General features: G+C 53.7%; 55 protein-coding genes and 1 tRNA gene. 23 read left to right on the forward strand and 33 right to left on the reverse strand.

The genetic code is table 11. The features are described from left to right. From TRICHSKD4_RS07255 to TRICHSKD4_RS07265, 3 genes are all read right to left on the reverse strand, one after another. Nucleotides 1-796, reverse strand: a 796-nt coding sequence (locus TRICHSKD4_RS07255) for a sirohydrochlorin chelatase (RefSeq protein ID WP_040616484.1), incomplete at its 3' end; no start/stop codon positions are given. Continuing rightward, on the reverse strand, nucleotides 789-1,034 hold the full coding sequence (locus tag TRICHSKD4_RS07260; protein ID WP_009466842.1) for a DUF6732 family protein: 246 nt from the start codon (nucleotides 1,032-1,034) through the stop codon (nucleotides 789-791). The genes TRICHSKD4_RS07260 and TRICHSKD4_RS07255, both read right to left, overlap by 8 nt. A gap of 293 nt (nucleotides 1,035-1,327) precedes the next feature. After that, on the reverse strand, nucleotides 1,328-2,617 hold the full coding sequence (locus TRICHSKD4_RS07265; protein ID WP_009466844.1) for an Hsp70 family protein: 1,290 nt from the start codon (nucleotides 2,615-2,617) through the stop codon (nucleotides 1,328-1,330). A 234-nt stretch (nucleotides 2,618-2,851) separates the two neighbouring features. Here TRICHSKD4_RS07265 and TRICHSKD4_RS07270 point away from each other — a divergent pair, with 234 nt between their 5' ends. The 3 genes from TRICHSKD4_RS07270 to TRICHSKD4_RS07280 all read left to right on the forward strand — a co-directional run bounded on the left by TRICHSKD4_RS07270 (nucleotide 2,852) and on the right by TRICHSKD4_RS07280 (nucleotide 5,432). Further along, nucleotides 2,852-3,256 carry a DUF2946 family protein gene (locus tag TRICHSKD4_RS07270; RefSeq protein ID WP_009466845.1) on the forward strand — a complete coding sequence of 135 codons (405 nt, stop codon included), beginning with the start codon at nucleotides 2,852-2,854 and terminating at the stop codon, nucleotides 3,254-3,256. A gap of 191 nt (nucleotides 3,257-3,447) precedes the next feature. After that, a complete protein-coding gene (locus TRICHSKD4_RS07275; RefSeq protein ID WP_009466847.1) occupies nucleotides 3,448-4,746 on the forward strand; it encodes a PepSY domain-containing protein in 1,299 nt (432 codons plus the stop codon). Nucleotides 4,747-4,913: 167 nt separating this feature from the next. Further along, complete coding sequence (locus TRICHSKD4_RS07280) at nucleotides 4,914-5,432, forward strand: glycine cleavage system protein R (RefSeq protein WP_009466848.1); 519 nt, start codon at nucleotides 4,914-4,916, stop codon at nucleotides 5,430-5,432. Between the two features lie 20 nt (nucleotides 5,433-5,452). Here the strand turns inward: TRICHSKD4_RS07280 and TRICHSKD4_RS07285 are convergent, their stop codons facing one another. Together TRICHSKD4_RS07285 and TRICHSKD4_RS07290 are read right to left on the reverse strand one after the other, a co-directional pair. Then, the gene (locus tag TRICHSKD4_RS07285) at nucleotides 5,453-6,244 is read right to left on the reverse strand and encodes an SDR family NAD(P)-dependent oxidoreductase (RefSeq protein WP_009466849.1); all 792 of its coding nucleotides are present in this window, start codon (nucleotides 6,242-6,244) and stop codon (nucleotides 5,453-5,455) included. Nucleotides 6,245-6,256: 12 nt separating this feature from the next. Next, nucleotides 6,257-7,225, reverse strand: a complete 969-nt coding sequence (locus TRICHSKD4_RS07290) for an LLM class oxidoreductase (RefSeq protein WP_009466850.1) — start codon at nucleotides 7,223-7,225, stop codon at nucleotides 6,257-6,259. Nucleotides 7,226-7,352: 127 nt separating this feature from the next. Here TRICHSKD4_RS07290 and TRICHSKD4_RS07295 point away from each other — a divergent pair, with 127 nt between their 5' ends. Then, nucleotides 7,353-8,261, forward strand: coding sequence for a LysR family transcriptional regulator (locus TRICHSKD4_RS07295; protein ID WP_009466851.1), 909 nt, complete (start codon nucleotides 7,353-7,355; stop codon nucleotides 8,259-8,261). A 50-nt stretch (nucleotides 8,262-8,311) separates the two neighbouring features. On the opposite strand, the gene adhP is transcribed toward TRICHSKD4_RS07295, so the two are convergent. The 3 genes from adhP to TRICHSKD4_RS07315 all read right to left on the reverse strand — a co-directional run bounded on the left by adhP (nucleotide 8,312) and on the right by TRICHSKD4_RS07315 (nucleotide 13,392). Beyond that, nucleotides 8,312-9,331 (reverse strand): alcohol dehydrogenase AdhP, encoded by a 1,020-nt coding sequence (gene adhP, locus TRICHSKD4_RS07300; RefSeq protein WP_009466852.1) that lies wholly within the window; start codon nucleotides 9,329-9,331, stop codon nucleotides 8,312-8,314. A 138-nt stretch (nucleotides 9,332-9,469) separates the two neighbouring features. Continuing rightward, nucleotides 9,470-11,560, reverse strand: coding sequence for a PAS domain-containing protein (locus TRICHSKD4_RS07305; protein WP_139052002.1), 2,091 nt, complete (start codon nucleotides 11,558-11,560; stop codon nucleotides 9,470-9,472). 548 nt (nucleotides 11,561-12,108) lie between these two features. Next, complete coding sequence (locus tag TRICHSKD4_RS07315; RefSeq protein ID WP_040616486.1) at nucleotides 12,109-13,392, reverse strand: hypothetical protein; 1,284 nt, start codon at nucleotides 13,390-13,392, stop codon at nucleotides 12,109-12,111. 353 nt (nucleotides 13,393-13,745) lie between these two features. Here TRICHSKD4_RS07315 and TRICHSKD4_RS07320 point away from each other — a divergent pair, with 353 nt between their 5' ends. Both TRICHSKD4_RS07320 and TRICHSKD4_RS07325 read left to right on the forward strand, forming a co-directional pair. Further along, nucleotides 13,746-14,195, forward strand: coding sequence for a MarR family winged helix-turn-helix transcriptional regulator (locus TRICHSKD4_RS07320; protein WP_040616488.1), 450 nt, complete (start codon nucleotides 13,746-13,748; stop codon nucleotides 14,193-14,195). Next, nucleotides 14,170-14,547, forward strand: coding sequence for a response regulator (locus TRICHSKD4_RS07325; protein ID WP_040616490.1), 378 nt, complete (start codon nucleotides 14,170-14,172; stop codon nucleotides 14,545-14,547). Before TRICHSKD4_RS07320 ends, TRICHSKD4_RS07325 begins: the two co-directional genes overlap by 26 nt. 336 nt (nucleotides 14,548-14,883) lie before the next feature. Here TRICHSKD4_RS07325 and phnF read toward each other — a convergent pair whose 3' ends face one another. Continuing rightward, nucleotides 14,884-15,597, reverse strand: coding sequence for a phosphonate metabolism transcriptional regulator PhnF (phnF, locus tag TRICHSKD4_RS07330; RefSeq protein WP_009466860.1), 714 nt, complete (start codon nucleotides 15,595-15,597; stop codon nucleotides 14,884-14,886). Nucleotides 15,598-15,757: 160 nt separating this feature from the next. Between phnF and phnG the strand changes: the two genes are divergently transcribed. Genes phnG through phnL form a run of 6 tightly spaced genes read left to right on the forward strand, consistent with a single transcriptional unit; the run spans nucleotide 15,758 to nucleotide 20,202 of the window. After that, nucleotides 15,758-16,165, forward strand: a complete 408-nt coding sequence (phnG, locus tag TRICHSKD4_RS07335; protein WP_050763373.1) for a phosphonate C-P lyase system protein PhnG — start codon at nucleotides 15,758-15,760, stop codon at nucleotides 16,163-16,165. Beyond that, nucleotides 16,162-16,773: a phosphonate C-P lyase system protein PhnH gene (gene phnH / locus TRICHSKD4_RS07340; RefSeq protein WP_009466862.1), complete on the forward strand. Its 612-nt coding sequence runs from the start codon at nucleotides 16,162-16,164 to the stop codon at nucleotides 16,771-16,773. The genes phnG and phnH overlap by 4 nt, the downstream gene beginning before the upstream one ends. Further along, a complete protein-coding gene (locus tag TRICHSKD4_RS07345) occupies nucleotides 16,774-17,856 on the forward strand; it encodes a carbon-phosphorus lyase complex subunit PhnI (protein WP_009466863.1) in 1,083 nt (360 codons plus the stop codon). Further along, complete coding sequence (locus tag TRICHSKD4_RS07350; protein ID WP_009466864.1) at nucleotides 17,853-18,731, forward strand: alpha-D-ribose 1-methylphosphonate 5-phosphate C-P-lyase PhnJ; 879 nt, start codon at nucleotides 17,853-17,855, stop codon at nucleotides 18,729-18,731. The genes TRICHSKD4_RS07345 and TRICHSKD4_RS07350 overlap by 4 nt, the downstream gene beginning before the upstream one ends. A gap of 35 nt (nucleotides 18,732-18,766) precedes the next feature. After that, nucleotides 18,767-19,528 carry a phosphonate C-P lyase system protein PhnK gene (phnK, locus tag TRICHSKD4_RS07355; RefSeq protein ID WP_040616551.1) on the forward strand — a complete coding sequence of 254 codons (762 nt, stop codon included), beginning with the start codon at nucleotides 18,767-18,769 and terminating at the stop codon, nucleotides 19,526-19,528. A 2-nt stretch (nucleotides 19,529-19,530) separates the two neighbouring features. Further along, nucleotides 19,531-20,202, forward strand: coding sequence for a phosphonate C-P lyase system protein PhnL (gene phnL / locus TRICHSKD4_RS07360; protein WP_009466866.1), 672 nt, complete (start codon nucleotides 19,531-19,533; stop codon nucleotides 20,200-20,202). 48 nt (nucleotides 20,203-20,250) lie between these two features. On the opposite strand, the gene TRICHSKD4_RS07365 is transcribed toward phnL, so the two are convergent. Next, nucleotides 20,251-20,340: transfer RNA gene (locus TRICHSKD4_RS07365), tRNA-Ser, on the reverse strand. A gap of 344 nt (nucleotides 20,341-20,684) precedes the next feature. Between TRICHSKD4_RS07365 and TRICHSKD4_RS07370 the strand changes: the two genes are divergently transcribed. The 5 genes from TRICHSKD4_RS07370 to pabB all read left to right on the forward strand — a co-directional run bounded on the left by TRICHSKD4_RS07370 (nucleotide 20,685) and on the right by pabB (nucleotide 25,719). Beyond that, entirely contained in the window at nucleotides 20,685-21,008 is a 324-nt protein-coding gene (locus TRICHSKD4_RS07370) for a hypothetical protein (RefSeq protein ID WP_009466869.1), read from the forward strand. An 89-nt stretch (nucleotides 21,009-21,097) separates the two neighbouring features. Continuing rightward, nucleotides 21,098-21,742 (forward strand): peptide-methionine (S)-S-oxide reductase MsrA, encoded by a 645-nt coding sequence (gene msrA / locus TRICHSKD4_RS07375; RefSeq protein WP_040616492.1) that lies wholly within the window; start codon nucleotides 21,098-21,100, stop codon nucleotides 21,740-21,742. Nucleotides 21,743-21,879: 137 nt separating this feature from the next. Further along, on the forward strand, nucleotides 21,880-22,215 hold the full coding sequence (locus tag TRICHSKD4_RS07380; RefSeq protein ID WP_009466871.1) for a hypothetical protein: 336 nt from the start codon (nucleotides 21,880-21,882) through the stop codon (nucleotides 22,213-22,215). Further along, nucleotides 22,208-23,701: a methyl-accepting chemotaxis protein gene (locus TRICHSKD4_RS07385; protein ID WP_009466872.1), complete on the forward strand. Its 1,494-nt coding sequence runs from the start codon at nucleotides 22,208-22,210 to the stop codon at nucleotides 23,699-23,701. The genes TRICHSKD4_RS07380 and TRICHSKD4_RS07385 overlap by 8 nt, the downstream gene beginning before the upstream one ends. Before the next feature lie 188 nt (nucleotides 23,702-23,889). After that, entirely contained in the window at nucleotides 23,890-25,719 is a 1,830-nt protein-coding gene (pabB, locus tag TRICHSKD4_RS07390) for an aminodeoxychorismate synthase component I (RefSeq protein ID WP_208993024.1), read from the forward strand. Between the two features lie 21 nt (nucleotides 25,720-25,740). Here the strand turns inward: pabB and TRICHSKD4_RS07395 are convergent, their stop codons facing one another. Further along, on the reverse strand, nucleotides 25,741-26,391 hold the full coding sequence (locus TRICHSKD4_RS07395; RefSeq protein WP_009466874.1) for a nucleotidyltransferase family protein: 651 nt from the start codon (nucleotides 26,389-26,391) through the stop codon (nucleotides 25,741-25,743). 179 nt (nucleotides 26,392-26,570) lie between these two features. Here TRICHSKD4_RS07395 and TRICHSKD4_RS07400 point away from each other — a divergent pair, with 179 nt between their 5' ends. Further along, nucleotides 26,571-26,891, forward strand: coding sequence for a hypothetical protein (locus TRICHSKD4_RS07400; RefSeq protein ID WP_009466875.1), 321 nt, complete (start codon nucleotides 26,571-26,573; stop codon nucleotides 26,889-26,891). A 62-nt stretch (nucleotides 26,892-26,953) separates the two neighbouring features. On the opposite strand, the gene pheT is transcribed toward TRICHSKD4_RS07400, so the two are convergent. The 4 genes from pheT to TRICHSKD4_RS07420 form a co-directional block, all read right to left on the reverse strand. Continuing rightward, the gene (gene pheT, locus TRICHSKD4_RS07405; protein WP_009466876.1) at nucleotides 26,954-29,371 is read right to left on the reverse strand and encodes a phenylalanine--tRNA ligase subunit beta; all 2,418 of its coding nucleotides are present in this window, start codon (nucleotides 29,369-29,371) and stop codon (nucleotides 26,954-26,956) included. An 82-nt stretch (nucleotides 29,372-29,453) separates the two neighbouring features. Beyond that, on the reverse strand, nucleotides 29,454-30,110 hold the full coding sequence (locus TRICHSKD4_RS07410; RefSeq protein ID WP_009466877.1) for a hypothetical protein: 657 nt from the start codon (nucleotides 30,108-30,110) through the stop codon (nucleotides 29,454-29,456). A 37-nt stretch (nucleotides 30,111-30,147) separates the two neighbouring features. Continuing rightward, nucleotides 30,148-31,230, reverse strand: coding sequence for a phenylalanine--tRNA ligase subunit alpha (gene pheS / locus TRICHSKD4_RS07415; protein WP_009466878.1), 1,083 nt, complete (start codon nucleotides 31,228-31,230; stop codon nucleotides 30,148-30,150). Between the two features lie 299 nt (nucleotides 31,231-31,529). Next, on the reverse strand, nucleotides 31,530-32,477 hold the full coding sequence (locus tag TRICHSKD4_RS07420; RefSeq protein ID WP_009466880.1) for a LysR substrate-binding domain-containing protein: 948 nt from the start codon (nucleotides 32,475-32,477) through the stop codon (nucleotides 31,530-31,532). 126 nt (nucleotides 32,478-32,603) lie between these two features. Between TRICHSKD4_RS07420 and TRICHSKD4_RS30665 the strand changes: the two genes are divergently transcribed. Further along, complete coding sequence (locus TRICHSKD4_RS30665; RefSeq protein WP_009466881.1) at nucleotides 32,604-32,741, forward strand: hypothetical protein; 138 nt, start codon at nucleotides 32,604-32,606, stop codon at nucleotides 32,739-32,741. Nucleotides 32,742-32,845: 104 nt separating this feature from the next. Here the strand turns inward: TRICHSKD4_RS30665 and lepA are convergent, their stop codons facing one another. The 4 genes from lepA to TRICHSKD4_RS07440 form a co-directional block, all read right to left on the reverse strand. Then, entirely contained in the window at nucleotides 32,846-34,651 is a 1,806-nt protein-coding gene (gene lepA / locus TRICHSKD4_RS07425) for a translation elongation factor 4 (protein ID WP_009466882.1), read from the reverse strand. An 80-nt stretch (nucleotides 34,652-34,731) separates the two neighbouring features. After that, nucleotides 34,732-35,865, reverse strand: a complete 1,134-nt coding sequence (gene mepA / locus TRICHSKD4_RS07430; protein ID WP_009466883.1) for a penicillin-insensitive murein endopeptidase — start codon at nucleotides 35,863-35,865, stop codon at nucleotides 34,732-34,734. Nucleotides 35,866-35,882: 17 nt separating this feature from the next. Then, a complete protein-coding gene (locus TRICHSKD4_RS07435) occupies nucleotides 35,883-36,968 on the reverse strand; it encodes a patatin-like phospholipase family protein (RefSeq protein WP_009466884.1) in 1,086 nt (361 codons plus the stop codon). A 64-nt stretch (nucleotides 36,969-37,032) separates the two neighbouring features. After that, on the reverse strand, nucleotides 37,033-37,239 hold the full coding sequence (locus TRICHSKD4_RS07440; protein ID WP_009466885.1) for a hypothetical protein: 207 nt from the start codon (nucleotides 37,237-37,239) through the stop codon (nucleotides 37,033-37,035). Here TRICHSKD4_RS07440 and TRICHSKD4_RS07445 point away from each other — a divergent pair. Continuing rightward, the gene (locus tag TRICHSKD4_RS07445) at nucleotides 37,238-38,284 is read left to right on the forward strand and encodes a M42 family metallopeptidase (RefSeq protein WP_009466886.1); all 1,047 of its coding nucleotides are present in this window, start codon (nucleotides 37,238-37,240) and stop codon (nucleotides 38,282-38,284) included. The genes TRICHSKD4_RS07440 and TRICHSKD4_RS07445 overlap by 2 nt on opposite strands. A 52-nt stretch (nucleotides 38,285-38,336) precedes the next feature. On the opposite strand, the gene prfH is transcribed toward TRICHSKD4_RS07445, so the two are convergent. From prfH to TRICHSKD4_RS07460, 3 genes are all read right to left on the reverse strand, one after another. After that, complete coding sequence (prfH, locus tag TRICHSKD4_RS07450; RefSeq protein ID WP_009466887.1) at nucleotides 38,337-38,990, reverse strand: peptide chain release factor H; 654 nt, start codon at nucleotides 38,988-38,990, stop codon at nucleotides 38,337-38,339. Beyond that, a complete protein-coding gene (locus tag TRICHSKD4_RS07455; protein ID WP_009466888.1) occupies nucleotides 38,984-40,171 on the reverse strand; it encodes an RNA ligase RtcB family protein in 1,188 nt (395 codons plus the stop codon). Before TRICHSKD4_RS07455 ends, prfH begins: the two co-directional genes overlap by 7 nt. A 255-nt stretch (nucleotides 40,172-40,426) precedes the next feature. After that, nucleotides 40,427-40,792 carry a helix-turn-helix domain-containing protein gene (locus TRICHSKD4_RS07460; RefSeq protein WP_009466890.1) on the reverse strand — a complete coding sequence of 122 codons (366 nt, stop codon included), beginning with the start codon at nucleotides 40,790-40,792 and terminating at the stop codon, nucleotides 40,427-40,429. A gap of 59 nt (nucleotides 40,793-40,851) precedes the next feature. On the opposite strand from TRICHSKD4_RS07460, the gene TRICHSKD4_RS07465 reads away from it, so the two are divergent. After that, on the forward strand, nucleotides 40,852-41,751 hold the full coding sequence (locus TRICHSKD4_RS07465; RefSeq protein WP_371256687.1) for a DMT family transporter: 900 nt from the start codon (nucleotides 40,852-40,854) through the stop codon (nucleotides 41,749-41,751). Nucleotides 41,752-41,820: 69 nt separating this feature from the next. On the opposite strand, the gene TRICHSKD4_RS07470 is transcribed toward TRICHSKD4_RS07465, so the two are convergent. The 10 genes from TRICHSKD4_RS07470 to TRICHSKD4_RS07515 form a co-directional block, all read right to left on the reverse strand. Next, entirely contained in the window at nucleotides 41,821-42,030 is a 210-nt protein-coding gene (locus tag TRICHSKD4_RS07470; RefSeq protein WP_009466892.1) for a cold-shock protein, read from the reverse strand. A gap of 279 nt (nucleotides 42,031-42,309) precedes the next feature. Further along, entirely contained in the window at nucleotides 42,310-43,368 is a 1,059-nt protein-coding gene (locus TRICHSKD4_RS07475; protein WP_009466893.1) for an aromatic ring-hydroxylating dioxygenase subunit alpha, read from the reverse strand. 108 nt (nucleotides 43,369-43,476) lie between these two features. Next, complete coding sequence (locus TRICHSKD4_RS07480; protein WP_009466894.1) at nucleotides 43,477-44,049, reverse strand: hypothetical protein; 573 nt, start codon at nucleotides 44,047-44,049, stop codon at nucleotides 43,477-43,479. 83 nt (nucleotides 44,050-44,132) lie between these two features. Next, nucleotides 44,133-44,798: an alpha/beta hydrolase gene (locus tag TRICHSKD4_RS07485; protein ID WP_009466895.1), complete on the reverse strand. Its 666-nt coding sequence runs from the start codon at nucleotides 44,796-44,798 to the stop codon at nucleotides 44,133-44,135. Nucleotides 44,799-44,880: 82 nt separating this feature from the next. Continuing rightward, nucleotides 44,881-45,081 carry a cold-shock protein gene (locus tag TRICHSKD4_RS07490; RefSeq protein ID WP_040616494.1) on the reverse strand — a complete coding sequence of 67 codons (201 nt, stop codon included), beginning with the start codon at nucleotides 45,079-45,081 and terminating at the stop codon, nucleotides 44,881-44,883. A gap of 321 nt (nucleotides 45,082-45,402) precedes the next feature. Continuing rightward, on the reverse strand, nucleotides 45,403-45,861 hold the full coding sequence (locus TRICHSKD4_RS07495) for a YtoQ family protein (protein WP_009466897.1): 459 nt from the start codon (nucleotides 45,859-45,861) through the stop codon (nucleotides 45,403-45,405). Between the two features lie 44 nt (nucleotides 45,862-45,905). Then, complete coding sequence (locus TRICHSKD4_RS07500) at nucleotides 45,906-46,781, reverse strand: SDR family oxidoreductase (RefSeq protein WP_009466898.1); 876 nt, start codon at nucleotides 46,779-46,781, stop codon at nucleotides 45,906-45,908. A gap of 4 nt (nucleotides 46,782-46,785) precedes the next feature. Beyond that, on the reverse strand, nucleotides 46,786-47,625 hold the full coding sequence (locus TRICHSKD4_RS07505) for an RNA methyltransferase (RefSeq protein WP_009466899.1): 840 nt from the start codon (nucleotides 47,623-47,625) through the stop codon (nucleotides 46,786-46,788). Continuing rightward, nucleotides 47,622-48,575, reverse strand: a complete 954-nt coding sequence (locus tag TRICHSKD4_RS07510; protein ID WP_040616495.1) for a class I SAM-dependent methyltransferase — start codon at nucleotides 48,573-48,575, stop codon at nucleotides 47,622-47,624. The genes TRICHSKD4_RS07505 and TRICHSKD4_RS07510 overlap by 4 nt, the downstream gene beginning before the upstream one ends. A gap of 124 nt (nucleotides 48,576-48,699) precedes the next feature. Continuing rightward, nucleotides 48,700-49,458 carry an SDR family oxidoreductase gene (locus tag TRICHSKD4_RS07515; protein ID WP_009466901.1) on the reverse strand — a complete coding sequence of 253 codons (759 nt, stop codon included), beginning with the start codon at nucleotides 49,456-49,458 and terminating at the stop codon, nucleotides 48,700-48,702. Nucleotides 49,459-49,646: 188 nt separating this feature from the next. On the opposite strand from TRICHSKD4_RS07515, the gene TRICHSKD4_RS07520 reads away from it, so the two are divergent. Further along, nucleotides 49,647-49,871: a bacterioferritin-associated ferredoxin gene (locus TRICHSKD4_RS07520; RefSeq protein WP_247642796.1), complete on the forward strand. Its 225-nt coding sequence runs from the start codon at nucleotides 49,647-49,649 to the stop codon at nucleotides 49,869-49,871. Beyond that, entirely contained in the window at nucleotides 49,861-50,346 is a 486-nt protein-coding gene (gene bfr / locus TRICHSKD4_RS07525) for a bacterioferritin (protein ID WP_009466903.1), read from the forward strand. The genes TRICHSKD4_RS07520 and bfr overlap by 11 nt, the downstream gene beginning before the upstream one ends. Before the next feature lie 15 nt (nucleotides 50,347-50,361). Here the strand turns inward: bfr and TRICHSKD4_RS07530 are convergent, their stop codons facing one another. Continuing rightward, nucleotides 50,362-51,006, reverse strand: a complete 645-nt coding sequence (locus TRICHSKD4_RS07530) for an ATP-binding cassette domain-containing protein (RefSeq protein WP_009466904.1) — start codon at nucleotides 51,004-51,006, stop codon at nucleotides 50,362-50,364. Nucleotides 51,007-51,026: the final 20 nt, after the last annotated feature.

Raw genomic sequence — 51,026 nt, forward strand, 5'->3', positions numbered from 1 at the left:
GATATTTGCACATCTGGCAGTTCATCAGGTTCTGGCCTTCCAGGATCTCGTTGACCCGGTCCGCCATGGTGTCGATCACCTGCGGGTGGTCATTGAGATAACCGGCCTTCAGGAATTCAATATCCGGATAGGCCGCAGCCACTTCGTCTGTCGCGTTGTAAATCCGCTGAACCAGAACACCGGTAAAGAGGAAATACGGGAAAACGATAACGCGCTTGTAGCCAAGCTTGGTCGCGTGTTCCAGACCGGGTGTCACAAGCGGAAAGGTGACGCCGGAATAGCAGGTTTCGGCCCAGCCGAACCCAAAGCCTTCCCAAAGCAGGCGCATGATCTTGGTGACGTTGGAGTTGGCATCTGGATCCGATGCTCCGCGTCCGACCACCATCAGCAGTGTTTCATGAAGCGGAACGTCGGTTTCAGCGGCGTCGATGGCATCCTGAATACGGGCTGCAGCGGCGCGGACCATGCGAGTGTCTACAGCAAGTTCCCGGCCATAAGTGATCTTCATGCCGGGGTTCTGCGCCTGATAGGTGTTCAGAACAGAAGGGATGTCGTTTTTGGCGTGCCCTGCTGCGAACAGCATACCCGGAACAGCCAGTACATGTGTGCATCCCTGATCCCGCAGCTTGTCGAGACCATCCTTGATCACCGGGTTGGCAAATTCCAGATAGCCGTATTCCACTGGCCAGTCGGGAAAGCGGGATTTCAAACCTTCTGCCAACTGCGCGAACTGCTTGACGGCACCCTTATTGCGGCTGCCATGGCCACAGATCATCAGGCCAAGTTTTTCACTCATTGGGTGGCCTCTGTTTCTGTGTCGTGGGCTTCAGCGTCCCCTTCTTTGTCAGACTTGGCGTTTTTTTGTAGCCACGTGCAGCCACGACGGCGGCAATGGCAGCTGCGCCAGCCAAAGCTCCCATGGCGATCCAGTGTGAGTGTCCTGCCAGTTCGCCAATATGTCCGGCATGGGCAAAAGCTGGGCTGGATGCCAGCAATGCAGCAGCAGATACGGCAAGGCCGATTGAAGGTCTCAAAGGTACTCTCCCTGCAAGGTCCAAAACCAGTTGGTTTCGGTCGCGTCAGTTGGTTCAAGAGGCTACCCGTCAGGAGAGAAAGCGGGTGCAGCTCATCGCCCGAGTTTGGGGCGAGTGCAGAACCTGTGACAGCTCCAGAGTTGGTTCCCGATTTGGGTCAACCGCAGCCAGAATCGCTTTCAGTCCGTCTAGGGACGCCGTCGAATTGCGGCCAACGTAGAGAACGGACCAAGACGGATCAAGCAGGAAAACGACATCAAACGAAATGGGTGCGGTATTAATGGGTCCTGACCCTAGGCAACTGCCCAGTCAGCGGCATCGTCTCGCGCACCGATCATCGCCAAACCCTTGGCCACAGAGGTTAGTTCTTCGCCGCCTGACAGGCGGTCTGTGCCAAAGCGCGTTTCAAATTGCCGGCGCAGGGCTGGGACAAACGAGGTGCCGCCAGTCATGAATACATGGTCAATGTCTGCGTCCTTTAGCCCAGCATCCATAAGGGTCTTGTCCAAAGCCTGATCCATCCGCTTCAGGTCCGGTGCAATCCAGCTTTCAAAGTCATCCCGTTTGATAGTGACGCAAAAATCCTTGCCCAAAGGCGCGAACTTAAGCTCCGCACTGTCATTGGAGGAGAGGGCCGCCTTGGTTGTCGAAACGGATTTGAACAGCGGATAACCCTGATCTTCCTCCACTAGTTCGATGAAGAGTTCGATCTTGTCGTCTTCATCGCAATAGCGCAGAAGCTTCTTCAGCTCCTTGTAGTCGTGCGAGGTCTTGAAGATCGACAGGAGGTGCCAGCGGGCAAAATTGGTGAAAAGGTTCGGCGGAACCTCCAGTGTCTTGCCCATGCTGGAATAGGTGGTGCCTTTGCCAATTTCCGGCAGTATGATCTTGTCGAGAATGCGATAATCGAATGTATCACCGGCAATTCCGACGCCGCCGCGGCCCGGCGGCGTTGCGGTGAGCACGTCGCCTTTGCGCTCAAATCGCATCAGGGAGTAGTCCGTCGTGCCACCGCCAAAGTCGGCGACGAGAACCGTCGCTGCCTTGTCCAGCCGGTTGGCAAAGGAAAAGGCCGCCCCCACTGGCTCATAAACAAACAAGACTTCTTCTACGCCAAGACGGGAAAGCGTCCCCCGATACCGCTTCATGGCGAGATCCTCGTCCGGAACATTGCCGGCAAAAACAACCGGCCGTCCAACAACAACCCGCGACCCTTCTGGAAAAAGTGTGCCGCCCCGGTGCTCACCTGCCTTTTGAAGGAACGTCTGCATCAGGTCTTCAAATTCAAACCGTGTTCCAAACACGCCTGTGCCATTGAAGAGACTGCTGGCAACAAAGGTCTTTAGGGACTGAATAAAGCGGACATCGTCCAGACTTTCCAAAAACGCCCGAATGGCCCATGGCCCGATGGCCGCTTCGGGTCGACGCTGAGGGCCACGATCAATAAAGCTGAGAACCGTCGGCAGGCTTGCAAAGGCTTCATTGCCCTCGCCGAATTGAACAGGCGTGATGGCACCAGCATCATCTGCAGACACCATCACTGTGTTGGAGGTGCCAAAATCCAGTCCGAGCGCCAGCGCCATTTTGATTTTTCCAAATAAAGCATGTCGACCGCCGCCCAAAGGGACAGGTCACAAGAAATTCAGGGTGTGTGGTAAAACGGGACGACGTACCTAGACCGAAATCCACCAGAGGGCAATTGTCTTTTCCTGAAAACTCCGTTGGTGGAGTTCATCCACCTATCAAACTCTGTGTTGCAGCTCCTGATGGTTTAAGCTAGTCAGCATCTTCAATGAGAAGATGAGGGGCGCTTCTTGGTGATACAGGCAGGCACAAACTGGCGATCGTTTGCAGGAGCATTGCTTCTGTTGCCGATGCTGTTGTCTGCGCTCATCCCTCAAGGGTTTATGCCCACCACAACCGATGACGGTTATATTTCGGTTTCTCTGTGTACGACGGAAGGTCTGCGCACGGTTCTCTTGAACGCGCAAGGGGTCGAGGTTGACCCTGCTGATCAGCCGAATGTTCCGCGGGATCAGAGGCAAACAACTAACCACTGCTTATTCGCCTCATTTGTAGCCCTCGGACTTCCAGAACACGGCGAGCTGGCCAAACCGATTGCCAAATCTTCGGTTGAAGTTTCCAAACTGACCGACTTCCTTCTGGCTCTTCGTGGGAGCCATCGTCCTGTCGGCGCGCGCGCGCCACCTGTCTCTGCCTGACGTCAAACAAACTCAAATTCATTACAGGTTTTCGGAGCCGGAACCGCAATGAGCGCACCGGCTGCCGTGAAGGAGACGTATTTATGGCACCTCAAGAGTTGCCCGAGCAGTCTGCTGCGCCCGCCAAGGACACATTCTATCTCGCCGCATGACGTTGGCATTTTTATGCCGGAATATTTGCAGCACCCTTTATGATCATGCTCGCCGTCACCGGTTTGGTGATGATGTATATCGCGGTGTTCGACGGGAGAGATGGAGAAAAAATCACCGTCCCAATCGGCTTGGAAAAGGCGGCAATTGCCGAGCAGGCGAACTCCGCAGCAAAGGCGTTTTCACCTGATTCAAAACTCGTAGAATGGATTGGTGCCAAGGAGGCGGACCGCGCATCGGTGTTTCGGATCAATGATGGTGGTACCAACCATATGGTGGCCGTTGATCCTTATACCGGCGAGGTGGTCGAAACGTGGGTGCGCAGAAATGGATGGTATGACTTTATGTCGGACATTCACGGTGAGCTTCTGATCGGCACGGCGGGGGATCGAATGATCGAAATTGCCGCTGGTTTCGGCATCGTCTTGATCATTACCGGGCTTTATCTCTGGTGGCCCAAAGCAAAGGGCGCTGGATCGGCTTTCGTTCCTGACCTTTGGGCGAAAGGCAGAGAGTTTTGGGTGAGCTTGCACAAGGTGGTCGGTACCTATTCAGCCCTCATCCTGTTCGTCTTCCTGTTGTCCGGGCTCGCATGGGCCGGTGTTTGGGGAGGGAAGTTTGTGCAGCCCTGGAGCACATTCCCGGCGGAAAAGTGGAACAACGTTCCCTTGTCCGATGAAACCCATGCCTCTATGAACCATGGCGCAATGAAGGACGTGCCGTGGGGGCTGGAGCTGACAAAGATGCCCCTGTCAGGTTCTGATGCAGGTATTGAAGGGTTGCCGGAAGGTGTTCCTGCCAATGTCGACACCATTGCGCTGCTGGGCCATGCGCTTGGGTATGAAGGCCGCTTTCGTGTACACTACCCGAAAAACGCGACTGGTGTTTGGACATTGAGCCAGGACTCAATGTCTAATGACAGTGAAGATCCAACAGCTGACAGAACCGTTCATATCGACCAATATACTGGAAAGGTCCTCGCGGATGTTGGCTTCGCTGACTATTCATTGCCTGCTAAGGGAATGGCCGTGGGTGTTGCGTTTCATGAAGGAGATATGGGCCTCTGGAACCTTGTTCTGAACACGGTGTTCTGTCTCGGTGTGATCTTTTTGTCGGTAAGCGGCATCGTGATGTGGTGGATCCGTCGCCCGAAAGGAAGCGCGCTTCGCGTGTTTGCGCCAAAAACGCCGGAAAACCTGCCGCACTGGCGTGGTGCAATGATTTTGATGCTTCTGGTGTCTCTTGCGTTTCCGCTGGTCGGTATCACTCTGATTGTCGTGCTCTCGCTCGACTATCTGATAGTGAAAAGGGTGCCTCTCTTGCGGAAGGCCTTTGCGTAACCGGAGTTCGTTGGCGAAAGGGAGATGCGGATGCTCATTCGCATCCCCCCAGTCATCGGAAGCCGTCGAACACCGCGTGTCGGATGCTGATGGTCAACTCGTCGCATCCGGCTTGTCAGAGTTAAGCTTTGATGTCTCTAATGGTCCCATTGGATTTGGAGGGCCTCGTGACACAACAACTCGTCTTCACCGTATTGGCATCAGACCGCCCCGGTCTTGTTGAAACTCTGGCCGATGTGATTGCCGAAGCCGGTGGCAATTGGGTGGAAAGCTCGATGGCGCGCCTTGGAGGCGAGTTCGCTGGTATTGTCAGCGCGGAGATCCCGAACTCTTCGGTCGATAGTTTGAAAACCCGCCTAGCCGCTTTGAAAGAAGACGGAATAAACGTCACAGTCCGTGCGCATGAAGTCGCTGCCGATGCGCAGGTGGGGACGAGCGCGCATCTTGAGATCACGTCCCAAGACCATCCCGGCATCCTGCGCGATGTCACTCAGGTTCTCGCCCAGCACAAGGTGAGCATCGAGCAGTTGGAAACTTCGGTGGAACAAGGCTCCATGCAGGGAGGAGCCATGTTCCGGGCTTTTGCGGAACTTCGCCTTCCAGATGGTCTGACCCCAGATAAGCTCAGCGAGGCTCTTCATGAGACCGCCGGAGACTTGATGGCGGAAATTACTCCGGCGGATTAGAGATTTCTAATTGCTGTGACTTAGGCAACCAGATCTCGGATTGTATCGACAACGACCGCGACTTTTGCAGCATTCAATGCATCTGGGTGCGGTTGGGCGAACGCACCGGAATCGTTGTCAAAATACTTGCCGGAGGCATTCGAAAACTCGTCCGAAAGCGAGGCGCGGATAAGGATGTCTGCGCCAATGCCGATATCGCTGCCGGCAACCCCAAACCCTTCCTTGACCATTTTGCTGGCAAGGAGGGAGCCGGGATTAACCGCAATCACAAGCGGGCCGTTTTCTCCCAAGGTGGTCGCAAGCGACTGGGACCACATGGTGATCGCCAACTTGCTTTGAGCATAGGCATCCATATCAGCCAGCTGTGCTTTACCTGTGAGAGCCGCCAGATTGACCGGGGCTTGAGCGGCGGAGGATAGGTTTACAACCCGCCCACTGGCAGTCATCAAAGGCAGAAGCATTTGGGTCAGGAGATAAGGTGCCAGGGTGTTGACCACAAAGCGGACATCCTGGCCGTTCGGCAACAACGGCGATGGTGATTTTAATATGCCTGCATTGTTGAGGATGACATCAAGGTGTTGGTGTTTGGACGCTATCTCGGTTGCCATGGCCCGGACTGCAGACAGATCTGACATATCGGCAACATAAGTTTCGATACGTGCATTACTGTCAGCCAAATCAGCTGCGACACCAGACAACTTGGCCGCATTTCGACCGTGGATGAGAAGCGTGTGCCCAGCGCTTGCAAGCCGTTTCACGGTTTCAAGTCCGATACCGTCAGTTGCACCTGTCAGGAGAATTGTTTTTTCCATGGTGTTTTGTCCTCAGCCTGAAAAATGGGGAAGGAGACCGGCTGCCAACCGGTTCAAAGTTGTTTCCATAGGCTCCTGATTGAACCTGAGGTTCAAAGCGACGTGGTTCATGCCGATGGCTTCGAGGCTTTGAAGGTATCGGCGTAAGGGGTTGATCCCAGATCGAAACCCAAGATGAAGCGGTTGTGGGCTTTCGTCCTCATTTTCGGAAAGATCGATATACAGAGGTTGCATAACTGGCTTGTTGTTGCCGCCGACGGCGCGAATACGGTGCCGCCATTGACTGATAATTGCCTCTTGGCTTTCGATGTTTCTCGTGTAGGTCATCCAGCCATCGCCATTTTCAGCAAGCCAGTCAGGATGTTGCTGGCTACCACCTGTCACGAGCAGGGGCACCCGTCCCGAATGTGGCTTTGGCAACATGTCCATGGAACCGTTGAGAGTGCCAAAACTGTTTTCAAACGAGGGATAAGTCTCTTCCATGCTGCGAATATAGTCATAGCTTTCGCGAAAACGCTGCCCACGCGTATCAAAGTCCTGGTTTGTAGCAGGGTATTCTTCGGGCCGGTCGCCCGACGCAATGCCAAGGAGCAAGCGACCTCCTGAGAGGACATCAGAACTGTTGGCTGCTTTGGCGACATGCGCAGGATGTCTGAGTGGAAGAATAATGCTGGAAACCCCGAGTGCGATCCTTTTCGTTGAACCAGCCAATAGACCCAGATAAACGAAGGGGTCAAACGTCTGTCTCGCATCGCCAAAGGCCGGCACATTGAAAGGGACATCACGCAGCCAAACAGCTGAAAAACCGAGATCTTCAGCCAACTGTACGCGGTATACGTGATCCTGCATGCTCGGAACCGGTTGTTGACCATAGCTCTCGATTGGAACCACAAGACCCAAGGTTAGCTTGTTGCGCTTGAAGACCGCGTTGTATCCATTATTGATCTGAGGAAAATCCAGATGTTCTGCCTTGGTCAACATGGCAATGTCCTTGGGTGTGCTTGCTAATCGATCAGCAGCATTGAGTATGCCTGAACAGTAGATATTGGTTTTTATTTCAGAATAAACTCACCATTGATAAATTCAGAATATCGGAAATGAATATAATATGCAGACCGAAGCCATTCGCCTCTTTGTCCTGGCTGCAGAAAAACTAAACATCAGTGCAGCGGGCAAAAAGCTGGACATGGCACCGGCTGTTGCAAGCTCGAAGCTCGCAAAGTTGGAAAAACAGCTAGGTGTGGAACTGCTGCATCGATCTACTCGCAAGGTATCGCTTTCACTCGAAGGCGCAGAGTTTCTGTTCTATGCAAAAGAGATGCTGGCACAGGAAGCGGAAGCATTGGCGGCCTTAGGCAAGGGCAAGTCAGAGGTCTCCGGAACACTCAGGTTCACAGCGCCGAGCACCTTTGCGCAACTCTATATCGCTCCGATCCTTCCGGATTTTTTGGACCAGAACCCCAATATTGACCTCGATCTCCGGTTATCCGACGCGCGGTTTGATTTAATTGAAGGCAGTTTTGATCTTGCGCTTCGAAATGCGCGTTTGGAAGATACCAGTTTGAAGGGCCGAAAGCTGGCTGATGATGTTCGCTTACTATGCGCTTCACCCAACTATCTTGAAACCCATGGAGTTCCGAGAACGCCAGATGATTTATCAGAGCATCAACTGATGTTGTTCCAAGGGCAACCTTCCTTGAAGTTGATTACCAAGGAAGGCGAGGGCTGTGATGTTGCTCCGATTTTGTCGAAATACAGAGTGTCGGTCGATGATGGCTTGAGTCAGAAACTGTTGACCATGTCGGGAGCAGGAATATCCATCAATTCCCTTTGGAGTGTTCATAAGGAGCTCAAAGAAGGCACACTGGTTCGTGTGCTGCCGGACTATGTGGCGAACCACAACAGCGTTCTTTGGCTCGTGTACCCCAAGTCAAATGTTCTGACACCGAAGGTCCGGGTGTTCATGGATTTTATTTTGGAGCGCCTTGGCCGAAACCCACCTTGGTTAGGTCTTTAAATCAAAATCGACGGCAACTGGCGTGCCACCGATCATTAACTCGTAGCCTCTCACATCGTCATCACGATGCGACCGTCGATATCTCCGGCGCGCATCTTGTCGAAGATGGCGTTGATATTGTCGAGCTTGTCTTCCGAGTAGTGCGAGGCAACTTTACCTTCAGCTGCAAACTGAAGGGATTCCATCAGGTCATTGCGTGTTCCCACGATCGAGCCGCGAATGGTCTTGCGCGTGAGCACCGTGTCGAAGATTGGCAGCGGGAAGTCTCCGGGCGGCAGGCCGACCAGAGACATCGTGCCTCGGCGTCCCAACATTCCGAACGCTTGGCTGAATGACTTGGGTGAGACCGCTGTGACCAGCGCACCTTCCGCTCCGCCACCCTTTTGAACTTCTGCGACTGGATCGACTTCTGCCGCATTGATGGTCATGTCAGCGCCGAGGTCACGTGCCAGTTTCAGCTTGCTGTCTGCAATATCTACGGCAATCACGTGAAGTCCCATGGCCTTGGCATATTGGACAGCAAGATGGCCGAGACCGCCAATCCCCGAAATGACAACGGTGTCCCCGGGACGAGTATCGGTTTCCTTCAGACCCTTGTAGACGGTCACGCCCGCGCACAGGATCGGTGCGGCTGGGGCAAAGCCAAGGTTATTCGGCAGGTGTCCGACGTAGTTGGGATCGGCCAGAACATATTCGGCAAAGCCACCATTCACGCTGTAACCGGTGTTCTGTTGATCGCCGCACAAGCTTTCCCATCCACCAACGCAGTGGCGGCAATGGCCGCACGCTGTGTGAAGCCACGGTACGCCGACACGATCACCTTCCTTCACAGACGTGACCCCTTCGCCGACTTCGCACACGAAGCCAACGCCCTCATGGCCGGGAATGAAGGGTGGATTGGGTTTAACCGGCCAGTCCCCTTCGGCTGAGTGAAGGTCGGTGTGGCATACACCGCAGGCTTCGATTTTGACGATGACTTTTCCCGGCGTTGCTGTTGGTCGGACAACTGCAGATACATCAAGTGGAGCACCAAAGGCGCGAACAACCGCCGCCTTCATTTCGTTGGGCATGGAAAACTCCCAAATACCTAGAATGACGAGCGAAGGAATACGCAACCATTGCGGGAGTGACAATACGCGTCAAACCCTATGAAGAAACACGAAGTAATGGTGTTACACCAATGAGTTACGTTGGGTGGAGTGGAGAGTTCAGGGGCGCTGGGCTTTCGAAGTTAAGGCTGCAACCAATGTTTCGCGGAGGCGGTTCAAAGTGTAGGGTTTTCTCAAGGTGGTGAAGACGTTGGGGTCTTTCAAAATGTCTGACTGAGCTTCTTCGGCAAAACCTGAAACGATGATGGCACAAACATTCGGATCAATTGCCTTCATTTCTGCAAGCGCCTGTCCACCATCCATCCGCGGCATATTGATATCAAGAAGAACTGCGCTGATAAGATCCTTGTTGGCTGCATATATTTCGACGCCTTCTTTTCCGTCTTGGGCGAACAAGACCCTGTAGCCAAGGACGTCGAGAAGCGAGTTGGCGATATCCCTCAGATCATCTTCATCTTCCACCAATAGGATCGTTGAGTTTTCGGTTACACTCGCCTGTCCTGAAGGTGGGGTTGAATTGTGTTGCGTCTTCTCAAGCGGCCCGTTTGCGGTAGGAAGCAGAATTGTAAATGTAGTGCCAAGCTGAACACGGGTTCGAACAGTGATCGCTCCCTTGTGATCCTGCACAGTACCCAAAGCGGCAGCCAGCCCCAGACCAGTTCCTTCCGAACTGCTTTTGGTGGTGAAAAATGGATCGAAGATACGGGGCAACAAGTCATCCGGTATGCCAGTGCCGGAGTCTGAGATCGAAATTCTTACATATGCACCAGGTTCAATTTCAAAGGCTGTAAGCAGTTGAGTTTCCCTTTCTGTAAGCGTGCAGTTCTCAAGCTTGATCCGCAATTCTCCGCCATCTGGCATTGCTTGAATGGCGTTGATGCCAATGTTCATGAAAACGGCTTGAAGACTGCTTGTGTTGCCCAGAGTAAGCGTATTTTTTGCGTCATTAGTACAATTGATGGAAATCCGGCGATCAATCGTGTTTTTGAGCAGTTCAAGTGTGTCTTCGATAATTGTATGCAGATCGACCGTGCTGAAGGAGTACTCCGTAACACGGGCAAAAGCCGTCAGTTTGTCTACGAGTTCTGAGGACTGTTCGGCTGCGCCAATGATTTGGCGGATCAGTTTTTTGCTTTTTTCAGAGACGTTTTTGCCATCGTGGAGCTCGATCAGCTCCACAGCGCCCAAAATGGCCGCCAGACTGTTGTTGAAGTCATGTGCAATACCGCCGGCGAGCTGACCAATTGCCTGCATTTTTTCACTGGAACTGATCCGCTGTTCCATCAAGTACTCATCCGTAACATCGCGAAACACGAGCACGACGCCAACAATTTTCCCACTTGTGTCCCGAATAGGAGCTCCAGAATCTGCTATCTGAAATTCTGGTCCTTCGCGGGAGATGAGAGCCGTATGGTTTGCAAGTCCAATAATGTGGCCCGTTTCCAGAACCCGTTCGACCGGACTGGGCACCGGCGCACCCGTTTGGCTGTTTTTGATAACAAACACCTCTGACAGAGGGCGACCTGTAGCTTCTTCCGCACTCCAGCCTGTTAGCTGTTCGGCAATTGGGTTCATACGCGTTACGCGCCCATCAGTATTAGTCGCGATGACAGCGTCACCAATTGAGTTTAGTGTAATACGCAGGTTTTCTTCACTGATGCGGAGTTGTCGTTCAGACTGATATCGCGCATGAATATCGAGAATGAATGCAATCACTAATGTGACAGTGCCCTTGCTCTCTATGAGAGGCGCGTAGGTGATCGACGTCATTCGATTTTCTGAGGCCGCAAACAGAATATCGAATGAGGAAGCCTGTCCGGCAAAGGCATCTTCAAGATGGGGTCGTAGAATTGGCCAATTCTTGTCGCCCACAGCAGCTTTGACGGTTAAGCCATTTGCTATATCGGTATCCGAGATGCTCCTCGTTCTCCGGTAGGTGTTGTTAGCTGACACGATTTTGTAGTCTGGAGATATCCCGCAGACCGCCGCAGGAATGTTGTCGAGGAGAACCTGTATTTGAGCCTGGGTGTTTGCGAGGTTTCGAATGTTTGGACGCAGAATGCGCCACCAAACAAAGACGATAATGCTCAAAAGCCCCAAAAGACTGAAGAGAAAGATCTGCCAAATTCGCCTGATGGTTTTGTCGCGAACCTCTTCCAGTAAGTTGGATCGGGCAAAAATCGGGTCCATGACTTGTCCGCTCTGAAGAGCAAAAACAAACTGCACGCTCCAATGCGAAAAGTTGTTGCGGACAAGGGCTGTGGGAGCGGTAGCCGCTTCAAACAGCCTTGCGCGAGTTTTATCTGAAGTGAACAAGGTTGCCAGTTGAAGTTCAGTTTCTTCATCAGTGACCACAAATTGGCGATGTAAACGGCTATGTGCGAGACGCTCTTTGATATCATCATGCAAGGAAAATTGCGCATCGAGATGATCCTACAGCCGCTTCTGAATAGCAGATAAAACTTGGTTTGGAGTTTTCTCCGTCGAGTCAGGTTCCAGCAAATAACCGACAATGGTAAGCGTCTTGCGCCATTGATTGGCCTCCTGGAATGTTAGGATCGATATGGTGTTGGCCGCTTGGTAAATACTGAAAAGCCAGACAGCCAAGCCAGCGCACAAAACCGCAAAAACCGCAATTGAAATGATCGAAATGTCGGCAGCGCTTCGTCCCGCCAAAAGCCTCGGTAAAACCTTTGGTGTTCCCGGTGGACTGGTTGAAGGGGGGGCTGTTCCTCTCGTCATTCGGCCCCAAGCTTTTCTCTAGCAAGACTTAGAGCTTTCAAAGAGTGTAAGGCTTCCTCAACAGCGTCGTTGATCGAATGGGATGGGTCGCGCCAGATGATTTGGCCAACTGCTGCGATCGCATCCATAGTTTGTGTCCATTCCCGTGAACTCAGTAGGAATTTATCACTGGCTTTGTCCCAGTGTTCGGTTGACTGTTTGGAGCAGGGGTGCAGCAAGCTGCTGTCGACATTCTTGTAGGCTGGAACCCCACCTTTTCGTATGATGTAGGTTTGAATGTGTTCGGGAATAGCAACGGTTTCGATAAATATATTTTGCCCGGCTGTGTGCCTAACACCCACAGCGTTCGTGAGAGCGATTGTATCCAGCGACCAGAGTACATAGGTGTTTCCCGGTGGCATCTCGCACGTTACTCCCCCCGAGGGGGGGAGAAGTGGAGACGAAAAGTCGCCGAGCACATTCGCAAGTGCGCGTCCCTGGACGACATGGTCGACGGCTGTGTCCCAGTATAAGTCCTTGAAGTCCGGATTAGCGACGTAACGGAGCCTTTTTAAAACTTTGAATGAAAGCCCAAGGTTTTCTTTGATCTGGGGAGACTGACTGTCACCGGAGATAAGCGTTTGAAATTGATCAGCGGAAAAAAATTCCGCCATTATGGATCCGATCAGAAAGCGAATTTGCCACCGTTGGTCTGAAACGCTGATGCCATAATACCCTTTGGCATGAACCATTTCGGCTAGGCTGAGAAACTGTTCCCATGTCTTTGGTGGCTCTTGAGCGAACAATTCAAGTAAACCATCATTGTAGAGGATATGGTTTTGAAGATGGATGCCGACAGGCAGAAGTGCAAAATGACTTTCGTCATAGCGAACAACGTCCAAAATTTCAGTTCTAAGTATTTCCGAAAAGTCGTGTCCTCCGACTTCGAGCGGGATCTTTCGGAATGTCCCTTGGTCAACGAGGGCTGAAACGGCCTCGTTTCCACCTATCCAGAAAACTGCGCTGGGTGGGGCAAAAAGAGCAAGGCGCTCTGCATACGCGCGACGCACGCCCAAAAAGTTGGTTTCCACGGCATGTTCTGACCAATCTACACCTTTTTCTTTCGTCGGATTGCTGAAGGCTCTCAGTGCGTGGCCTTCCTCTGGAGTTGCCCAAAGGTGCAGAAGTTCAAATTTCGGTGGTGCCTCGTCGGATTTTGCAAGGACTTTGTCAGTCACCGTTCCGACAACTAGAAGCAAGCTACAGAATATCAGAGTGTGAAATCGAAACGTTTTGAACATGACACAGCCACACAAATGAAAAGTATAGCTCGAAGGCTATAGTCACTGTGTTCTCGCAGCAACATGAGAATTTTACTTAGATTCTATTGGTAATGTTAAATAAACCAAAGATAGAATATTTCTCCTTTAAGTTGATTCATTTTGTGATCAGGTCTGACAGCACACGGGGTGATAAATTGATGTATTGCCCTTTCGAGGTGTTGGTGCGAATGTACAATGTAAGTGCTGTGCCGAGTAAAAAAGTGAAAGGCTCAAGTCAAAATTGCCTCTACTCAAAGTCTATTTTTTTCGATAGTTCTGTCTTGCGTAAAAACAACATATTGCTGTTACCTATATGAGGTCCGGTCCTGGCAATGATAAAAAAAGATGTCGCTGCGGCAATTTTGATGGAAAAAATCGTCCGGGATGTTTATTCCAATAAGGGGTCTCGGGAAGTTCAGCCGTTGCAATGGTCGATTTTGCGGTATTTGGATCGTGCATCAGCAAAGAGTAGCGACTTGACATCCATAGCCAGATTTTTGGGTTTGACTCTGTCGCCGATTAGTAGAGCGGTGCAGACGTTGGAAAAACGTGGGTTTGTTACAAAGCGACCTGATCCGCAGTCGGGTCGCGCGGTTGTCATTTCATTGTCGGACGAGGGTCAGGCAATTCTTGAGGCGGATCCTATCCTGAAAATTGCAGGCAAGATCAACGCCCTTCCGGAGGCTGAGCGCGAACAGTTTAGAACCGCACTCAGATCGTTATGGCTGCTGGAACAAATAGAAGATGGGGATGCGGATGGCGCAGATCTTGCTCATCGATGACGACGCCGATCTAGTAGAGCTATTTGCGGATATGCTCAGCCATGACGGGTTTAAAGTCAGTACAGCCGAAACGTTTCAGGCGGGGATAGATTTGATCCGCAATGGCTTTGTGCCGGATGCCATGATTGTCGATTTCTGGATTGGAAACGAAGATCCGGTTGGCTTTTTGGATGCTGTTAAGGCAGAGCACCCGGATATTCCATTTTTGATTATTTCCGGGGGGCGGGATGCCCTCTCACTTGAGATGACACAGGCTGTCGCTGAAATCAGTGGTGCAGTTGTATTTTTGCAAAAACCATTTCGCCGTGCCGATCTTACCAGCGCACTTAACGGAATTTTAGCAACAAATTGAGGCGTCTAACCGCCGTAAATCGACTCATGCGATAAATAACTATGTCGAGTTCAATTTCCTGCTTGACATTAGTTGCCACTAGCAATAGAAAGTTATTGTCGGAGAAACAAAGAGACTACGGCTCAGTATGGGTGTCAAAAAATACTGAAGCAAAAGCTTCGCCTAGGCTGTGTTTGAGTTAACAATCCCAATTCCGGCTAGTGCATCTAATGCGCGAAAAGCTGATTGCCTGTGGCCCCATCGCATAACAGTCAGCCGATAAACTAACATCTGACAGGCCGCCTTGGCGGCCTTTATATTTTTCAAATATAAATGTTTGGAACAGGCTTTGTTCGATCAGGTTTCCGCGTCAACCGAAAGGGTGACGCGATCACCCGCAAACCATGTTGCGCCATATTCAACAGGTTGCCCATCGCTCGTTATGTTGATCGATATTGACTTTAGGACAGGCGCGTTTTCTGGAATTTTCAGTTTCAGGGCGACAAGGTTGGTCGCGCGCTTCGATGTCAGGCGTGTGCTGGCGCGTGTGTAGTCGTTTACGCCGCAAGAATTGAGGGCATGTGTGGTAGATCCAGTTGCTTGAATGTGTCTAAGCAAATCGGGGTACGGCCCGGCTGGAAAAGCCGAGCGAAACACAGCGAGCGGAACATCATCTGCATATGAAATGCCCTCGATGACATGTACTTTTTCCCCCTCAACCAGCTTGAGCGCATTTCTTTCTTTTTCGTTTGCACTGCGGGTCTCTGAGGCGGTTATTTCCCGTGACCCAGCTTTGCCAATTGCGGAGAGGTTTTGGTGAAATCGGACGCGTTTTCCAATTGGGTAGTCAATTGGCGTGGTTGCGACAAAGGCCCCAGCGCCCCGCCGTGTAAAAATCACACCATCGTCAACAAGTGCGGCGAGGGACTGACGAACAGTGTGACGGTTGACTCCAAAGCGAGCGGCGAGTTGGGCCTCTGTCGGCAATTTATCGCCCGACTTGTAGTGAGCATTTGAGATATCCGAAAACACCGTATCTCGGATGGTCTTCCAAAGTGGTTCGCGGGCCATGTGGGTCCTGTCATCAAAACTTCACCAAAAGATCATTGCCAGTGAAAGGGCAACTCGATAATATTTGTCTAGTTGTATAGTAATCTAGACAAATTTACAAGATGTCGAGGATCTCGTGCCTGATCAAACGGAAGAAAGCATCGCTAAACGGAAGTCCTGGATGTCAACGTTGGCGAAGGGGAAATCAGCGTCGATTGGCAAATTGTTTCCCGATCTTCCAGTGTATGAAGTCATTCGTGCGCCGGAAACAGGAACCGTGATGGTCCGCGGCCGGACCGGTGGAACCGGCGCGTCGTTCAATCTAGGGGAAATGACTGTGACCCGATGTGCCGTACGACTGCCAGATGGAACCACTGGGCATGGGTATGTTCAGGGGCGAGACGGAGAGCATGCAACCCGGGCGGCTATCATTGACGCCCTCATGCAAGGTGTCGATGCCGAGAGAGTGGCGGCGGAGGTGATCGCCCCGCTTGAAGCAGAGTTCGAGGCATCTCGCCAAAGCCGCGCGGAAAAAGCGGCTGCGACGAAGGTGGACTTCTTCACGATGGTTCGAGGAGAAGATCAATGAACATGCATAAGACGGCTGGCGGAGGGTTCAAAGACGCGCCTGTTGAGGCTGCGCGAAGTTTTCGGATTCTGATGAACGCCATGGCCCGTCCCGGCAGCATCTCGCAACTGGATGCGATAGAGCCACCAGATCCACTTTCCCCTGCAGCTGGCACTGCTCTTTTGACGCTCGCTGATCCCACAACACCTGTTTTTCTAGCCGGAGCGGCAGATACGGAAACGGCGAGGAATTGGGTCGCATTTCATATTGGTGCGCCAATCATAGAGCCATCGGATCTTCGCTCCTTTGCTGGGCGTGGCAGACCACCGGGGGAGGTGTTCGCTGTAGGGGCGTGGGCAGACTTACGGGGGCATCTCGAGGCCCTTCCGATAGGACGGCCCGATTATCCGGATCGCTCGGCAACTTTGATTGCAGATTTACCGACAATCGCTAACTCCGGAGCAAAATTATCTGGTCCTGGGATCCGGGCCATTGAAGCTCTGTCCCTGCCTGAAACGGAGGTGTTTCAGGAGAATAACGCACGCTTCCCACTTGGTTTTGATGTGTTTTTCACCTCCGGCTCCTTGGTGGCTGCACTGCCAAGGTCAACGCGAGTGGAGGCTGCTTGAATGTATGTAGCAGTAAAAGGCGGCGAACGGGCGATCGACAATGCGCATGCCTGGCGGGATGAAGAGCGACGGGGTGACACCTCAATCCCAGAGGTGTCATTGGCTCAAATTCGAGAACAGTTGGCTCTTGCGGTTAATCGTGTGATGGCCGAGGGCTCTCTGTTTGATGCAGACTTGGCGGCTTTGGCCATTAAGCAGTCTCGGGGAGATTTGATTGAGGCCATATTTCTGATCCGTGCTTATCGCACGACGTTACCGCGTTTCGGGGCAAGCCGTCCTGTAGCGACATCAAAGATGGCCGTCGATCGCCGTGTGTCGGCAACATTTAAGGATCTGCCGGGTGGGCAAATCCTTGGGCCAACTTTTGACTACACCCATCGGCTTTTGGACTTCAAACTGGCTGCGGAAGGTAAAGCCCCGGAAGTTAAAATCGCGCCGGCCACCAAGGAAGATGTGCCGCATGTCACAAGCTTTCTCAACAAGGATGGCTTGATTGAAACCGAACTGCCGTCAAACGAAGAGCCACGTGACCTGACGCGGGAACCCTTGGAGTTTCCGGCAGGACGCGATTTGCGCCTCCAGTCAATGGCGCGGGGAGATGAGGGGTTCATCCTGTCACTCGCTTACTCCACCCAGCGCGGGTACGGGCGCACTCATGCCTTTGTCGGTGAATTGAGGATCGGACGGGTCGCGGTCGAAATGGACATCCCTGAACTGGGGTTTGCCATTGAGATCGGAGAGGTTGAACTTACTGAATGCGAAACCGTCAATCAGTTCAAGGGCTCTAAAACTGAGCCACCGCAGTTCACGCGTGGCTATGGATTGGTGTTTGGTCAATCTGAGCGCAAGGCCATCGCCATGTCACTGCTTGATCGAAGCCTGCGTTGGCAGGAACTGGGTGAGGACTTTGTCGGCGCACCTGCGCAAGACGAAGAGTTTGTTCTGGCCCATTGCGACAACATTCAGGCCACCGGTTTTCTGGAGCATATCAAACTGCCGCATTACGTCGATTTTCAAAGTGAATTGGAACTTGTCCGTCGTCTGCGTACCGAGGCAGAAGCGGCACAGGAGGCAGCCGAATGAACGCGCAAGCTTACAATTTTGCCTATTTGGATGAGCAAACGAAGCGAATGATCCGGCGCGCCATCTTAAAAGGCCTCGCGATCCCGGGATATCAGGTGCCGTTTGCAAGTCGGGAAATGCCAATGCCCTATGGTTGGGGCACCGGCGGCGTGCAGGTGACGGCAGCCTGCCTTGTGCCCGAAGACAAACTGAAGGTGATTGATCAGGGGGCGGACGATACGACCAACGCTGTCAGTATTCGCAAGTTTTTTGAAAAGACGGCGGGTGTTGAAGTAACGGAGGCAACCGGTGAGGCAAGTCTCATTCAAACGCGCCATCGCATCCCGGAACAAGACCTGAGCAAGGATCAGATCCTCGTCTATCAGGTGCCAATCCCCGAGCCGTTACGCTTTCTTGAGCCACGCGAAACAGAGACGCGGAAAATGCACGAACTGGAAGAATACGGTCTCATGCATGTGAAACTTTACGAGGACATTTCCCGGCACGGTGAGATTTCCACTTCCTATGCCTATCCGGTGAAAGTCGAAGGGCGCTATATCATGGACCCGTCTCCAATCCCGAAATTCGATAATCCCAAACTGTCAGACAGTTCTGCAATTCAGCTGTTTGGTGCGGGGCGGGAGCAGCGCATCTACGCTTTGCCTCCTTACACAGATGTCCAAAGTCTCGATTTTGAAGATTATCCCTTTGAGGTGTCAAAGGCCCCGCATGACTGTGATCTTTGCGGTGCAAAGGACACCTATCTGGATGAAGTGATCACCGATGATGCGGGAAGCCGCATGTATGTGTGCTCTGATACCGATTTCTGCTCCACCAGGCGCCAGAACGGTCATGTTGGCCGCTTGGGTACACCCGTTTCAAGCGAGGTCGCGTGATGACCGCGGCGGTTGCTCAGATACAGACCAATTCCATTGAAGATGCGCCTCTGCTCAAGGTGCAAAATCTCGCCAAGTTTTATGGCAGCCGGGTTGGATGCCAAAATGTGTCCTTTGATCTTTTCCCCGGTGAGGTGTTGGGCATTGTCGGGGAAAGTGGGTCAGGAAAATCCACCCTGTTGGCAGCGCTGGCTGGGCACCACCAACCGGACCGTGGAACCATTCACTATCGTGATCAGGATATTCTGGCGCTTCAGGAAAGTGAGCGTCGGCGATTGAGCCGAACTGAGTGGGCGTTTGTCCACCAGAACCCGCGCGATGGACTTCGTTTGGGTGTTAGCGCTGGTGGCAATGTTGGCGAACGCTTGATGTCTGTTGGCAGTCGGCACTACGGCAATATCCGCACGCAAGCACTGGATTGGCTGGAACGGGTCGAGATTTCACCAGACCGGATCGATGACCGCCCGTCCTCCTTTTCCGGAGGAATGCAGCAACGTCTTCAAATCGCCCGCAACTTGGTGACCAGTCCAAAGTTGGTTTTCATGGACGAACCGACAGGGGGGCTGGATGTCAGTGTTCAGGCACGTCTTTTGGACTTGCTTCGCGGTCTTGTGCGAACTCTCGGACTGTCCGTGATCATCGTCACCCACGATTTGGCTGTTGTCCGCCTTTTGGCAGATCGCTTGATGGTCATGAAATCTGGTGAAGTGGTGGAGCAGGGGCTAACAGATCAAGTGTTGGACGACCCACAACACGGGTATACCCAGCTTCTTGTATCCTCGGTTTTGCAGGTGTGAAAATGATCCAGATTGAAAACCTGTCAAAAAGCTTCACGCTCCACAATCAGGGTGGTGCCGTCATACCGGTCATGTGCGGAGCGACATTAACCGTAGAGCCGGGCGAATGTGTCGGCCTGATCGGGCAGTCGGGCGCGGGCAAGTCCACCTTGATGCGGATGATCTACGGCAACTATCTGGCAGCTGGCGGGCAAATCCGGATTGGCAACGTAGGTGTTGTCGGCGCAACGCCTCGCGAGCTGATCCGTTTGCGCCGGGAAACGCTTGGCTATGTCAGTCAGTTCCTGCGTGTGGTTCCACGCGTGCCAACGGTCGATGTTGTTGCAGACCCTTTGCTTCAATTGGGTGTATCAGAACGTCAGGCACGTTGTCGGGCAGAAGAACTGCTCAAGCGATTGAATATACCAGAGCGGCTCTGGAGCTTGTCACCGACCACCTTTTCCGGTGGAGAGCAGCAGCGGGTGAATATCGCGCGAGGTTTCGCGCATCCGTATCCAGCCCTGTTGCTGGATGAGCCAACTGCAAGTCTTGATGCGGCCAATCGCAAGGTGGTTCTGACGCTGATCGAAGAAGCCAAATCCCGCGGAGCTGCGGTTCTCGGCATATTCCACGACCAATCAGCCCGCGATCAGGTCTGCGACCGTCTCGTAGACGTTACAGCCTTCGCCCCCTGACAAGGTAAGCACCGAGCAGAGGCCATATAGGCAGGCATATAAGGAAAATGGCGGACAGAGAGGGATTCGAACCCTCGATACGGTTGCCCGTATACACGCGTTCCAGGCGTGCGCCTTCAGCCACTCGGCCACCTGTCCGTTTCGTCAAGCATTGCTGCCGGCGAGGCCCGCAATATACTCATGAAGGGTGGGAGCGCAAGTGGGGTGGCAGGTTTTTTCCCGCAGGTGGATAAGTTTTGTTCTCAAACGGATTTTTGCCCGTTTGAGAACAATGCGAACTGATGCGCTCCATCATTTCTTTCTGACGGAGTTTTGATCAGGTGTCACTGGGAATTCCGCTGTATTTAGCCCATTTGTAGCAGCGTTGCGGTATTGTCATTGAACAATCCGACAAGGGCAATTAAAGGTAAAGCCTGATTGCAGTCCCCCTGACAAATGGGGGTGGCGTCAAGCCGCATGAGTTTACCGCGGAGATTGTGAATATGACCGTTGTTCGATTTGTTGTGAGACTGTTTGGTTATGCTCTGTTGGCATCTGCGGTGATTGCGCTTATCGCCGACGGAAGCTACTCCATCGCGCAGTCGGAGCTGGCTACACGCTCATTCGGTCAGGTTTGGTTCACATATTCTGCTGAGAGCCTCAATCTCGCGCAGGCTGTGATCCAGCGCCATGTCAGCCCGGTGATCTGGGACCCGATCATTCAAACCTTGCTGACTTGGCCTGTTTGGGCGGTGACCGGTCCTTTGGCGATCCTTTTCCTTTGGCTGACCACCCCCGGTGAGCAACTGAAGCGGGCTTACGCCTGACTATTTGCCTCTCGTTCTGAAGTCGCGCTTGTGGTCATCCTGTCTGCCTTTCATAAAGAGGCAGGTGAATAGTTTGCGCGAGGCCGTTGATGTCTTTCATGACCATGCTCAGCCGAAAATTTGAGCTTCCCAAGCCGAATGAGGCACTACCCGGGCGCAGCGAACGCGTTTGCCCATATGACAAACACGCCAAACTTGGCAGGCCACTTCTTCCGCCCTACCCGGATAGCTATCGGTCTGTCATTCTCGGGATGGGCAGTTTCTGGGCGGCTGAGGCACTGTTCTGGTCTCTTCAGGGCATCTACGTCACAGCTGTCGGGTTTTCTGGCGGGCATACGCCAAACCCGACCTACAACGAAGTCGGAACGGGGCGAACTGGACATGCTGAAGTTGTTCAAGTGGTCTACGATCCGGACCTTATAGCCCTTGAAGACATTTTGAAGATATTTTGGGAAGGCCATAACCCCACACAAGGCATGCGGCAGGGCAATGATGTGGGCACGCAATATCGGTCATTGGTTTTGGTTGACCGGCAGGACGACCTTGAAGCAGCAGCGGCCGCAAAAGAGCGATATCAGCGAACATTGAATGAAGCAGGCGTCAAGTCGACGATCACCACTGTGATCGATGTTCAATCCGAATTCTATTTCGCCGAGGACTATCACCAACAATATTTGATAAAAAATCAGGGTGCAGATAAAGCCGTTAGAGGCTTGCAAGTGCCATTCGAATAGGTGGCTTAAAGTAATAAATATAGAAATAAGTACTGTAAAATATATCAATATGAAGTATTTTAAAGAATAAATCGATAGTTTTAAGGTCTGTTAATCATAATATCGGACGCTCTACTCAGGATTGGGTGGAGGGTCTTGTGAAAATTAAACTCTCCGGACTTTTGATCGCAGGTTATTTCGGCCTTGCGTTGATCTTGGTTCTGCTCGCTGGCCTGATGCCTTCGGAGCATGGGCGCGTCGCGGTCTTGCAATTTCCCTGGAGTGACCAGTCGGCAGTCGAGACTGTCGCACGGGCAGGGGGGCAGATTAATTCCGCGAGCGCACATGAATACGTTGCGATCACCCAATCAGAGAACAAGGGGTTTGTCTGGCACCTTTATCAGGAAGGGGCCGGAGTCGTGATTTCCGCATCTGCGGCGGCTGCGTGTGTGCGCCTGATTAAGACCGTCAAAAGGACTGACACTAATGGATGACCAAGAAGCAACTGAGATGTCCAGTGTTGATCAGCTGAGACACGCCTATTCTCTCAGACTGATCTACTTTTTGTGGCTGAATGTTCCGATAGTTGTGGGAACCGGATGGCTCGTGGGCCATGCTCCCATCACGTTTTTAGCCGGGATCGCGCTGTTGTTGGCTGTGGTTTCCACGGCTGTTTGGTTCAAGCGCGGCATCGCCAGTGAAACACGATATGTAACTTCCATCTCCATGGCGGCAATGGCTGGTCTGTTTGTGGCAGCGTTAGCGACACCGGATCAGGCTAATTCGCTCCAACTTGATGGGCATATGTATTTCTTTGTGGTGTTCGCTATCCTTGCCGGTTGGGTGGATTGGCGTCCGCTTGCGGCATATGCGGGTTTTGTTGCGCTCCATCACCTGTCATTGAATTTTGTCTACCCCACACTGGTGTTTCCCTATGGATCGGACCTGACACGGGTCGTTTTTCACGCCGTGATGGTTGTTGCTCAGTTTGCCTTCTTGTTCGCAGCGGTCAGTAAGCTGGCGAGCCTGCTTGCCCATAATGATGAGGCTAAGCAGAGCATCGAGAAAGTGCACCGGGAAACGATTGCGGCTTCTGCCTCTGAGGAAGAGCGCCGCGAGCAGGAGCACGCGGAGCAGACGCGCATCAATGAAATGATCGAAATGTTCCGTTCTGATATCGAAGCCAAACTGACTGCAGTGATTGCCAAAGTCAGTGATATGAGAAGCGCATCTCAAGAACTGAGTGGGGTCGCAGACGTCACGTCTCAGCGGGTCGCGTCCGCAACTGATGCCTCAGATCGTGCGTCGTCTAGTTCGGGAGCAGTTGCATCGGCGGCACATGAACTGTCTCAGTCGATTAGCGACATCTCCCAGCAGGTAGCTCAGGCCAAGCATATTGTGGTTTCGGCTTCAAAAAGCGCTGAATCCAGCAACGAGAAAGTGGCTGGTCTGGCTGAAGCAGCAAATCGCATTGGCGAAGTTGTGACCCTCATTCAAGCGATCGCAGAACAGACCAATCTTCTGGCGCTGAATGCAACAATCGAGGCTGCGCGGGCGGGAGAAGCTGGAAAGGGGTTTGCGGTCGTGGCTACCGAGGTCAAGGAACTGGCTATGCAGACCTCCAAGGCGACTGAAGAAATAGGCTCCCAGATATCAGCCATTCAGGCCGAGACGGAGGAAGTGGTGGATGCCATTGGAGAGATTTCGTCCACAATGGGCGAAGTGAGCAATTGCACGACTTCAATTGCAGATGCAGTAGAGCAGCAAAACGAACTAAACACCCGAATCTCTCATAATCTCGATGACGCTGTCAGCGGGGCCACTCGTGTTTCTGAAAACGTTTCGACGGTGTCAGATTCTGTCCAAGGCACCATGGGAGCTGCACAAACCGTTGCGGAATCGGCTGAGTTCCTTGAGCGGGAAGCCAATGAAATGCGCGGTTCTATCGAAGCATTCCTGCAGGATGTACGCGCTGCATAACGCCCTTATGAAACCGGTCGGTCAATTAGATCGCGACCGGTTTTCTCTTTCCCATCCATTTGATCAGAGATTTATCTCAGCTTGCTCTTGACCCTTGGTCGCTTGAGTGCCATTTGCCGACCTTCCTGTGACACCGAAACGGTGAGATTTTCGACCTTCTAGGCAATGCAAGAAGGCGGCGGTGAAGGATGAACGCGAAATCCATGCCTGCAAATCAATTGGCTCCTGGAACGGTGCTGCTGGTCGATGCCCTGAAGGACCGAGCTGCACGGCTGTTTCAGTCACCGCTGGACGTCATCACATGCAATGATCTGACACGTGTTTCTGAGGCCCTTCAAGCTGTCGAAAGGGCTCGAAAAAGCGGCAAGCATGTCGCTGGTTATCTGACATACGAACTGGGTTATGCGTTTGAAGAAAAACTGGCTGGGCGTTGGAAAAACACCGGTGAGCCTTTGCTGTGGTTTGGTGTTTACGAGGGTCCTGTATCCCTGTCTCTCAAAGAAACGCGGGAGCTGTTGAGCGGGACAGAGCCAAGGGAAAGTGGCAAGGTGTCCGTCTCCGGTTTCGATATGGATAAGCGGGAGTATGAAGATTCTTTTCGCGAGGTTCAAAACAACTTGGCGAAAGGCGACATCTATCAGGTCAACCTCACGATGCGGGCCGGTCTGCAACATGAAGGCGCGCCGGAGCATCTGTTTTCTGACCTTTTGAGTCGGCAGCCGGTGGCACATGCCGCTTTGGTGAAAACAGTCGACCGATCCATCCTGTCAGTATCTCCAGAACTGTTTTTGGAAAGACGCGCGAACACACTGCGAACGCGCCCCATGAAAGGAACCGCTGGCCGAGGTCGCACTATTGCGGAAGATCGTTCAATTACAGCGAATTTGGCGAGAGACCCAAAACAGCGTGCAGAAAACACCATGATTGTGGACTTGATGCGCAATGACCTCTCGCGCATTTGCAGGGCCGGGTCGGTGAAGGTGACGTCGCTTTGTGATGTTGAGCGTTATCGCACGGTCCACCAAATGACATCCACCATCGAAGGCGAGCTGGAAGCTGATGTTCAGTTTCCGAAAATCATAGAGCATCTTTTTCCTTGTGGGTCGATCACAGGTGCGCCGAAGCTGAGCGCCATGATGATAGCCGACCGGCTGGAAACATCGCCGCGCGGGGTCTACACCGGCTCAATTGGCGCAATGGAACCAAACGGAGACTTTGCGTTCAATGTGGCAATCCGCACGCTGGACCTGAAATCAAATGGGACAGGCGTTGCCGGAACCGGATCTGGTGTCGTCTTCGATTCAGGGGCCGGGCCTGAATATGACGAATGTGCGCTCAAGCTGAAGTTTTTGTCGTCAGACTTACCGGGTGTTGGTCTCATAGAAACTTTTGCTTATCTGCCCGAAGAAGGCTTTCTCTTGCTGGAACGTCATTTAAACCGGCTTGCGCGCTCCGCCAAGTATTTGGGATTTGTGTTTGAGGAAGAGCGCCTGCGGGGAGAGCTTTTCAAGGAGGTTAAAAGCTCAAGCGGTGCATTGCGCGTGCGTCTTGAAATGGCCGAAGACGGAACGGCTAGTATTCAGGCTATGCCGCTGGTGACTGCGAGCGATGACACGGTCTGGAAACTCTGTCTGGCGGATGAGCCCGTCGATTCTGGAAATGCGTACCTGTTTCATAAGACAACACATCGGGCCTTTTACGATGAGACACGAACCAGAATGGCCGCGGAACTCAGCGCTCAAGAAGTCTTGTTCGTCAATGAAAACGGCTTTTTGACGGAAGGGAGTTTCACAACCTTGTTCGTCAAGAAGAACGGCAAGCTTCTCACACCTGCCTTGGAGCATGGGCTGTTGCCGGGCATCTTGCGGGAAGCGCTTCTGGACAAGCGCTTAGCCTATGAGGCGGACCTGAGGCCGGAAGACTTGATAACCGCTGAAGCGCTTTTTGTCGGAAATTCAGTTCGCGGGCTGATCCGCTCTGAGTTGATGGCAGTGTCAGCTCTAAAGCAAGCTTCCTGATCGGTTTCCAGCCCCGACACCTCAGGCTTCTGGCCAAGGTTCAACCGTCAGCTCCGGCCAAAGCACCTTCATGCGGGCACCTTTTTCTATATGCGTCTTGCGATTGTCGAGCGCCGTATTTGGAACCAGCCGCATTGCAAAAATGTTGGACAGTCCAAAAGGAGCGTGCACGTGCATACGCTCATCCGCATCAAGACGAACGGCAACGGCATGGGTTTTCGCGGCATAGTTCACCAGGCTTTCCATGGAGCAGCCAAGAGGCGGATAGCAGCATCCAAATCGCTTTTCATACCAAAGATGAACTCTGGCTTGATTGCGGGTTTCGATCCGGTCTGCAAGGTCGGGCAGGGCGGCTTCAACCTTCTTAATGACCCGGTCTTCCGCCTCATAGCTGAGATCTGAGCCATCGAAATAAACGATGTCATAGTCCTTCAACCCGTGCTCATGGGGGCGATCCGTCATGATGTTCCACATGGTCTGATAGATGGCGCCTGAAACCAGCCAGCAGTCCGGAAGATCAAGCGATCGCATGGTTTCCAACAGCCGCATTAACGTTGGAACAGAGCGTACCACGGCGCTAATGCTTTGCTTACGTTCATCTTCACTCGAACGGTAAGGGTCAGCCAGCCTTTCCCAGTCCTTCAGTGCCGGTGCCATCTCTGTTGCTTGCATGATTTACCCCTGCTTTGTTCTCGATTTGTGTATCTGATTCACCATAGCGGGGGTAGGGTGATTGGGATGCTCGCAGGGCTCTTTGCTTATTCACGAAAATGCGATGTCTCGAAGCACTTGACGTTTGAGGTAGAAGGCCAATTTTGGGTTTACACTTGGTACGTTTCTGGAGACCGCCCATGACAGCTGTTTTTGCTAAAAGACTGGTGATGGCCAGTTTCGGTTTATTTCTGATCTTGGGATTGGGAACTCAGGCCGCCCATGCGCGCCCAGATAGTCGGTCTATGACGTGTGATCAGGCGCGGGAGCTGGTGAAAAAGAAGGGAGCAGTTGTCATGAACACCGGTCCCAAAACATATGACAGCTATGTTTACAGTCGACAATACTGTGTTTCGATCCAGCAGTTCCTGATCCGCGCAACGGTGCCGACCCGAGACAACAAGCAATGCCGCATAGGATATCTTTGCCAGCAAGAAAGCCCGCTGTACCGAGGGTACTGAAAATGAAAAAGCCCCGAACCAGTTGGTCGGGGCTTTTTGAAAACTTTCGGACCTGAACCTGCTTATCCGCGTAGCGTTCCGCCAGTTGCTTTTTCTACCGATGCAACGATTTTCTTCGACACGGCTTCAATGTCTTCATCGGTCAAGGTCTTTTTGACCGGTTGCAGAAGAACATCAATCGCCAGCGATTTTTGGTTCTCGTCAACACCCTTGCCCTTGTAGATGTCAAACAGTGTCACATCGCTGATAAGGGTCTTGTCGGCCCCACGTGCCGCTTTGAGCAGCTTTTCAGCTTCCACGCCGTCATCCACGACAAAGGCAAAGTCACGGCGGACCGGCATCAAGTCGGAGGCCTGCAATTTGCCCTTGGAGCGTGTGGCCTTGTTCTTTGGCTGCGGAAGTGCGTCGAGATAAACCTCAAACGCGACAACCGGTCCATCCAGATCAAGGTCTTTCAGGATGCGCGGATGGATTTCGCCAAAGACCGCAAGAGTGTTTTTCGGGCCTAGCTTCAAAGTGCCAGAACGACCGGGGTGGAAGTAATCTGGTGCATCGCGATAGACCTGCAATTTTTCAACCGGCGCACCGATTGCAGAAAGGGCTGCTTCTGCATCAGCCTTTGCATCAAACACGTCCACCGCATCCGAAGTACCGCTCCAATGGCGACCTGACCCTGCATGGCTTGCGGTGCCACGACGAATGCCAGCAGCGACCATTTTTTGATCATCCGGTTGGTCACCCGTGAAAATCTGTCCCACCTCAAAAAGGGCAGCATCCGGGAAGCCACGGTCCGCATTGCGCTGACCTGCTGTCAGAAGGCCGGGCAGTAGGCTCGGACGCATGTCCGACATGTCGGAGGAGATCGGATTGGCAAGCACGAGCGCATCGGCCCCACCGTCAAACGTGACGGCCTGATCGTGCGAAATGAAGGACCAGGTTACAGCCTCGTTCATGCCACGGGAGGCAAGAGACCGGCGGGCTTTTGAGCGTCTGATTTGGCCAGTTGTGAGAACGCGCGTTGTTACCGTGTCTGAGCGTGGCAACGGCGTGGAGGGCACGCGGTCAAGGCCGAGAATGCGCACAATCTCTTCCACAAGATCAGCCTTGCCTTCAATGTCTGGACGCCAGCTCGGCGGCGCCACTTTCACGACATCTCCGGTGCCGGAAATCCAGAAGCCGAGGGACTTCAAAGTAAGGTTCATTTCCGGAACAACGGTGTCGATGCCCGACAGACGTTTGACCTCCGCATAAGGGAAATCGATAATCCGGTTGGTTTCGGGAACCTCACCCGCTTGCACCACGTCCGACGGTTCGCCGCCACATAGGTCCAGAACCATCTGAGTGGCGGCCTCAAGGCCCGGCAGCATGTAGTCAGGGTCAACGCCGCGCTCAAACCGATACCGAGCATCGGTATTGACGCCAAGTTTGCGGCCAGTTGCAGCAATGCCGTTTTCGTCCCAAAGCGCAGATTCAATCAGCACATTGGTGGTTTCTTCCGTGCAGCCAGAAATTTCACCACCGAGAATACCGCCCAGGCTTTCAACGGCGTTATCGTCAGCAATCACACAGACGCTGTCATCAACCGTGTAGCTCTTGCCGTTCAAGCCATCGATGGTTTCGCCGTCCTTGCCACGGCGAACAACCAGATCGCCATGCACCTTGTCAGCGTCGAAAACGTGCAGCGGACGACCCTGATCGAAGGTCATGTAGTTGGTGATGTCCACCAGCGTGTTGATTGGGCGCAGGCCAATGGCCACCAGACGATCTTGCATCCATTTAGGCGAAGGGCCGTTCTTCACACCCTTGACCAAGCGAAGGCCAAACGCCTTGCAAAGAGCAGGAGTGTCACCGAACTCCAGATTCACATTGGTCGGGCACGGGAAGGTGCCTCGAACCTGCTTAAGTGGCCGCTCTTTCAACTTGCCGATCCCGGCTGCAGCCAGATCGCGTGCAATACCGTAAACCCCGGTACAATCCGGACGGTTCGGTGTCAGGCCAATCTCGATAATCGGATCATCAAGGCCTGCCCACTGTGCATAAGAAACGCCCACAGGCGCATCTTCCGGAAGGTCGATGATGCCATCATGCTCTTCAGACAATTCCAGCTCGCGCTCAGAGCACATCATGCCGAAACTTTCCACGTCACGGATTTTGCCGACTGCGAGCGTGAAGTCGAGACCAGGAACATAGTCACCCGGCCGTCCCAGTACGCCGACCAGCCCTTTGCGGGCATTCGGAGCACCGCATACGATCTGCAGCAGCTCACCGCTGCCATTGTCGACCTTGAGAACCTTCAAGCGGTCGGCATTCGGATGTTGTTCCGCATCCACTACCTTCGCGATTGTAAAAGGCTTCAAGCGTCCGGCACGGTTGGTTACTTCCTCGACCTCAAGGCCGATCATGGTCAGCTTTTCAACGATCTCGTCGAGGCTGGCTTCGGTCTCAAGATGATCCTTGAGCCATGACAAAGTGAATTTCATGCGTTCAACTCTTTTCGTGTCCGGCGCTGCGGCGTCTACAAGATCATGCCGGCAGCGGGAAAATCAGGGATTGGCTGTCAGATCAGTTACCGCCAAAGCGTTCAATATCCGGCAGCACGGAGCCTTCGGCATAGTTCTCGGCAAAGCGGCGTCCAATTTGCGACAGCTCAATGGTCCAACCCTGAACCAGTTCCGGTGTGATTTCACGGCCCGTGGAGATCGCTTGCGCAGCTTCCGTTTCAATCCTGTCCCGAAGCATGCCAAGCTCGATCTGAGCGGCATATTCAGCCCGGTATTTTCCAAGCCATCCAATGGCGACGACGACAATCATGACGAACAGCGCGGCAGAGCTGGCAAGGCTGGCCCATTTGGCTGTGCCACCAATGCGGCGGTCACTGGCAACAAGCACCATCGAGCAGATTGTCAGAAATCCGACGATGTAGATGGCGGACAGGAAGCTCTGATACTTTTCGGCAGCAGATGCTTCGTGAGACGCTCTCAGGCCGGTGATACGGTCTCGCAGATACAAAAGCGCGTCGGCCTGCGTGCCCAGCTTTTCGCGGAAGTACTCTCCGCAAAACCGCAGGCGCCCACGAGATTCGATTTTGTCAGCACATGATTCCAGAAATGATGTCGGTGTGGCCACACGAGCATCTTGGTCCGTGGTCTGGGCTACTGCGCCTGTTACAGCCATAAGGCTCAGAAGAACAGCGGCGATCAGTCTTGAAAGAAGCGGCATGGAAGGAAGCCTTCTTCGGAAATTGAGAGGGTGGCGATCAGTTCGACAACCCGCCAAACAGGGTCGGAAGGTCCAGCGGCCGGAAGCCGTAGTGCTGGACCCAGCGGATATCAGCGTCAAAGAAATCACGCAGATCAGGCATGCCGTATTTCAGCATGGCGATCCGGTCGATGCCCATGCCCCAGGCAAAGCCCTGATATTCATCTGGATCGAGGCCGCAATTGCGGATGACGTTCGGGTGGACCATGCCGCAGCCAAGGATCTCAAGCCAATCGGAGCCTTCGCCGATTTTCACTTCGTCACCAGAGCGGTCACACTGGATATCAACTTCCATGGACGGTTCTGTGAACGGAAAGAAGGATGGGCGGAAGCGCATCTTGATGTCGTCAACTTCAAAAAAGGACTTGCAGAACTCTTCCAAAACCCACTTGAGATGACCGAAATGCGATCCCTTGTCGATTACCAGACCTTCGACCTGGTGGAACACCGGCGTGTGGGTCTGGTCGCTGTCACACCGATAGGTTCGACCGGGAATGATCACACGGATTGGCGGTTCCTGGGTCCGCATGGTTCGAATTTGCACCGGCGACGTGTGTGTGCGGAGCAAAAGCCGCTCACCGTCTTCCTTTTCATTGAAGAAGAACGTGTCGTGCATTTCGCGGGCCGGATGGCCTTCGGGGAAATTCAGCGCCGTAAAGTTCAGCTCGTCGGTTTCAATGTCCGGGCCTTCGGCAACTGCAAAACCCATGTCGGCAAAGATCGCGGTTAGCTCATCAACAACCTGGCTGACAGGGTGAATGCGGCCGGTATCTGCCGGGCTTGCGCGCAACGGCAAAGTCACGTCAACAGTTTCGCTCTGAAGGCGTGCTTCCAGAGCAGCCTCTTCCAGAACGGTTTTGCGCGCGGCGATCGCGTCGGCAATGTCGGTTTTCAGCGCATTGAGGGCAGGGCCCATCGTCTTGCGCTCCTCCGGGCTCATCTTCCCGAGGGTTTTCATTTGCTCGGAGATGCAGCCCTTTTTGCCAAGAGCGGAAACGCGAATGTCTTCCAGGGCTGCTTCTGTTTCTGCTGAAGAAATTGCAGCCAGAAGCTCGGATTTAAGTGTGTCTAGTTGGGACATGCGGTCTTGTTGCGTCCTGTCGCGATAGATCGCGTTTGGTGTCAAACGTAGATGGTTCGGTGTTTTAGCAGAAATTGGGACATCCGCTACCTGTCAGGCGCATTTCATCGCGAACATGTGGCTGGATGTGAAGAGGGTTAGCCCATAAATCGCCCGCAGGCGGGCCCCTGCAACTTGGCAAGCCGGACCTGTCGCGCAGAAAGAGCGCGGTTCAGGGACTTTTGATCATGGTGTGCCAAGGTCATCATGGAGCGCACTCTACAAAGGCGTGCGCGAAAGGCAAGCCTCAATTCCGTTATTCAGGGTTGGCCGAAATTTGGAATTTGCTCGGGGTCTTCAACCACATCCTGCCCTTTTTGGCGCCCAATGGAGATTTGTAGTTCTTGCCTGAGCCATGAGGCAAACGCCTGCTTGGCCTTCGTCTGCGGAGCCGATGCGCTTGTAATCAGCCAATAGAACAAGCCTGTTGCCGGTCGGTCCGGAAAAGGCGAAATCAGCTGGCCGGTTTTCACGGCATAAACGGCAAGGGTCTCCCACGCCAAAAACACGCCTTGCCCCGCAATGGCAGCATCCAGACAAAGGGCCCCATCGGAATAGGAGGGCCCGTCTTCTGAGAGTTTTGGTTCAAGCCCGAAATGTCTAAACCATGTCGACCAGTCGTCAGTTTGGTCCTGATCTCGTATGATCGGCAGTTTGAAGATATCTTCAGGTGTCTGAATGTGCCTCGCCAATGCAGGGCTGCAGACAGGAAAAACACGCTGGCTGAGCAGTTTGTCTGCCCTGACACCAGAATAAGGACCGCGCCCGACCCGTATGCAGATGTCAACGTCGCTGGTGTTTGGATCTGCAAGATCAATAGAGGCTTCCACCCGCACCCGAATGCCGGGATGGGCTTTGTTGAATTTCTTCAAGTGCCAGACGAGCCATTTGCTTGCAAACACCGGAGCAACTGAAATGGTCAAGGCGTCTTCTCGCGCGCGCCGCGTCACTGCGATGGCGGTTGAAAGCGATGACATGGCCGATGTGAGGTGAGGCTGCATCGCGTTCAAGTGCGGTGTTGGCATAAGAGCGCGGTTTTGGCGCTCAAACAGAACCACGCCCAGCTGGGCCTCGACTTTTTGAAGCTGTGGACTGACCGCACCCATGGTGACACCCAACTCGCCAGCTGCCTCCTTTAAGGACCCAAGGCGGCCGACAGCTTCCACGGCGCGGAGGCCGGACAGGTGAATGCGGTTGAGATTTTTCATTTTAGAAAATCTAAAATAAAAAGCAGAAGAAGTCGATTTATTTTAGGGAAAAACCGCCTATGTTGAGAGCATAGCTAAACCTATACGAGGTTTGGCACCGCAAGAACAAAAATAGGAATGAAACACATGATGAAACTGTTCACACGCTATATGGGCTCTGCCTCCCGCCTCCAGTCATACGATCGGACCGATCCAATGTCCCATCCGATGGTTCAGCGCATGAGCCAGCGCGAATTGGCAGACCTGCCGCTTAATCGGCGATAAGGTTAGCGCCTAGCAAAATCTTACGTGATCATTTTGATCTGAAAAATGAAAACGGCGCCAGTTACCTGAGCGCCGTTTTGTGTTCTTGTCTGCAAGGTTCTGGATCAATCGTCCATCTTGAGGGCCTGAATAAAGGCCTCTTGCGGAATCTCCACCTTGCCGAACTGGCGCATCTTCTTCTTACCCGCCTTTTGCTTTTCCAGAAGCTTGCGTTTCCGGGTCGCGTCACCACCGTAACATTTGGCGGTCACGTCCTTGCGAAGTGCTGACAGAGTCTCACGCGCGATCACCTTGCCGCCGATGGCCGCCTGAATCGGGATCTTGAACATGTGCCGCGGGATCAGCTCTTTCAGCTTTTCCACCATGGCCCGGCCCCGACGTTCGGCTTGCGAACGGTGAACCAGAACGGATAGAGCGTCCACCGGTTCTTCGTTGACCAGAATGGACATTTTCACCAGATCACCGGCTCGGTAATCCGAAATCTGATAATCGAAGGAGGCATAGCCCTTCGAGATGGATTTCAGGCGGTCGTAAAAGTCGAAGACCACTTCGTTGAGCGGCAGATCGTAGGTCACCATCGCGCGCGAGCCGACATAGGACAGGTCAATCTGCAGGCCGCGCCGCTCTTGGCACAGCTTCAAGATACCGCCCAGATACTCATCTGGCGTCATGATGTTCGCGCGGATCCATGGCTCACGGATCTCGTCGATCTTCACCACGTCCGGCATGTCAGCCGGATTGTGAAGCTCGACTTCCGACCCATCCGTCAACGTCATTTCATAGACCACAGACGGAGCGGTTGCGATCAGGTCGAGATTGAACTCGCGCGACAGGCGTTCCTGAATGATTTCAAGGTGCAAAAGGCCGAGGAAGCCACACCGGAAACCAAAACCGAGCGCTGCAGAGGTTTCCATCTCAAAGGAAAAGCTCGCGTCGTTCAGGCGCAGCTTGCCCATTGCTGAGCGGAGGCCTTCAAAGTCATTGGCATCAATCGGGAAGAGGCCGCAGAAGACGACGGGTTGTGCAGGTTTAAAGCCCGGAAGCGGCTCGACGTTTGTTACCTTGTCGAGAGTGATCGTGTCACCAACCCGCGTATCGGCAACTTCCTTGATCGAGGCGGTGATAACGCCGATTTCGCCAGCACGGAGTTCGTCAACCTGCAGAAACTTCGGTGTCATAACGCCGACGCGGTCAATGTCATAGACAGCCCCGGTGCCAAGCATCTTGACCCGCTGCCCCTTTTTCAGGGAGCCGTCAATGACGCGGATCATCACCATGACGCCAAGATAGGTGTCATACCAGCTGTCGACGAGCATGGCCTTCAGCGTGCCATTGGGTTGACCTTGCGGTGGCGGCAGTTGCTTGACGATCGCTTCCAGAACGCTCTCAATACCCAGACCGGTCTTTGCCGAGATCATGCAGGCATCTGCCGTGTCGATCCCGATGACATCTTCGATCTGTTCCTTGATGCGATCAGGTTCTGCAGCGGGAAGGTCGATCTTGTTCAGAACCGTGACAATCTCGTGGTCGTTGTCGATGGCCTGATAGACGTTAGCCAGCGTTTGCGCTTCCACACCCTGCGATGCATCCACCACAAGCAGAGACCCTTCACAGGCAGCCAGTGACCGAGACACCTCATAGGCGAAGTCGACGTGGCCCGGAGTGTCGATCAGGTTCAACGTATATTGTTGTCCATCTTCGGCATTGTAGATCAGCCGCACGGTCTGGGCCTTGATCGTGATCCCGCGCTCTTTCTCGATATCCATGGAATCGAGAACCTGATCAGACATTTCACGGTCTGTCAGGGTGCCGGTCATCTGAATGAGCCGGTCAGCAAGGGTCGACTTACCGTGGTCGATATGCGCCACGATGGAGAAGTTTCGAATGTTGGAAATCGGTTCGCTCGTCATGGCGCCCCTTTACCATCGGAAAAGCGTTTCGCCTAGTACATTGAGCGCGATATGAAGCCGAAATCGGAAAAGTCAATCCGTTATTGGCGGGCTTCAGCTTGCAGGACGGAACGACAGTCGTTTGGAAGGGCGGCCAATTGCATGGCGCGCTTCTTTTTGACAACCGGTTTTTTGTTCGGGTCTTTCGGCTTGTTGGGCACCCAAGGCACATCCGACAGCCAGTAAACCAGTTCTTCTCCGCAGCCGTCTCCAGGTGGTGGTGGATTTTGGTTCTTGCAGCCGATGCTGTCTGGTGGGCAGGAGAGCCGAACATGGAAATGGTAGTGGTGCCCCCACCAAGAGCGGACTTTTCGAAGCCAGCTTCGGTCCGGACCGCGTTCAAAAGAGCAAAGCGCTTTTTTAATGGTGGGATTGACAAAAATGCGGGCCACACGACGATCCTGCGCTGCCCGCCGGATCAGCCGCGCATGAGCGTCTGTCCATTTGTTCGGATCGACACTTCTGTCTGCACCTTTTACGTCGAGCGGTCCCTTCAGCATGGAGATAGCCGAAATCTCTTCCCGCTCTTGTTGGGATAGCCGGCGGTTCGGCATTTGACGAAGCCAGATGTCAGCATCTAAACCGATCTGATGGCTTGCGTGGCCAGAGGTCATCGGCCCGCCGCGTGGTTGGGCCAAATCACCGACAAGAAGCCCACTCCACCCTAAAGAGGGGGCATCATCAGCCAGATCTTGCAGATAATCGATTAGGTCCGGGTGGCCCCAATTCCGGTTTCTCGACAGCCGCATGACCTGCCAGGTGTTGCCGTCTTTGGGCAGGAAAGTACCTCCTGCCAGACATCCCTTGGCATAGGAACCAATGGACCGTGCTCTGAGATTGGCTGGCTTGGCAGCTGCTCCAAAATACTCTTTTGCAGCACGATCACCGCGCAGCGCCAGTCGCTGGGCAGGGATGGTGGGGGAGTATCCCTCCGGTACGGCGGCTTTGCGCGCCGGAACAGGCACTGTGGGAGCCGTAGCTGTATCAGCCGCCGCTTTTGTGTTTTGTGTGATGATCTGCGTGATGTCTGGTGTGATTGAAAGGGTTTGCACCCGGACATCGCCCGGTTTTGCATTTGGACGCGGTGGGTCTTCTGCCAAAGCACTGCTCAGCGACAGTCCGCCCCAAAGGAAAAGCGAAGTGAGACCGATGACGGCTGATTTCAATCCGGACAATTCAAACAGACCCTTCTTCAGGCGGCATTCTCCAGATCACTAGCATGCTGTGAACCGTTGCTAGATGGCAAGTTCGCAATCAGCATCTCTACGAATTCATCCAGAACAACTGTGTTGTCGCGGATTATCCGGTCAGCCGCCCCATTCAAGGTAATCAGGTTGCCCGGACGTGCATTGTCGAAGTCCTCAGCATCGGGCGGAATTTCCCCGGTCAGGCGGATGTATTTGCCAACGTTCATTTCTTCAAACAGCCACTTGGCCTGATAGCTGGCTGTCTGAGATTGCCCGTCTGCAAAGATCGACAAAAGCGGCACCCCGTTCGAGGGGCGCATCCAGCCAAGGGTGCCCCAGCCAACGGCTTGCTCATACGGGTATCCACGTTTAGGGGCGTAGCCAGTACCAAGGGACAGGAGGACGACATCCTCGCATCCCCAGCCGAGTTTGCGTGCTTCAAGATAGGCGGCAATGCTCGGGTCATTCATGAAGACGCCGCCATCGACCAAAGCTTCTTCGCGTTTGAGTGTCAGATTTTCGACGCGGGACGGTTCAAAATAAGAGGGAGCAGCCGTCGTCGCGCGGACCGCTTGCCAGAAGTAATAATCGTCAGGGCGGCGGCTCCCTTCTTCCAGACCATTTGTCATGAAAAGGGCGCGTCTGTTTTCTATGTCGTAGGCGGTCAGAACCAGATTGGTCAGTCCGCTTGCCATTGAAGTCCAGCCAAACCGTTCCTTGAGGAGTTTTTCAAACGGGCGAGCATCATAGCTCTCGTCAAACAGACCGTACGGATTGGCAATCATGCGAGCAAGACGGTTGCTGATCGACGGCGTAAAAATCGTGCGCGCGTCACGCTCGTAGAAGTCCCGCAGCTCGGAAATGGTGGCGACTGCCTCACTTTTCTTGCCATCCGGCTTAGGCGCGCTGAGAGAAGCGGCGATAAGCCCACCGGTAGAAGTGCCGCACATCATGTCGAACAGCTCATGCATCGGCTTGTTGACGCCGCGATGGGCCAACCGGCTTTCGATTGTTTCAAGAATTCGAAGCGGAATGATACCCCGCACGCCGCCGCCATCAATGGATAAAACAAATCTCTTTTTGCCCGCCATGGCTCTCCCTCATGGTCTGACTGATGAAAACTTCAGGGTGTTCGAGCGAACACCTGACGCTGGATCAAGTTTTGCCGGGAAATACGACAGGCTCAAGGCATGAGAGCCAACTTTCCACTAACGTCGCGAACTTGGTCAGGAACTCGTTAATCTGCAGCTCAAAACTGAGCCGATCCGCAAGGCCGGTGACAGGCCGCGTTCTTTGGTTGCGTAGAGTGGCCCGGTTCGGTACCGATGGAGGCAGAACAACAACAAAAGGCAGTTCATTCATGAATATTGATCTCTTGCGCCGCCTGTGTGAAACGCCGGGCGTTCCAGGCCACGAACATCGCGTCCGTGAGCTTATCAAGAGCGAGATCGACGGACTGTTTGATACCGTCGAAACCGATGCCATGGGCTCTTTGCTCTGTAAACGGGACGCGCGCAAATCTGCGAAGAACGGTGAAAGCCCGCAAAAAATCATGCTGCTGTGTCATATGGACGAAATCGGGTTCCTCGTATCGCATGTGACGGACAAGGGCTTTGTCCATGTTCAGCCGGTCGGCGGTTTCGATGCACGAAATCTGTTCTCTCGCCGGGTGCTTGTGTCCACCGATGAGGGGGACTTCAAGGGCGTCATGAACCCCGGTGGCAAACCGATCCATATTTCTTCCCCGGAAGAACGCAAGAAGGTTCCTGAACCGAAAAACTTTGTGGTCGATATGGGGCTTGGCGAAAAGACCAAGGACATTGTCAAGATCGGCGACATGGTGACCATGGACGAGCCGCTGATTGAGATCGGCGACAAGATCGTTTCAAAGGCACTGGATAACCGGATCGCCTGCTGGCTGGGCATTGAGGCCATCAAGGCACTCGGAAAGGCGAAGCATTCGGCGGAAATTCATGTCGCGTTTACATGCCAAGAGGAAGTCGGACTGCGCGGCGCGCGCACAGCTGCCTTCGCGATCAAGCCGGACATTGGCCTCGGCATTGATGTAACTTTGGCTTGCGATACACCGGGTGTTCCGGAAGAAGACCGCACGACCGTTCAGGGCAATGGCTTCGGCCTTCATGTGAAAGATTCCAGCTTCATTGCAGATCGTGAACTGGTGAAAGACATTGAGGCGCTGGCGGTTAAGGAAGACATTCCGTATCAGCGCACCATGTTGGCCGCAGGTGGTCAGGATGGGGCTGCTGCTCAGCAGGCAGCTGCTGGTGCAAAAGCTGTCGGGATTGTGGTCGGCACCCGTTACATCCACACCGTGACCGAGATGATCCACAAATCGGACCTGCAAGCCGCATTGGATATCATCGCCGCCTACCTGAAAAAGAGCTGAGATCACGGCATATGAATTAAAAAGCCGCCAAAGTCGGGCGGCTTTTTTTGGTTCAACCTTCGACGAAGCTAGGGCCTTTGAAAGAAAGGGTCGCGTTTCCCCGCTCCAACTGTCGGTGCAAGAGGTTTTCGGACGATTTGGCCCCTGCATCAGCTTCGGCAGCCAGTAAGTAGAGCCTGTCGTGCAGGCGGTTTAAGGCTGCCGCGCGGTTTCTGTGTTGAGACCGTTCATCGCGCGCCACAACAGATAATCCTGTCGGCAAGTGTGTTAGCCGCACAGCGCTATCTGTCGTGTTTTGATGTTGCCCGCCTGGTCCGCCTGCTCGAAAGGTCTCAAACTTGAGATCTGAGGGGCTTAGAGTTTCGGTTTGGTCCCGTTCTGTTGCGAGCGCAAAGACGCCGACAAACCAGTTCTTGCGCTTGTGATGAGGGCGAAAAGGACTTTGGCACGTCCACCTAATGGTGCCGGTCCAGCGCTTCGCGATCTCGCTCGCGTCCTTTCCACTTAGGCGCAGGATCGCCGACGCGGGGTCCTGATTGGGGCCTTCGGTCGATAGCGTTTCCTCGACATTCACCCGAAGTTTGGCAGCCTCTGTCGTGATCCGCGCTAGCACCAGAGACACAGCGCGTCGGCACTCGCGCGGACCATCCCCACTTGTGACAAGCAGGCGCGCGGTGTCTGTCTTGTCCGTGCATGATTTTACCATGACCTACGCCTCCTGTTTTCGTCGCGGACCTTGTGGCGCTTGCGGTCCCGAATATCCTGTGATGACTTCTTGTAGGTCAGCAATGGCTTGAGAGAAGCAACCCGCGTAACCAAGCCAAACGATACAAGCTCATCCAAAACATGTTGCGACGATTTGTAGGCTTGCGGAGCCTCCTCAATGAGCAGCTGCCGATCTTCGCAGATGATGAAGCCGCCGGATGCATTGCGTTTCAAAGCTTCGCGATCCGATTTGGTTTTGCCCGCACGCCCAGTCATGGAGCTGCGATCGTACTTGCGGCCTGACCCATGGGCGAGAGAGAGCAAACTGCCGGGATGCCGACCGGTCGGGCGCACAACATAACTCAAGGTGTTGCGCGATCCGGCCAACGGTGTCAGACCCAAATCAGCCCGCGCGGCCCCTTTGCGATGCAATAGACAGTCTCTGTATCTCTCAGCAAGATTGTGAGGTACATCTGCGATTGGAACGATATCTGACTTAAGCGCATGGGCTGCCCGTTCCGCGATGATGCGCCGATTGAGGCTCGCCCAAACAACGGCTTGAGCGTGCTGTTCCAGATACTGGGTGGCGAGAGCCGAGTTCTGCTCCAGACCATGGTCATAGGCCTGCACAGTATCAAAGACCTCCGGGCCAAGTGACCGGGAGCCACTGTGAACCAGCAGAACCAGTTGCCCTTTTCTGAGGTCGGATGTCTGCTCATTTTCTGCCACGTCATCAACGACCTGCAGTTCGCAGAAATGATTGCCACCCCCAATCGTTCCAAGTGCAGCGGGATGAAGGCTGCGAGACAGTCCGATCTCTGTGAGGCGGCTATTGGCATCTCCATTCCAAGGGCCTTCGAGGTCACGCAATTTCTCCGCGGCCTTATCAAGCCGGAGTTTTCGTGCCTCCAGACGAAGCGCAAAAAGGCTCATGCCACACCCGATATCATTGCCGATCAGGTGCGGGTAAAGCCTTTTGGAAAGCACAGCGCATCCAACAGGCCCGAACTTGCCGGGGTGAAGGTCGGGAAACGCAGCGATAGCTTCCACCTCGGGTAGAGTGGCGATCTGGGAAAGCTGGTCTGTTGCTTTGCCTTCAATCCAGGATTTTTGAGAAAAGAAGTGATGTACAGCCGCCGGCAGTGAAGCCCCTGGCTGGCCATCCATATGGGAAGTGCCCATTTGGTGTTTCCATTTTCAATGCAAAAGTCAGGCGCAAGATGGATCTTGCCCTGTGGCATCCCACTGCACCGCTAACGCGGATTAGCTGAGATGTGCTGCCTTTGCGGGCGAGCGGCTGTCGAAATGCATGTCCGTCCCCTTTGAAAATGAAATCAGGAAACAGCTAAAAAGCCGAATTTGCTTTGCGGTTCAAGAGCGGGCGGAGGCCCTAAAAGGATATTGCGAGCCTGCTGTGACTTTCATGTCACGCAGCGTCTAGGACGGAGTTTCTTCCGGGTCTCGTCGCTCGGACCTCAATTGCATAGCCCATTTTGTAGACCAATCCCCTAAGGGGTGCAGTTTTGTAAATAGGTCTCGCCCGAGAGGTGTCAGTTCATATCCATGATCACCCCGGTCGACAAAAAGACTCTCTCGCAATTCCTTCAGGCGCTTGTTGAGAACGGTAGGTGATACGGTTTCGCAGCGGGATTGAAGTTCGCGAAACGTGAGAGGGCCATCGGATAACTGCCAAAGAATCCCGAGCGCCCATGTGCGCCCCAAAAGGTCAAAGAGCGCCATGATCGGTTTACCGGATTTCGAGCCACGAACAGGCGTTCCGGGTTTGGGTGCTGATTTGGTCATGAATCTATTGCTATCTTTTTTGTAGCGAATTATTGCTACGTATATGATAGCAAATGGAGGTGGCGTTGTTTACTCTTTTTCCTGTGCTTGCAGCAGTAGGAGCTTCTGCGGGTTGGGCAACTGGCTCGGCTCTGGCCCAGTATCCAGCACGCCAACTGGGCGCGTTCGAGTTCACCCGCATCCAGCTGTTGACGTGTGGCGCATTGTTATGGTTTCTCTCCGCAGTTTTTGGCCTTTGGCCCAGCATCAACTGGGCGCATTGGCCAGAATTTGTCCTGTCCTCTTTGGTGGGAATCATCTTGGGCAATCTCGCCATGATCGAGTTGCTTCGTCAGGCAGGCCCTCGTCTGACCGAATTGCTCATGTGCCTGAAAGCTCCAATCGTCGCGGTGCTTGCCTTCATCTGGTTTGATGAGGTTTTGAACCCTGCTCAGGTGCTGGGTGGTGCGTTGGTGATTGTTGGGGTCATCTTGGCGATCGGACGGAGTCACGGCCGCGACGGACTTGCCCTTCGAGGCTTGAGGAGCTCGTTGTGGATCGCCTTTCTTGGGCTCTCTGCAGCCGCATTTCAGGGCGTTGGTTTTCTGGCTGTCAAACCGGCCCTTGAAGCAGGAGCTGAACCGCTTGCAATCGGTGCAATCCGTCTTTCGATGGCGGCTGCGATAATCTCCCTGATTGCACTTTGGCCGGCAACCCTGTTTCGCCCGCACTCTGGCACTACGCCTTACCTGCTCCTTCGAACGGTGCTTCCGGGCGTCATTGGCTATGGGCTTTCAACGTCACTGTTGCTTTATGCCTACGCCAATATGGAAGCAGGGCTGGCCATGGTCTTGGGCTCGCTATCGCCCATCCTTATCATTCCGGTTCTGTGGCTACGTGATGGACAACTGCCGAATACCAACGGGGTGACCGGAGCTGGGCTGGCCATCTGCGGGATTGCCTTGATCGCGTTACAATGAAACACAAACGAAAAAAGGCCGGGCGCAAGGCCCGACCTTCTTAATCTCAGTTGGCTTTACGCCAAATACTCAGACAGCAGCAAGGCCGTCGGCAGCGGACTTGCCAGAGCGGCGGTCCTGAACAACTTCAAAGCTGACCTTCTGGCCTTCGGAGAGAGTTGTCATGCCAGCGCGCTCAACAGCGGAGATGTGAACGAATACGTCTTGAGAACCATCTTCCGGCTGAATGAAGCCATAGCCTTTGGTGGTGTTGAAGAATTTTACTGTGCCGATAGCCATAACGGTATCCTTTCAATCGGTCATAGTTGAAAGCCACAAGACCGATTGGTTTTGCAGCAGATTAGTCGACGTTGAAGGGAAGATCGTTCAGGCCGCAGGAAATCTGCGCAGTCACAAAGTTCGTCAAACAAAATCGATGATGCCAAACTACGCCGATTCACGTATCAGCGCAAGGGAATTCGGTCACGCAAACATGGGCTTGCGATTATTAACAAGGCCCTAAGCAGATTGCCGCGCGTGGGATGTGAGAGGCGCGAGGGGCTCAGATAAGCTGAGTTATCAGCTCATCCAGCGCAGTGTTTTTGCCTGAACCGGGTTTTCAAACGGCCGGTTTTCAGCCTGCGATTTGTCCCATTCCCGTTTTAACTGCATCCACCAGCGGCCTTGGGTATCAGCATCGTTGATCAGCATGAGCTTCGGATTGAACTCAAGGCCTTCGCGCTGCTGAATGACAACCTCGCGGTCTTGGTTCAAAAAGACATTCATAAGGTGTTTGACCAGTGGCTTGAGCGGCTTGACCCAGTCCATCGTTGTCCAGAACAGCTGCCGGACTTCTGTTTCATCCGGCGTTACCGGAGTAATCGTGGTCAAGCCGACCACAGAGTGCTTTGAGCCCTTGATATGTTCGATACGCAATCCCGGCAGGGCGTATCTGATTTCTGTTGTCACATCATCGCCCAGCACTTTGTAGGCAATATTTTGCGGTGGCAACGTGTGGCGTACCATGGCCCAGCCGAGGTCTGCCGGTTCGAACTGCTTTTCCTTCGCCCTGAGCTTCGTGGCATTTTTCTTGAACCACCAGGAGGTATGAACGAACGCTGCATGGGTAGGGTCCATAAGCCCAAGCGCAGCGTGGTCTACTGAGCAGACAAAGGGTTGCATGATGTCGACAGTGGGGGCGCTGTCGACAGCAAAGTCAGGCAGCATAGGCGGGTGCGGCTGGCGCCCATCTTCCGGTTTTTCACCATTGGCGGCAAAATAGACCCAGATCAGACCTTGTTGCTCAATTGCCGGGTAGGCACCGCAGGTGATCCTGGAATAGTCAATGGTCTGGTATTCATGCGTGGAGGGAATGTCGACACATGTGCCATCCGTGTCGAACTTCCAGCCATGATAGCAACATTGAACATGTTTGCCATCAAACCATCCGTGGCGAAGCGGGATGCCTCGGTGGGGACAAATATCGCGCAAGGCGAAAACCTTGCCGTTTTCATCGCGGCCCAAAAGCACCAGCTCGCCCATCAGCTTTTTGCCGGTCATGGCGCCTTTTTTGATCTCCCGGTCCGGGCAGGCCACATACCAGAGCCCGCGCAGAAGATCAGCTTGTAATTTGTCCACGATGAATACCCTTCAAACACACATCCGTTCTCTCGAATGCGGGCAAGATTTACCCGAGGTTCCAATGCGCCTCAAGTGGGGGAGTTACGGAGAAATGCGAAGGGGGTGTTAAGCGGTCAATTCCGCCAAATTGGAAAGCTGCGTGCCAGAGCCAGCATAAAGCGAACTGACGGAAGCGCGTTGTTGGCTGAACTCAAGGTCGCCAAAGTTGCCCTCGATGTTCGATGCGCTGGCGCGGCGAACGGATAGCCCTGTCTCACTGGAGTAAGAAACACGCTCATAGGAGACAAACTCGGCCGAAATGGTTTGATCGCCGATCTGCGCTTCTATTGTCGTGGTGGTTGTCGTTCCACTCTCGTAGGTCACATTCGGCTCGCCAGCCTCTTCAACCCCGAGAGCAGACTTCAGTTTCCCAGCCGTATTTTGATAATCCTCGACTGTGGCAAGGCCGGTCTTTTCTTCGTCTCCCTCTTCGCGGCCTTTCTCAACGGCCTCGCGGAGAGCGGCGATAACAACAGCGTCTTCTTCCGCCTTGTCAGCTGCTGATTCCAGCAAACTGACAGCTGGTGCTTTCGAGGAGCTCTCTTCTTCCGCTTGTTTCGAGTTGCCGAACTGCCCCTGACCAAATGACGCCGTGAAAACACTGGCGGATTGCGTGGTCGTCTCTATGGAAATTTGCATGACCCGGCGTTCCCGTTGAAAGGCTGAGAGCGAACTCTAACCACACCGTCAGTCAAAACTGTTAACAGGCCGTTAACCTTCTTTCAGCCAGCGGCAGAAAAACACCGATTCAGGAACCGGCCGCCCAGAACCATTGCGCGTTCATCGATAGAATGACCAAGGCCTTCTAAAAGATGCCCCTCTACAGCAACGCCGGCGTTGGAAAGGGCCTTAGCGCCCGCGTCCAAATGATAAGGAGGAACAACATCGTCTTCAGCGCCATGCACCATCAGAACCGGCGTAGTGGTGTTTACACCTTGAAGCTGGTCAGGAGCTGGCAAAAGGCCTGAATAGGCCAGTATGCCTTTTGGCGGTGCAGTGCGCCGCAAACCTGTATGCAAGGCCATCATGGCTCCTTGGCTGAAGCCGACCAGAGTCATGTCGTTGTCGGACAATCCATACCGCTGCAGTTCATTGTCCAAAAAGGTGTCGAGAAGTGCGCGGGCGGCCTCGGAGCCGAGACTGTATTCGTGCATGTCGCGCTCCTGAAGAGCAAACCACTGCCGCCCGCCAAGGACTTCAAAAGGCAGAGGTTCTGGCGCATTCGGAGCAACGAATACAGCATCAGGCAAGGTTTCGGACCACGCGCGTCCAAGATCAATCAGATCCTCGCCATCAGCTCCATAACCATGGAGGATGACAACCAATTGGCGCGGCGGATTTCCGGATTTCGGCGTAAAACGAGGGCCTGAAAGGTCCAAAGGGTGCATGTTTGAAGCAGAACCAATTCTGAAATGCGCAAAACAAAAGGGCGGTCAGACCGCCCTTGGGTTTTGGGATTTGATACGTGCGTTACAGGACCTTAAGGTCCTCCGCGACAGCTTGCCCGCGGCGGTATTCGAGATCAAATGCGACCAATTGGCCTTCAGTCAACGTCTCAATACCGGAACGCTTCAGCGCATTTTTATAGACGAGAACTTCTTTTCCGTCCTGCGGTTCGATGGAGCCGAGGCCCCGACCAACATCAAACCATTTTACGTTTCCATGTAACATGGTTGCTTCTTTCCAAATTTCTTGCAGCGTTCAAACACTCCGCTTCTAGTCGAAGAATGAAACGCCGAGATGACAGTAAATAAAACGAAGGCTGCCTATCAGGTGCTTCGTCACGCAAGACCAAGTGGAGGTCGCATAATTTACGTTGCGACAACCTTGGGTGCGTATGGTTAACAAATTGCTGCTTTTCAACGATTTATGCAAGTTTCGGCTAAATTCCGGCCCTCGCAGCAGCTACTTTGTGAAAATAAGATGTGTGTTCTTAAGTATTTTTTCAAGGGGCAATGAGTGTGCCCCCGATTGGACACACTCAAAACGTGATTAGCGAGACAGTTCCCCGCGGATCACATACCGCAGGATTTCAACCACCTGTTCTGAGGTTTCCGCGACTGCGAGAGCTGCGGCATCGACCTCTTTCAAGGGGTGGGTCAGGCTTTCGTCATGCAAGATGATGAGTGATTTGCCAAGCGCTGCCGCATACCCCGCATCAAAGGCCGCATTCCACTGCTTGTACTTGTCACCAAAGCGCACCACGACAATGTCGGATTGCTCGATCAAGGTACGGGTGCGGATAGCATTCATCTTCGCGCCCTTGTTGTCGTACCAAAATTTCTTTTCCTCGCCCCCAAGGATCACGGCACCGCAATCATCGCTGGCGTCGTGGTCAGTGACCGGAGCTGCAAAGGAAATCGGCAGATCAAGCTTTTCACACCCCTCAGTGATGCGTTCTCGCCAATCAGTATGAATTTCACCAGACAGGTAGACGTGCCAGTCTTGCATGGAAGGCTCCTTGAGTGTCGTTGGTCGGTAGCGATTGCCAAGCTCTAACCAGGTTTGACATCACTCTGATAAAGGGCGGGCAGGGCTACGCGATAGCTGGGATACTGAAACTGGTAGCCAAGTTCGGATTTCACGCGCGCATTGGAAACACGTTTGTTCTCGCCGTAAAACGACCGCGCCATCGGTGAAAGGTCAGCCGTTTCAAATGGAACTTCTGGGGGCGGCTCAATGCCAAGCAACTCCGCAGCATAGGTGACAACATCTTGCGGAGAAGCTGGTTCATCATCCGTTACGTTGTAAATCCGGGTGCGTGGGTTCGCCATGGCGGCTTTTACAGCCCCTGCAATGTCGGCGACATGAATCCGATTGAACACCTGCCCCGGTTTGATCAAACGCCGGGCGCGTCCCTTCTTGAAGTTCTGAAAGGTGTTGCGGCCGGGGCCGTAAATGCCGGACAGGCGGAAGATTTGAACGGGTGTGCCCGTCTCTTCCGCAAACGCCAACCAAGAATTCTCTGCATCCACGCGTTGGATGGAACGCTCGGAAACTGGCTTGCACACTGTGTCTTCGTCTACCCACGCACCATCGTGGTTGCCATAAACGCCTACAGTTGAAAGGTAGCCCAGCCATTTTGGTTTGGCGGTCTGCAGGGCACTGCGACAGGCATTGAGCACTGGATCGCCGGATGCATTCGGGGCAATCGAAACAAGAACGTGAGTGGCCTGTTCAAGCGCTGACAACAGCTCGTCTGAGGCGGTTTCGCCATCGAACAGAATTGGTGAGATGTTGGCTTCTGCCAGTTGAGCGGCTTTTCCCTCGGATCGCGTTGTTCCGCCGATCCAGTCAAACTGATCCCTTATATTTTCGATGATGGCGCGTGAGGAGAAGCCAACGCCAAATACAAAGAGGCGATCCGTCATGGGGTCAAAGCTCCAGGTGGTTTCGGCGAATTTCGTAAAGGGTGATGCCAGTGGCCACAGCAAGGTTGAGACTGTCTGCCTGTCCGACTTGCGGGATGCGGATCAGTGTCTTGCAAACTCGGGTCATTGAAGCGTCTAAGCCTTGTTGCTCGTTGCCCATCAACAAAAGCACGGGTTCCGCGTAATCGGCGGTTCGATAATCGACGGAGCCTTCCAGATGAGTTCCAACGACCGGTCCGGGCCACTTCTTGGCAAAGTCCAAAAAGGCGTCCTTGGCGGTCTTGATGATCGGAACATGGAAAAGCGAGCCCATCGTGGCACGAACGGTTTCAACCGCAAACGGGTCGGTACAGTCTCCAACCAAAACAACACCGCTGGCTCCCACCGCATCAATTGTGCGAATGACAGTTCCAAGGTTGCCGGGATCGCGCACGCGGTCCAGGGCGACCCAGGTTGCGGCCGAGTTCGGATCAATGTTGGAAAGACTGACCGTCTTTTGCTCATAGACCCCGACAACCATTTGAGGGTTGTCCTTGCGGGTCATGGCCGAAAGAATGGCAGTGTTCACTTCCAGAATGAGCGCGCCACGTGCCTTGGCGCTGGCGGCGGCCTGTTGAGCAATCGGGTTCTCTCTGGCCTCAGGGCCAAGTGCGAGATAGCGGACATCCCACCCGGCTTCCAAGGCGTCAGTGGCCAGTTTCAGCCCTTCGGCCACAAACAGCCCGGACTGGGTGCGGTGCTTGCGCTGGGCAATCAGCCCCTTGATCTCTTTGACAATCGGGTTGGCGTGACTGGTGATTTGTTTCACCGCGCCGACGCGGGGCGCTTTGCCGGACGTATTCATCGACTGCTCCAGCGCGAAAACAACGATGTTGAGAGCGCGCGCTGGCCAACATCTTCTCGGATGACCAATTCTCCTGATTCCAGCCGTCCACCTTGGTGCGACAATGTCTCAGCCATCAGTTCGTGCATGGCGAGGAAACTGGAGCGGATGGCATAGGCCGTCAAGATCATGAACAATGCATCCTTGGCCAAAAGCTTCTGCAAATCGCTCAACATGCCCGGCAGGGACTCATAGATGTCCCACACCTCCCCCTTGGGGCCGCGGCCATATTTGGGTGGGTCCAGAATGATGCCATCATAGGTGCTTCCGCGTCGAACTTCGCGCGCAACGAATTTGGATGCATCTTCGCATATCCACCTGATCGGCAGGTCGTCGAGGCCGGAGAGGGTCTGATTTTCCCGCGCATAGGTTATCGCTTTTTTGGACGCATCAATATGCGTAACCTGAGCGCCTTCGCTTGCGGGAAGCAGAGAGGCAAGACCGGTATAGCCGAAGAGGTTTAGGATTTTGATAGGCTTGTCTGGCGCACGTTTTCGCTCTGCACGGATCTTGCCATTTACCCAGTTCCAGTGGGCAGCTTGCTCTGGAAAAACGCCGACATGGCGAAAAGACATGAATCGCCCGTGATAACGCGCCGGGCCATAGGCCATTTCCCATGTCTCCGGAACATTGCCGGAAAACTTCCAGCGACCGGGGCCTTCTTCGTCCGTGTCTCCGGAAAAGACAGCATCCGCCCGCTCCCATTGCGCAGGTTTCAGACGGCGGGATCCCATGGCCTGTGGCTCAGGGCGGACAATGGTAAAGCGTCCGTAGCGTTCCAGTTTTTGCCCTTCACCCATGTCGAGCAGTTTGTAATCCTTCCATCCCGTTGTTTCAAGAATGAGAGGATAGCCTGCGACCGGTGCAGATCCATGTGCGGCGAAATGTGATGCGGATGGTGTCTCGGACAAAGCGCTACCTGAAGCCAGAACAGTCAAAAGATGACTGAGGCCCTAAGGGAACAGCGGGTCTGGGTCAATCGCCTTTTTTGCTAGCGCCGGACACGAAGTCGAGCCGGAAATCAGGCAATTTCGGTCAAACGTGCTGGCCACCATTGATGTGGATTTCACCGCCCGTGACATAGGAGGACGGCGAGGTGCAGAGAAAGTGAATTGTCTCAGCCACCTCATTCGGCATGCCCAAACGGCGCATCGGGATGGTTTCGACAAGCTTCTCGGTACCCGGCGACAAAATGGATGTGTCGATTTCACCCGGTGCAATCGCGTTGACCCGCACACCATGAGGGCCAAAATCTGCGGCCATTTCACGTGTCAAAGAGGCGAGAGCGGCTTTGGAGGTCGCATAGGCCGTGCCGGCAAAGGGGTGGACACGACTTCCGGCAATGGATGTCACATTGACGATGGAACCTTCTGCTGCCTTCAGCTCCTCAAATAGTCCGCGGCCGAGCATGATTGGCGCGAAGAAATTGACCTGAAAAACATGTCGCCATGTGTGCATGGGAGTGGACAATGAATCCAGCCGCGCGCCGCCGTCCCCCTTCGGGCTTATGCCGGCATTGTTGACCAAGGCGTTCAAACGAGAACCATGAGGCTGTAGCCGTTTGCGGATTTCCTGCACTGCGTAACCGAGGTTTTCCGGGTCCGACAAATCCACCTGAATGTGATCTTCCGGCCCCATCGGCCACGGACATTTGTCTGAAAATGCATGACGGGAACAGGTGATCACACGCCAACCGGCTGCGGAAAACCGCTTCACGGTTGCATGGCCGATGCCTCGGCTTGCGCCTGTGAGAACAAGGGTTTGCCGGTCATCATTGGGAGTTTGGGCCTGCATGGGAAACCTCGAGTGGGTAAAGCGGCGAAGTTGAAAAAAGTTGACTTTTACATGTTAGTTTAGTTTATGCGCCAGACTTCTTCTATGCGAAAAACGCGAAACGCGGGATATTTAATTCGGACGGTTGGATGCTTGTTTGCTCCTGTAATGTGTTAACCGACGATCAATTGCGCAAGGCGGCTGAGGAAATGCGGCAAGACCCGAACGGGAAAATGCCGACCCCCGGTTCCGTCTTCCGACATTTGGGGTGCCGTCCCCGTTGTGGCGGCTGCTTTCCAAATGTTATTAAAGTCATTCACGAGGAAGCTCCAGCAAGCTCAGAGCGGTCTGTTTCAGCTGCAAAGACCAGCTCGACAGCAGTCCCAACCGACACATCGAATGATAAAACGAAGGAATTGACCCATGAAGGGTGACACGCGCGTTATTGAGTATCTCAACAAGGCTCTGCGTCATGAGCTGACGGCGGTCAACCAGTATTGGCTGCATGCCCGTCTTTTGGACGATTGGGGCTTCGGCAAGCTCGCTGCAAAAGAACTTGCAGAAGCTGAGGAAGAGCGTGCACACGCTCAAGACCTGATGGACAGGATCTTGTTCCTTGAGGGGCTGCCAAATCTTCAGGTGCTAGATCCGCTGCGCATCGGGCATTCGGTCAAGGAGTGCATTGAGAGCGACTTGGCTGCGGAATATGTTGCGCGGGCGCTCTATCACGAAGCACGGGAAGTATGCCGGGAAGCTGAGGATTATGTGTCCATGAAGTTGTTCGAGCAATTGCTTGCAGACGAAGAGGGGCATATCGATTTTCTGGAAACCCAACTTGGTCTCATCGAGCGCATCGGCATTAATGAGTATTCCTTCTTGCAGGCGAAATCTGCTGATCAGGCTGAATAAATCCAAAAGCTGATTTTATAGTTCGATCACGGAGCCGCCCGCGGCCTCTGCATCTTCCGCGTCATGTGTCACAAGCAAGACGGGCAGTTTGCGGTCACGGGTGGTGTCAAAAACAAGCTCTCTGACGTCCGCCCGCCGGGAACGGTCCAGGCTCGAAAACGGCTCGTCCAGCAAAAGGGCCTGCGGTTCGGCGAGGATCAATCGCATCAAGGCAACACGGGTCTGTTGCCCGCCTGACAGTGTTGCCGGATCGCGTCCCTCAAATCCTCCAAGGCCAACTTCTTCGAGAGCTGCAATGACGCGTTCCAACCGTTGCTGCCGACCTTTGATGGTGCGCGGCAAGGCAAACAGCAGGTTTTGTCCAACGGACATGTGAGGAAACAGAAGCGGGGATTGGAACATCAGCCCGACATTGCGCGTTTGGGCCGACTGCTCCGTGATGTTGACGCCATTGAGGGTCACGCGCCCGGTCGCCTCAAAGGCGGCGGGAAGAAACCCTGCAACCAAATTCAATAGTGTCGACTTGCCACTTCCGCTTTCGCCCATGACGGTAAGGACGTCGCCGGGGCGGATCAGATGATTTACAGCGACCAGACAACGACCCTTCAGGGAAAGGCTGACGTTATCAAATCTGAGACCTTTTTCAGATGTTTCCAGCACGTAGACCTCTAAGCCCGGTA

Origin of the sequence: Roseibium sp. TrichSKD4 (assembly GCF_000148725.1) — a bacterium.
Taxonomy (GTDB): Bacteria; Pseudomonadota; Alphaproteobacteria; order Rhizobiales; family Stappiaceae; genus Roseibium.

What these genes read in the sequence shown, in the direction of transcription:
- TRICHSKD4_RS30665 (WP_009466881.1), top strand. Translation starts at nt 32,604, where the DNA reads ATGATGAAACTGTTCACACGCTATATGGGCTCTGCCTCCCGCCTCCAG.
- TRICHSKD4_RS07325 (WP_040616490.1), top strand. Translation starts at nt 14,170, where the DNA reads ATGGCGCAGATCTTGCTCATCGATGACGACGCCGATCTAGTAGAGCTA.
- TRICHSKD4_RS07350 (WP_009466864.1), top strand. Translation starts at nt 17,853, where the DNA reads ATGAACGCGCAAGCTTACAATTTTGCCTATTTGGATGAGCAAACGAAG.
- pheT (WP_009466876.1), bottom strand. Translation starts at nt 29,371, where the DNA reads ATGAAATTCACTTTGTCATGGCTCAAGGATCATCTTGAGACCGAAGCC.
- TRICHSKD4_RS07515 (WP_009466901.1), bottom strand. Translation starts at nt 49,458, where the DNA reads ATGCAGGCCCAAACTCCCAATGATGACCGGCAAACCCTTGTTCTCACA.
- TRICHSKD4_RS07290 (WP_009466850.1), bottom strand. Translation starts at nt 7,225, where the DNA reads ATGTTGACCAAGGCAGAACATCTGGATTTTCCTCAGATCAATAATGGA.
- TRICHSKD4_RS07495 (WP_009466897.1), bottom strand. Translation starts at nt 45,861, where the DNA reads ATGCAAGACTGGCACGTCTACCTGTCTGGTGAAATTCATACTGATTGG.
- adhP (WP_009466852.1), bottom strand. Translation starts at nt 9,331, where the DNA reads ATGCCCAACGAAATGAAGGCGGCGGTTGTTCGCGCCTTTGGTGCTCCA.
- bfr (WP_009466903.1), top strand. Translation starts at nt 49,861, where the DNA reads ATGAAGGGTGACACGCGCGTTATTGAGTATCTCAACAAGGCTCTGCGT.
- phnH (WP_009466862.1), top strand. Translation starts at nt 16,162, where the DNA reads ATGAACATGCATAAGACGGCTGGCGGAGGGTTCAAAGACGCGCCTGTT.
- TRICHSKD4_RS07485 (WP_009466895.1), bottom strand. Translation starts at nt 44,798, where the DNA reads ATGCACCCTTTGGACCTTTCAGGCCCTCGTTTTACGCCGAAATCCGGA.
- TRICHSKD4_RS07305 (WP_139052002.1), bottom strand. Translation starts at nt 11,560, where the DNA reads ATGGACCCGATTTTTGCCCGATCCAACTTACTGGAAGAGGTTCGCGAC.
- TRICHSKD4_RS07345 (WP_009466863.1), top strand. Translation starts at nt 16,774, where the DNA reads ATGTATGTAGCAGTAAAAGGCGGCGAACGGGCGATCGACAATGCGCAT.
- TRICHSKD4_RS07455 (WP_009466888.1), bottom strand. Translation starts at nt 40,171, where the DNA reads ATGGGCACTTCCCATATGGATGGCCAGCCAGGGGCTTCACTGCCGGCG.
- TRICHSKD4_RS07520 (WP_247642796.1), top strand. Translation starts at nt 49,647, where the DNA reads ATGCGGCAAGACCCGAACGGGAAAATGCCGACCCCCGGTTCCGTCTTC.
- TRICHSKD4_RS07275 (WP_009466847.1), top strand. Translation starts at nt 3,448, where the DNA reads ATGATCATGCTCGCCGTCACCGGTTTGGTGATGATGTATATCGCGGTG.
- TRICHSKD4_RS07470 (WP_009466892.1), bottom strand. Translation starts at nt 42,030, where the DNA reads ATGGCTATCGGCACAGTAAAATTCTTCAACACCACCAAAGGCTATGGC.
- TRICHSKD4_RS07385 (WP_009466872.1), top strand. Translation starts at nt 22,208, where the DNA reads ATGGATGACCAAGAAGCAACTGAGATGTCCAGTGTTGATCAGCTGAGA.
- TRICHSKD4_RS07480 (WP_009466894.1), bottom strand. Translation starts at nt 44,049, where the DNA reads ATGCAAATTTCCATAGAGACGACCACGCAATCCGCCAGTGTTTTCACG.
- TRICHSKD4_RS07265 (WP_009466844.1), bottom strand. Translation starts at nt 2,617, where the DNA reads ATGGCGCTGGCGCTCGGACTGGATTTTGGCACCTCCAACACAGTGATG.
- TRICHSKD4_RS07295 (WP_009466851.1), top strand. Translation starts at nt 7,353, where the DNA reads ATGCAGACCGAAGCCATTCGCCTCTTTGTCCTGGCTGCAGAAAAACTA.
- msrA (WP_040616492.1), top strand. Translation starts at nt 21,098, where the DNA reads ATGTCTTTCATGACCATGCTCAGCCGAAAATTTGAGCTTCCCAAGCCG.
- TRICHSKD4_RS07490 (WP_040616494.1), bottom strand. Translation starts at nt 45,081, where the DNA reads ATGTTACATGGAAACGTAAAATGGTTTGATGTTGGTCGGGGCCTCGGC.
- TRICHSKD4_RS07410 (WP_009466877.1), bottom strand. Translation starts at nt 30,110, where the DNA reads ATGCCGCTTCTTTCAAGACTGATCGCCGCTGTTCTTCTGAGCCTTATG.
- phnG (WP_050763373.1), top strand. Translation starts at nt 15,758, where the DNA reads ATGTCAACGTTGGCGAAGGGGAAATCAGCGTCGATTGGCAAATTGTTT.
- pheS (WP_009466878.1), bottom strand. Translation starts at nt 31,230, where the DNA reads ATGTCCCAACTAGACACACTTAAATCCGAGCTTCTGGCTGCAATTTCT.
- TRICHSKD4_RS07435 (WP_009466884.1), bottom strand. Translation starts at nt 36,968, where the DNA reads ATGGCGGGCAAAAAGAGATTTGTTTTATCCATTGATGGCGGCGGCGTG.
- TRICHSKD4_RS07460 (WP_009466890.1), bottom strand. Translation starts at nt 40,792, where the DNA reads ATGACCAAATCAGCACCCAAACCCGGAACGCCTGTTCGTGGCTCGAAA.
- lepA (WP_009466882.1), bottom strand. Translation starts at nt 34,651, where the DNA reads ATGACGAGCGAACCGATTTCCAACATTCGAAACTTCTCCATCGTGGCG.
- prfH (WP_009466887.1), bottom strand. Translation starts at nt 38,990, where the DNA reads ATGGTAAAATCATGCACGGACAAGACAGACACCGCGCGCCTGCTTGTC.
- TRICHSKD4_RS07395 (WP_009466874.1), bottom strand. Translation starts at nt 26,391, where the DNA reads ATGCAAGCAACAGAGATGGCACCGGCACTGAAGGACTGGGAAAGGCTG.
- TRICHSKD4_RS07285 (WP_009466849.1), bottom strand. Translation starts at nt 6,244, where the DNA reads ATGGAAAAAACAATTCTCCTGACAGGTGCAACTGACGGTATCGGACTT.
- TRICHSKD4_RS07400 (WP_009466875.1), top strand. Translation starts at nt 26,571, where the DNA reads ATGACAGCTGTTTTTGCTAAAAGACTGGTGATGGCCAGTTTCGGTTTA.
- TRICHSKD4_RS07315 (WP_040616486.1), bottom strand. Translation starts at nt 13,392, where the DNA reads ATGTTCAAAACGTTTCGATTTCACACTCTGATATTCTGTAGCTTGCTT.
- TRICHSKD4_RS07440 (WP_009466885.1), bottom strand. Translation starts at nt 37,239, where the DNA reads ATGAATGAACTGCCTTTTGTTGTTGTTCTGCCTCCATCGGTACCGAAC.
- TRICHSKD4_RS07420 (WP_009466880.1), bottom strand. Translation starts at nt 32,477, where the DNA reads ATGAAAAATCTCAACCGCATTCACCTGTCCGGCCTCCGCGCCGTGGAA.
- TRICHSKD4_RS07320 (WP_040616488.1), top strand. Translation starts at nt 13,746, where the DNA reads ATGATAAAAAAAGATGTCGCTGCGGCAATTTTGATGGAAAAAATCGTC.
- TRICHSKD4_RS07505 (WP_009466899.1), bottom strand. Translation starts at nt 47,625, where the DNA reads ATGAATACGTCCGGCAAAGCGCCCCGCGTCGGCGCGGTGAAACAAATC.
- phnF (WP_009466860.1), bottom strand. Translation starts at nt 15,597, where the DNA reads ATGGCCCGCGAACCACTTTGGAAGACCATCCGAGATACGGTGTTTTCG.
- TRICHSKD4_RS07445 (WP_009466886.1), top strand. Translation starts at nt 37,238, where the DNA reads ATGAATATTGATCTCTTGCGCCGCCTGTGTGAAACGCCGGGCGTTCCA.
- TRICHSKD4_RS07500 (WP_009466898.1), bottom strand. Translation starts at nt 46,781, where the DNA reads ATGACGGATCGCCTCTTTGTATTTGGCGTTGGCTTCTCCTCACGCGCC.
- pabB (WP_208993024.1), top strand. Translation starts at nt 23,890, where the DNA reads ATGAACGCGAAATCCATGCCTGCAAATCAATTGGCTCCTGGAACGGTG.
- phnL (WP_009466866.1), top strand. Translation starts at nt 19,531, where the DNA reads ATGATCCAGATTGAAAACCTGTCAAAAAGCTTCACGCTCCACAATCAG.
- TRICHSKD4_RS07370 (WP_009466869.1), top strand. Translation starts at nt 20,685, where the DNA reads ATGACCGTTGTTCGATTTGTTGTGAGACTGTTTGGTTATGCTCTGTTG.